The sequence below is a fragment of the Roseomonas genomospecies 6 genome, from assembly GCF_008365375.1.
Taxonomy (GTDB): Bacteria; Pseudomonadota; Alphaproteobacteria; order Azospirillales; family Azospirillaceae; genus Azospirillum.
On the sequence record NZ_QOKW01000014.1, the window covers coordinates 113119 to 169986 of the forward strand.

49 protein-coding genes (1 of these 49 only partly in view) are annotated in these 56868 nt (G+C 69.8%); 22 read left to right on the forward strand and 27 right to left on the reverse strand.

The window, feature by feature from the left end:
• The 11 genes from DS843_RS18195 to DS843_RS18245 all read right to left on the reverse strand — a co-directional run.
• Positions 1-399 carry the start of a hypothetical protein gene (locus tag DS843_RS18195; RefSeq protein WP_149470279.1) on the reverse strand. Its footprint begins 819 nt before the window's first position, so the window shows 399 of its 1218 coding nt (coding positions 1-399); the start codon lies at positions 397-399; its stop codon lies beyond the left edge, outside the window.
• A gap of 4 nt (positions 400-403) precedes the next feature.
• Complete coding sequence (locus tag DS843_RS18200) at positions 404-4042, reverse strand: hypothetical protein (protein ID WP_149470280.1); 3639 nt, start codon at positions 4040-4042, stop codon at positions 404-406.
• Between the two features lie 138 nt (positions 4043-4180).
• Complete coding sequence (locus DS843_RS18205; protein ID WP_208852271.1) at positions 4181-4708, reverse strand: hypothetical protein; 528 nt, start codon at positions 4706-4708, stop codon at positions 4181-4183.
• An 86-nt stretch (positions 4709-4794) separates the two neighbouring features.
• The gene (locus DS843_RS18210; protein WP_208852272.1) at positions 4795-5883 is read right to left on the reverse strand and encodes a hypothetical protein; all 1089 of its coding nucleotides are present in this window, start codon (positions 5881-5883) and stop codon (positions 4795-4797) included.
• Between the two features lie 22 nt (positions 5884-5905).
• Positions 5906-6256: a hypothetical protein gene (locus DS843_RS18215; protein WP_149470281.1), complete on the reverse strand. Its 351-nt coding sequence runs from the start codon at positions 6254-6256 to the stop codon at positions 5906-5908.
• Positions 6257-6317: 61 nt separating this feature from the next.
• Entirely contained in the window at positions 6318-6869 is a 552-nt protein-coding gene (locus DS843_RS18220; protein WP_149470282.1) for a RebB family R body protein, read from the reverse strand.
• Positions 6866-7099 carry a RebB family R body protein gene (locus DS843_RS18225; protein WP_149470283.1) on the reverse strand — a complete coding sequence of 78 codons (234 nt, stop codon included), beginning with the start codon at positions 7097-7099 and terminating at the stop codon, positions 6866-6868. The genes DS843_RS18220 and DS843_RS18225 overlap by 4 nt, the downstream gene beginning before the upstream one ends.
• 123 nt (positions 7100-7222) lie before the next feature.
• Positions 7223-7495: a RebB family R body protein gene (locus DS843_RS18230; protein WP_094305774.1), complete on the reverse strand. Its 273-nt coding sequence runs from the start codon at positions 7493-7495 to the stop codon at positions 7223-7225.
• Positions 7496-7590: 95 nt separating this feature from the next.
• Entirely contained in the window at positions 7591-7857 is a 267-nt protein-coding gene (locus DS843_RS18235; protein WP_014200161.1) for a RebB family R body protein, read from the reverse strand.
• Positions 7858-7948: 91 nt separating this feature from the next.
• Positions 7949-8218, reverse strand: coding sequence for a RebB family R body protein (locus DS843_RS18240; RefSeq protein WP_145626298.1), 270 nt, complete (start codon positions 8216-8218; stop codon positions 7949-7951).
• Between the two features lie 112 nt (positions 8219-8330).
• On the reverse strand, positions 8331-8621 hold the full coding sequence (locus DS843_RS18245; protein WP_145626299.1) for a RebB family R body protein: 291 nt from the start codon (positions 8619-8621) through the stop codon (positions 8331-8333).
• Positions 8622-8944: 323 nt separating this feature from the next.
• On the opposite strand from DS843_RS18245, the gene DS843_RS18250 reads away from it, so the two are divergent.
• Entirely contained in the window at positions 8945-9643 is a 699-nt protein-coding gene (locus DS843_RS18250) for a YitT family protein (RefSeq protein WP_475849234.1), read from the forward strand.
• A gap of 11 nt (positions 9644-9654) precedes the next feature.
• On the opposite strand, the gene DS843_RS18255 is transcribed toward DS843_RS18250, so the two are convergent.
• From DS843_RS18255 to DS843_RS18265, 3 genes are read right to left on the reverse strand one after another with little or no spacing between them, the layout of a single operon-like run.
• On the reverse strand, positions 9655-10605 hold the full coding sequence (locus tag DS843_RS18255) for a flagellar motor protein MotB (protein WP_149470285.1): 951 nt from the start codon (positions 10603-10605) through the stop codon (positions 9655-9657).
• 13 nt (positions 10606-10618) lie between these two features.
• Positions 10619-11506, reverse strand: coding sequence for a flagellar motor stator protein MotA (motA, locus tag DS843_RS18260; RefSeq protein WP_149470286.1), 888 nt, complete (start codon positions 11504-11506; stop codon positions 10619-10621).
• A 41-nt stretch (positions 11507-11547) separates the two neighbouring features.
• The gene (locus tag DS843_RS18265) at positions 11548-13959 is read right to left on the reverse strand and encodes a hypothetical protein (protein WP_286192170.1); all 2412 of its coding nucleotides are present in this window, start codon (positions 13957-13959) and stop codon (positions 11548-11550) included.
• A 166-nt stretch (positions 13960-14125) separates the two neighbouring features.
• Here DS843_RS18265 and flgF point away from each other — a divergent pair, with 166 nt between their 5' ends.
• The 11 genes from flgF to DS843_RS31805 all read left to right on the forward strand — a co-directional run bounded on the left by flgF (position 14126) and on the right by DS843_RS31805 (position 36599).
• Positions 14126-14854, forward strand: a complete 729-nt coding sequence (flgF, locus tag DS843_RS18270) for a flagellar basal-body rod protein FlgF (RefSeq protein ID WP_149470287.1) — start codon at positions 14126-14128, stop codon at positions 14852-14854.
• Between the two features lie 17 nt (positions 14855-14871).
• The gene (gene flgG / locus DS843_RS18275) at positions 14872-15657 is read left to right on the forward strand and encodes a flagellar basal-body rod protein FlgG (protein ID WP_149470288.1); all 786 of its coding nucleotides are present in this window, start codon (positions 14872-14874) and stop codon (positions 15655-15657) included.
• 5 nt (positions 15658-15662) lie between these two features.
• Complete coding sequence (gene flgA, locus DS843_RS18280) at positions 15663-16379, forward strand: flagellar basal body P-ring formation chaperone FlgA (RefSeq protein ID WP_286192171.1); 717 nt, start codon at positions 15663-15665, stop codon at positions 16377-16379.
• A gap of 34 nt (positions 16380-16413) precedes the next feature.
• Positions 16414-17157, forward strand: a complete 744-nt coding sequence (gene flgH, locus DS843_RS18285) for a flagellar basal body L-ring protein FlgH (RefSeq protein WP_149470290.1) — start codon at positions 16414-16416, stop codon at positions 17155-17157.
• Positions 17158-17176: 19 nt separating this feature from the next.
• A complete protein-coding gene (locus DS843_RS18290) occupies positions 17177-17677 on the forward strand; it encodes a hypothetical protein (protein ID WP_149470291.1) in 501 nt (166 codons plus the stop codon).
• Between the two features lie 245 nt (positions 17678-17922).
• The gene (locus tag DS843_RS18295; RefSeq protein WP_149470292.1) at positions 17923-18099 is read left to right on the forward strand and encodes a periplasmic nitrate reductase, NapE protein; all 177 of its coding nucleotides are present in this window, start codon (positions 17923-17925) and stop codon (positions 18097-18099) included.
• Positions 18100-18106: 7 nt separating this feature from the next.
• A complete protein-coding gene (locus DS843_RS18300) occupies positions 18107-18400 on the forward strand; it encodes a chaperone NapD (protein ID WP_149470293.1) in 294 nt (97 codons plus the stop codon).
• A gap of 42 nt (positions 18401-18442) precedes the next feature.
• Complete coding sequence (gene napA, locus DS843_RS18305; RefSeq protein WP_149470294.1) at positions 18443-20953, forward strand: nitrate reductase catalytic subunit NapA; 2511 nt, start codon at positions 18443-18445, stop codon at positions 20951-20953.
• Between the two features lie 11 nt (positions 20954-20964).
• On the forward strand, positions 20965-21447 hold the full coding sequence (locus DS843_RS18310) for a nitrate reductase cytochrome c-type subunit (RefSeq protein WP_149470295.1): 483 nt from the start codon (positions 20965-20967) through the stop codon (positions 21445-21447).
• The gene (locus DS843_RS18315; protein WP_149470296.1) at positions 21444-22064 is read left to right on the forward strand and encodes a NapC/NirT family cytochrome c; all 621 of its coding nucleotides are present in this window, start codon (positions 21444-21446) and stop codon (positions 22062-22064) included. Before DS843_RS18310 ends, DS843_RS18315 begins: the two co-directional genes overlap by 4 nt.
• Before the next feature lie 627 nt (positions 22065-22691).
• Entirely contained in the window at positions 22692-36599 is a 13908-nt protein-coding gene (locus DS843_RS31805) for a Calx-beta domain-containing protein (RefSeq protein WP_286192172.1), read from the forward strand.
• A 70-nt stretch (positions 36600-36669) separates the two neighbouring features.
• Here DS843_RS31805 and DS843_RS18370 read toward each other — a convergent pair whose 3' ends face one another.
• From DS843_RS18370 to DS843_RS18395, 6 genes are read right to left on the reverse strand one after another with little or no spacing between them, the layout of a single operon-like run.
• A complete protein-coding gene (locus DS843_RS18370) occupies positions 36670-37332 on the reverse strand; it encodes a flagellar hook assembly protein FlgD (RefSeq protein WP_149470297.1) in 663 nt (220 codons plus the stop codon).
• Positions 37333-37347: 15 nt separating this feature from the next.
• The gene (locus tag DS843_RS18375; RefSeq protein WP_149470298.1) at positions 37348-38637 is read right to left on the reverse strand and encodes a flagellar hook-length control protein FliK; all 1290 of its coding nucleotides are present in this window, start codon (positions 38635-38637) and stop codon (positions 37348-37350) included.
• A gap of 32 nt (positions 38638-38669) precedes the next feature.
• Positions 38670-39374 carry a MotE family protein gene (locus DS843_RS18380; RefSeq protein WP_149470299.1) on the reverse strand — a complete coding sequence of 235 codons (705 nt, stop codon included), beginning with the start codon at positions 39372-39374 and terminating at the stop codon, positions 38670-38672.
• A 3-nt stretch (positions 39375-39377) separates the two neighbouring features.
• A complete protein-coding gene (locus DS843_RS18385; RefSeq protein ID WP_149470300.1) occupies positions 39378-39986 on the reverse strand; it encodes a DUF6468 domain-containing protein in 609 nt (202 codons plus the stop codon).
• Positions 39967-41082: a flagellar motor switch protein FliM gene (gene fliM, locus DS843_RS18390; protein ID WP_149470301.1), complete on the reverse strand. Its 1116-nt coding sequence runs from the start codon at positions 41080-41082 to the stop codon at positions 39967-39969. Before fliM ends, DS843_RS18385 begins: the two co-directional genes overlap by 20 nt.
• Positions 41083-41099: 17 nt before the next feature.
• Complete coding sequence (locus tag DS843_RS18395) at positions 41100-41600, reverse strand: flagellar basal body-associated FliL family protein (protein WP_149470302.1); 501 nt, start codon at positions 41598-41600, stop codon at positions 41100-41102.
• 187 nt (positions 41601-41787) lie between these two features.
• Here DS843_RS18395 and fliF point away from each other — a divergent pair, with 187 nt between their 5' ends.
• Genes fliF through DS843_RS18430 form a run of 7 tightly spaced genes read left to right on the forward strand, consistent with a single transcriptional unit; the run spans position 41788 to position 47376 of the window.
• The gene (fliF, locus tag DS843_RS18400) at positions 41788-43488 is read left to right on the forward strand and encodes a flagellar basal-body MS-ring/collar protein FliF (protein WP_149470303.1); all 1701 of its coding nucleotides are present in this window, start codon (positions 41788-41790) and stop codon (positions 43486-43488) included.
• Entirely contained in the window at positions 43488-44222 is a 735-nt protein-coding gene (locus DS843_RS18405) for a FliH/SctL family protein (RefSeq protein ID WP_149470304.1), read from the forward strand. Before fliF ends, DS843_RS18405 begins: the two co-directional genes overlap by 1 nt.
• Complete coding sequence (fliN, locus tag DS843_RS18410; protein ID WP_149470305.1) at positions 44210-44563, forward strand: flagellar motor switch protein FliN; 354 nt, start codon at positions 44210-44212, stop codon at positions 44561-44563. Before DS843_RS18405 ends, fliN begins: the two co-directional genes overlap by 13 nt.
• Positions 44564-44586: 23 nt before the next feature.
• Positions 44587-45369 (forward strand): flagellar type III secretion system pore protein FliP, encoded by a 783-nt coding sequence (gene fliP / locus DS843_RS18415; protein ID WP_208852273.1) that lies wholly within the window; start codon positions 44587-44589, stop codon positions 45367-45369.
• 4 nt (positions 45370-45373) lie between these two features.
• Positions 45374-45682, forward strand: coding sequence for a hypothetical protein (locus DS843_RS18420; protein WP_286192173.1), 309 nt, complete (start codon positions 45374-45376; stop codon positions 45680-45682).
• Positions 45683-45697: 15 nt separating this feature from the next.
• Complete coding sequence (locus DS843_RS18425; protein WP_167525359.1) at positions 45698-46720, forward strand: flagellar motor switch protein FliG; 1023 nt, start codon at positions 45698-45700, stop codon at positions 46718-46720.
• A 26-nt stretch (positions 46721-46746) separates the two neighbouring features.
• Positions 46747-47376: a hypothetical protein gene (locus tag DS843_RS18430; RefSeq protein ID WP_149470308.1), complete on the forward strand. Its 630-nt coding sequence runs from the start codon at positions 46747-46749 to the stop codon at positions 47374-47376.
• 38 nt (positions 47377-47414) lie between these two features.
• Here the strand turns inward: DS843_RS18430 and DS843_RS18435 are convergent, their stop codons facing one another.
• Entirely contained in the window at positions 47415-48194 is a 780-nt protein-coding gene (locus DS843_RS18435) for a response regulator transcription factor (protein WP_149470309.1), read from the reverse strand.
• 354 nt (positions 48195-48548) lie between these two features.
• Here DS843_RS18435 and DS843_RS18440 point away from each other — a divergent pair, with 354 nt between their 5' ends.
• Positions 48549-49364, forward strand: a complete 816-nt coding sequence (locus DS843_RS18440) for a coiled-coil domain-containing protein (protein WP_149470310.1) — start codon at positions 48549-48551, stop codon at positions 49362-49364.
• Positions 49365-49376: 12 nt separating this feature from the next.
• On the opposite strand, the gene DS843_RS31275 is transcribed toward DS843_RS18440, so the two are convergent.
• The 6 genes from DS843_RS31275 to DS843_RS18475 all read right to left on the reverse strand — a co-directional run bounded on the left by DS843_RS31275 (position 49377) and on the right by DS843_RS18475 (position 55121).
• A complete protein-coding gene (locus DS843_RS31275) occupies positions 49377-49577 on the reverse strand; it encodes a hypothetical protein (protein WP_167525360.1) in 201 nt (66 codons plus the stop codon).
• Between the two features lie 80 nt (positions 49578-49657).
• A complete protein-coding gene (locus DS843_RS18450; protein WP_149470312.1) occupies positions 49658-50344 on the reverse strand; it encodes a class I SAM-dependent methyltransferase in 687 nt (228 codons plus the stop codon).
• Between the two features lie 55 nt (positions 50345-50399).
• A complete protein-coding gene (locus DS843_RS31280; protein ID WP_167525361.1) occupies positions 50400-51476 on the reverse strand; it encodes an alpha/beta hydrolase family protein in 1077 nt (358 codons plus the stop codon).
• 128 nt (positions 51477-51604) lie between these two features.
• A complete protein-coding gene (locus DS843_RS18465) occupies positions 51605-52663 on the reverse strand; it encodes a Glu/Leu/Phe/Val dehydrogenase dimerization domain-containing protein (protein WP_149470315.1) in 1059 nt (352 codons plus the stop codon).
• A 387-nt stretch (positions 52664-53050) separates the two neighbouring features.
• The gene (locus tag DS843_RS18470; RefSeq protein ID WP_286192174.1) at positions 53051-53800 is read right to left on the reverse strand and encodes a DUF2076 domain-containing protein; all 750 of its coding nucleotides are present in this window, start codon (positions 53798-53800) and stop codon (positions 53051-53053) included.
• Between the two features lie 181 nt (positions 53801-53981).
• Entirely contained in the window at positions 53982-55121 is a 1140-nt protein-coding gene (locus DS843_RS18475; RefSeq protein ID WP_286192175.1) for an AI-2E family transporter, read from the reverse strand.
• Between the two features lie 203 nt (positions 55122-55324).
• Between DS843_RS18475 and DS843_RS18480 the strand changes: the two genes are divergently transcribed.
• Positions 55325-56002 (forward strand): HAD family hydrolase, encoded by a 678-nt coding sequence (locus DS843_RS18480; RefSeq protein ID WP_149470317.1) that lies wholly within the window; start codon positions 55325-55327, stop codon positions 56000-56002.
• A 358-nt stretch (positions 56003-56360) separates the two neighbouring features.
• A partial coding sequence (locus tag DS843_RS18485; protein ID WP_286192176.1) for a GntR family transcriptional regulator occupies positions 56361-56868 on the forward strand: 508 nt, incomplete at its 3' end.

Below are 56868 nucleotides of genomic sequence, written 5' to 3' on the forward strand. Positions count from 1 at the left end.
CGATCCTGCGAATTTCTCGAGAGACTGCGTTTGCAGTGTCTGCCCGTTTCTTTTTGCCAAATATCGAATAATAAGGTTGTATAATTCAGCCAGTTCGGAAACGGCCTTCATGGCGTCGTATATTTGCTCGGCTGTTCTTCTGTCAAGCCGTTCTACGTCGACGATTGTTCTTTTGAACTGATCGAGAAAGGTGAAGACATTATCGCGAAACTCCGAATTTGCTTTCAGATTGCTGCGTGTGTTGTCATTTATCATGGAAATTTCTCCATTCTGTACCCGTTCCGGCCTGTCGCGCAGGTCGGGTGGATGGCCGACACCGTGGCGGCGGAGGGTCCGAGAGGGGAAGGATTGACAGGCGGCGTATTCGGCGCGGATGGAACCCGCCGTACGCCACCGCAAGTGTCTACTGCCAGAAGCTCTCGATCGACTGAAGGGGAATGGAATCCTGGCCGTAGCGCAGGTCGGCCACGCATTCGGCGGCTTCCCGGTCCGCGCCCGGCGCCACTCGGCGGAGTGTCTCCTCCAGCTTGCCGCCGAAGGCGTCGAACGCGGCGTCAAGGCGGATCTGACCGGTCTGCGCGTCGTACAGAGCGACGGAGGACGGGAAGCGCGACAGGCCGGGATCATGGGCCAGCAGATTGGCCCAGCGGCTGCCGATCCGGCCCCACAGGCTGTCTGCCGATCCGAACAGGGGCAGGGCCTCCAGCGCCGCCGGGTCCAGGCCGATCTTCCAGGCGGGATCGGTGAGGACGGCCGTCACGCGGCTGCGCAGCCGGTCGCGGAGTTGCCCCAGCGAGTCCGCGGTCATGCTCCCGGCTTCCATCGGGAAGCTCTCCAGCACGGCCTTGTCGGCGTCGGCAAAGTCGCTCCAGGGAAGGGGCCGGGAAACGGGATCACCCCGCAGCGTCCGCACCATGGCCTCGATGCGGTCGAGCGGCGCGTCGGGATCGCCCAGCGTGTCGCCGATCGGCTTCAGGCAGCGCAGCAGAGAAACGGCGGCCCGTCCGTCTGGATGCTCGGCCAGATGGGCGTGGATCATCGCGTCGGACGCGGTGAGGAAATCGTTCAGATGGATACGCCCCGTCAGGCCGGCGGTGAGTGCCCCGATCCGCTCGCCGATCAGGCGGTCGAGGTCTGTCACGTCGCCGTCGGAAAGCGCCGTCCGGACGGCTTCCCACAGGGCGCGGTCCATGATGGGGACGCCGATCCCGTACAACGTGCCGGCGATCCGTCCGTCCGGCGCGCACAGCGGTTGGAAGGCCGGGATCGCCGCCGCCGACATGGGGTAATCCAGAACGATGGTCCGGGCGTGCAGCCCCGACTGCTTCAGTGGCTCCACGATGCAGAGGGCCATCGCCTCCACCGTCCATGGCCCCGGCGACAGACAGTCGATGCCGCCGCTTCCCTGGTTGACGACCAGCAGATCCAGGGTCCGGCCCGTGACCTCCTTGGTGAGGCGCGAAAGCCGCTGCGCGACCTCCAGCGGATTGGCGCCCAGCGTGATTCGCGCGGAGAGGTCGGGATAGTAGCTCCGCGGGTACTCGGCGGCGGCGCCCTGCGCCAGCTCCGCGCTGCTCAGCATCAGATGACGGCACCGGCCCTCGCGCAGCGCCTCCACCCACGGGGCGGCGGCCTCCGGCGCGTCGTCGCGCAGGCCGGCGTCGATCAGGGCGTTCAGCGTCGCGGTCAGCCGGCTGTGGACGGCGCAATCGTCCGTCTGCGCCACGCTTTCGGAGAGCGACCGGATCGTCTCGGACAGGGCGGTGACGGGCAGCCCGTCGACCAGCGACGGGTACGGCGCGCCCTGCGCGGCAGGTGTCGTGGAGACCGTGGCCACGGTCGGGCGGTAGCGGAAGGGGGCGAGGTCCGCCTCGGCGTTCCAGGCAATGGTCAATCCCCTGTCGCCGCGATCCAGCGCGAAACCGCCGGGGTGGCCGATCAGCCAATCCTCGATGAGGGTGGCGGCGGCGGTGAGGATCTCGTTCGGCTGGCGCCCGCCCTTGCCGTCCTGGAGAAGGAGAGCGACGGGGGCCGCCGATGCGCCATAGCCCTTTTCCGGCCAGCAATGGTCCAGATGCAGCGCCGCGGCCCAGGGACCGTCGATCACCGGCTGGACGGGCGGATCGGACAGCGCCTCCGCCGGGGAGGGCCGGGCGGTGAGATGCCGCAGCAGCTTTTTCGTGTCGCCGGAGCAGGTGCGCAGGAAGGACGCGCGCTCCTTCAGATGGCTTTCCATCGTCGCCGACACCCACAGGCCGAATCCCACCGCGTTCGCGATGGCCGTGGCCCCGTCGCTCCAGTCGCCCCGCTGGCTGGCGGCCTCGATGGCGTCGAAGACCGCCGCGGGAAGGGCGGTCCGATCCGCGTAGCCCGGAACCTTGGCGGCGAACCAGCCGTCGAAGGCCGCCGCCAGCGCCGTGTCCGTGGCAAACCCGTAGCCCTGGCAGACCTGCTCCAGGATCACGACGAGAAGCCGCCGCACCGTGGCGTCGCCAAGCCCGTCGATGGCCTTCAGGGACAGAGGCGCCACGTCTTCCCGGATGCGGGCGCGGATGGCGGAGATGCCGTCCGTCGTGGCCTGATCCTGTTTGGCCAGCAGGTCGTACAGCCGCTGGATCAGCGCCGGTGCGGCGTCCTGCGGCCGGGTCGTGGACCGGCACAGGGTGTTGACCGCCCACAGGGCCGAGGTGATGCGGTAGGCCGGCCCGGGTCGCGGCAGGCCGTTCTCGATCCGCACGTCGCCCGTGAAGCGCCGCCACTGCTGCCGAAGGGCCGGCGTGCCATGGCGCGGAATGGCCACATCGACCAGCACGGCGGCGCAGACGTTGCGTCCGTACTCCGCCGCATCCCGGTCCGTGCCGGACTCCATCCCGCCGCTCACCCTCATCTCCGCCCATTCGTCCGCCGGGCTTACCGCGGGGGCCGCGCCGTTCAGCCGGTGCAGCAGCCCGTACAGCTCCAGCTTGAGGGGGAACAGCGCCATGAGAAGGGCATTGTGCAGGCGCTGGAACAGGGCGAACCAGGCCGGCGCCGGAAGGCCGGGGTCGATGAGAAGCTGCGCGGTCCATCCGCCGGCGCCTTTGGTCCCTTCCTCCATCACGACGAACAGGCTGTGGCCGGACGGGTCGATCTCCGCCATCCGCTGCGCCAGCGTCCGCATCCGGCCGCGCAGCCAGTCCGCCAGTTGGGGATAGCCGCCGTTCAGCAGGCGGGTCAGCGCGCGGTCGGCGGCGGCCAGACGATCCGCGGGAAGCCGGGCGTCGTAGCGGACCTTGAAGCGGATCGCGAGCCGCAGGCGGTAGGCGGTTTCGGCGGCGTAGGACAAATGGACGCCGGCGGCGGCCTGTGCGGCCTCGTCCAGCGTGTTGGCGATCCGGGCGATGCCCGCCGCGATGGCCTTCCCCTTGTCCAAGGCCTTGCTCTTTTCCAAGGTCTTCGCCGCCGCCATTTCCTGGTCGAGGCCGAGAAGCTGGCGCCGCTCCTCCGCGAAGGGGGCGGTGCCGCCCGCCTCCGCCGGTCCCGCCAGGGCCTCGGTCAGCGGCAGCAGGATGTCCCGGGCGCCGCGCAGCGGGCGGGAGATGGCGTCGTCCTCGATGGACTGGCTTTCCTTGGCCTCGCCGACAGCGCGCAACGCCTGCTTCAGCAGGAGGCGGGCGCCGTCCAGCCGGTCGTCGGGAAGCGGAAACCGCTCACCCTCGTAGACCGAACCGGGCGGCACGCCCAGCAGAGACGGGGTTCCGTCCCCCATGACGAACAGCCGGTCCATGGCACTGGCTTCAACAGCCATGCGCTCTTCGGGCGCGCCGATCCCGAAGGCGGCCCCGCGCACCATCCCCAGCCAGGCGGTCTGGAACGGCTGGAGCGGGTGGACGGCGGCGGCGGTCCATCCCCGCAGGGAGTCGCGCTGGGAGGCCGCCGCCACCGGCAGATTCAGCACCTGCGTCGCGGCGGCGGCGACCGCGTCCAGGCTCCCCTTCACCGGGGTGAGCGGCGGGATTTCGGGCGCGACAACGATCAGTTTCCGGCGCGTGCGGGACGGCATGCGGGATGTCCTTCGGCTCGGTTTGGTGCTCGGTTCGGGGCTTTGCGGGAACGGCTCCGCCCCGCACGCCCCGGGAAGCCGCCCTGCGGTGCGGTCCCTCCGGTGCGGCCCCTCCGGTGCGGCAGGTCGGCGGCGGCCTTACAGGGCCGGATCGCCTTTGCTGTTCATCGCCCGTGCGATCTGGGCGCTGGCCGCGGCCATGGCCTGCTGCGCCGCCTCGCTGGCCGCGGCGACGGCCTTCTGCTGCTGCTCGCTGGCCTGCTGCATCGCCTGCCCGCCGGCCCCGCCGCTGGCCTGAAGCGCCTGGGACATCGCCTCGTTCGCCTTGGACATGGCGCTGTGCTCGTCGGCGTCGCCGCCGGGGTGCGCGGTCAGGCCGGGGATCGACTCCACCGCATGGCCGGCGAGCTGGATGGCCTGTTCGACGGCGGCCAGAGCCTGTTCGGCGGCGTCGCTCACGCTCTTGACCGCGTGGTCGAGCAGCGCGCTGGCGATTTCGGCGGGCGTCTTCGCACCCGGTTCGAAGGGCGACGTGTCGGGCGGCGGAGCCGGCGGCGCCTCCGGCACGCCGGGGACCGCCGCAGGCGGTGGAGCCGGAGTTTCGGGCGCCGCCGGAGCGGCCGCCGTTTCAACTGTCGGGCTGCTGGGGGGCTGGGAAACGCCCATCCTTCGATCTCCTTCGTCCGGTTCGGTCTTGCGGTGCGGATGCCGGGGCCGTCTGCGGCTTCGCCTGGGGTGGATCGGGCGGCGGGTCAGGCGGCGGTGGCGGTGGTGGCGGTGGCGGTGACGGTGGAGGCGGCGGGGGGATCGGGCCGAAAGCAGCGCAGCGAGATCACCCCCGCGGCCCCCATCTGAATCTCCGCCTGAATGCCCTTGCCGAAGACGGGGAAGAGGCAGGAGGCGCCGTCCTGTCCCATGATGCCGCGCTGCGGCGGCGTCGCCGACAGCAGGGCCTGCGCCCCGGCCAGATAGCTGGTCACCAGCACCCGCACGGCGTCGCCGGTCTCGTCCCTGAAGGCGGTGTCGCGGACGACCTGCAAGGCCCCGTCGGACAGGCGGGCGAAGCCGATCACCCGCCCGCGCTTCTGCCAGTTGGAGACGGCCATCGCCACCTCCGCCGGGGCGGCCAGCGGGCCGACCTGCGGGCATTCCAGAAAGCCGAACAACTGCGGCAGGATGGTTTCCAGCGCAGCGGCGGCCCTCTTCTTGCGGTCGTCCGGCGTGGCGGTCAGGGCGCCGAGCCGGTTCACGTAGATCAGGTAGAACTGATAGTAATCCGCGAATTCCTGCACGGTCCGCGCCTGATCCACCGCGAAGGCGGCGGCTTCCTTCTGAAGCTCGGGGTTGGCGGTTCCCTGGCTTTCCTTGCGGTAGAGCAGCTCCTGCACGGCCAGTTGCTCGTCGAAGCCCATGAACTGGAAGACCGGAGCCCCGGAGACCCCCAGCCCGTCGAGGAAGGACGCGCCGGCGGCGAAGTCGTCCTGGGTCAGCAGATTGTGGTCCGCGAGGATGCGCTTGACCTGGGCCGAGACCGTGGCGCTGGTGTTGCCGGATTCGGCGTCGGCCAGCGTGCGCAGGCTGTCCACCCCCAGAGTCATCAGCTTCACCGGGCTGACCATCAGCTTCATCGTGGGCAGCAGGGCCAGCCGCGTCGCGTGAAGACCCTGCTGGACCTGCTCCACCAGGGTGCTCTCGTCCGGGAAGTCGTAGCGCGGACCGGCGTTGCTGATGGCCCAGTCGAGCCACTCCGACCCGCCATCGATGAAGGCGAGCGCAAGCCGCCCCAGGTCGGTCAGACCGGCGCGGTTCTGGATCATCTTTTTGGCGACAGAGACGGTCATGGTGGGGACACCTGCGTAAGGGTCAGCTTGAAGGGAAGCTCTTCAGGACCGTGGAGGCCGCGGTACCGATGCTGGAGAAGTCGCTGGCGGCGCTCGTCATCATTCCCTGCGCCTGGGTCAGGGCGGTGACGTATTTGGGGTCGCCGGTCGCCAGAAGCTGCGCCATCGCCACGCCGATCGCCGTGGTGGCGATGGTCGAGACGTTGCGCAACGTGTCCGTCGCGTCCTGCACGGCCATGGCCGTGGACTGGGCGACCGCCTGATAGGCCTTTCCCGCGCCGCTGGCGGTGATGACCTGCTGGCTCATCGTCGCCGTCTGCGTCTGGTTTATGACGTCAATGATCTGGGCATTGACCTTCGTGGGCTCCGACATGAAGGCTCCTTGGTCGTTGCGGCCGGGGAGGCCGGGCGCTGTGGGTTGGGCGCGGCGTCAATCAGGCCGTGCCGCCGGAGACGGTGCTGTTTCCGGTACCGCCGGAGACGGTGCTGTTTCCGGTGCCGCTGGAGACGGTGCTGTTTCCGGTGCCGCTGGAGACGGTGCTGTTCCCGGTACCGCTGGAGACGGTGCTGTTCCCGGTGCCGCTGGAAACGGTGCTGTTTCCGGTGCCGCTGGATACAGTGCTGTTCCCGGTACCGCCGGTGACCGTGGAGGGCAGCGTGGTGAGCGAGGTCGTCAGCAGCGGGGTCAGCGGCTGCAGGGGCGCCGCATTGCCTCCGGAAGTGGACGAGCCCGAGGGCGGGGGCGGCGGCGTGGTGGGGAAGGGCACGGACAGCATCTTGGCGCAGGCGGCGGTGACCGCGGCGGAATTGACCATGCCGGCGTTCTGCTGGCGGTGGACGGCGTTGTGCATCGCCATGCCGAGCGTCTCGACCATCACGGCGTCGAGCATCGCGAAGGACTGCGCGGGGGACTGTCCCGTCAGAAGCGTGACGATGTCCGACGTCGCGTCGATCACCTGCGTGTTCATGGTGCCTTCGTCGCTCATGATTGTGCGGTTCCCTTGGTGATGATCAGCGTGAGGACCTGGGCGAGCGCGGCTTCGGTGATGACCTGGGCGCGCTGCTGGTTGGCGACGGCGTTCTGCATGGCCAGGCCGATGCTGTCGGCCATGGCGACGTAGGTCATGTCCATCGCCAGGGATGGGGTCAGGCCAAGCGGTATCGCCGTGTTCGCCGCGACCGATCCGGCAGGGCCGGCGGAGGCTCCGTCGGGCATTCGCGAACTCCTGCGGACACGGTCCTATGCGCGACCGGGCGCTTCAACCTGCGATGGGGGCCTGTAATGGAGGCTGCGGCGGAGGCCGCCCCCGGTTTCCCGGAGGCGGCCCGCCGTCTCTCCTTAGGAGAGGCCCAGGATCTGGGTGGTGGCGACGCCGGTCGAGGCCGTGTCGACCGAGTACAGCGTCGACAGGCCCTGCGTGGTGGCCGCCTGCATCACCACGTAGGACTGCTGCTGGTTGTTCGTGGCGTTGTGGGCCGCGTTCGACAGCGCCTGGCTGGTGGCGACGAACAGGTTGCCCATCGCGACGGCCGGGGCGTCGCCCAGGACCTTGGTGTTGACCTGGGAGACCGAGTCCGTGATCTGGTTGTTCAGGGCGGTCGGGAAAGCCATCGTGTTTGCTCCTTACATCGGATGTTGCGTTGGTTCGAGGCCAAAGCGCCGGCGGCGGGCGGCGGACGGCGGCGGGTGCCGCGTCCGCCGTCCGGTCAGCCGAGGAGCTTCGACGTGGCGGCGCCGGTGGTCGCGGTGTCGATGGAGTAGAGCATCGCGACGCCGGTCGTCGTGGCGGCCTGCGCCGTGACGTACATCTGCTGCTGCGCCAGGGTCGCGTTGTGGGCCGCGTTGGCCAGCGCCTGGGCGGTGGCCTGATACAGGTTGCCCATGGCGATCGCCGGCGAGCTGCCAACGACCTGGACGTTGCTCTGGGCTACGGAATCGGTGATCTGGCTGTTGACTGCCGTCGGGAAAGCCATCTGACGTTATTCCTTGGCGAATGGTTCGGGATGGATGGTCGGCGGCCCGTTCCGGGCGCCCGCTGGCGCCCGGAACGGGCCGGTCGGCTCATCAGGCTCCCAGGATCGACTTGGTGGCGACGCCGGTGGAGGCGGTGTCGATCGAGTAGAGCGTGGCGACGCCCATGGTGGTGGCCGCCTGCATGGTCACGTAGGACTGCTGCTGGTTGTTCGTGGCGTTGTGGGCCGCGTTGGCCAGCGCCTGGGCCGTGGCCTGGAACAGGTTGCCCATGGCGATCGCCGGGGCGTCGCCCAGAACCTTGGTGTTGGCCTGGGTGACGGAATCGGTGATCTGGTCGTTCACGGCGGTCGGGAAAGCCATTTGTTCGTCCTCGTCGGTTGTCTGACGCCCGCCCGCCGCCCGTCATGGAAAGGCGGGGTGGCGCAGTGGGGTTGGATCGGGGTTGGATCGGCAGTGGCGCGGCGGGGACGGCTTACGAGCCGAGGCCCTTGACGCCGGTGCTCAGGATGCTCTTCGTCGCCACGCCGGTGGTGGCGGTGTCGATCGAGTAGAGCGTGGCCACGCCCTGGGTGGTGGCGGCCTGCGCGGTCACGTAGGACTGCTGCTGGGCGTTGGTGGCGTTGTGGGCCGCGTTGGCCAGCGCCTGGGCCGTGGCCTGGAACAGATTGCCCATGGCGATCGCCGGAGCGTCGCCCAGAACCTTGGTGTTGGCCTGGGTGACGGAATCGGTGATCTGGTCGTTCACGGCGGTCGGAAATGCCATTGTCTTTCCTCACTGGTGGGGCCGGTTTCAAAGGCGGCCGCTGGTGGCGTCGATCGTTCACACAGCCGCATGCGACCATGGGGTGCGCGAACGGCGGACCATGCGACTGTAGCGATGTGGTGCGCGGCGCGATTGGTCTATCCGGCGAAAGAATCCGGCGCATCGCGCGAATTTTGTGCGCATGGGTTGCGCCGGGCGCGCCGATGCGGGGAAAACGTCGTTGCCCCGTCGGGACGCGCTCGCACCCGCGGTGCGGCGGATGGCGCGCGGCGGATGGGCATGGCGAACGATCCTACGCCGCTCTATTCTTGCTCTGGTCTTTGATGATACTGTCGCCGGGGAATGAAATCCGGAAGGTGTCCAGCGTGTCCAAGAAGTGTGCAGTATCCGTGCCCGCCGACACTGCCGTTGCAACAAAAGAAGCCAAAAGGGCGTCTCACAGCGCATTTGATAATGCGCAGGGGCAGCTCTTCGGCATCATCATGACCGCGTTCGGGATTTCCATACTGCATGCCGCCGGGTTGATCACCGGGCAGGCGGCGGGGCTGTCCTTCGTCATCGCCTACGCCACGGGGCTGGAGTTCGGCCCGGTGTTCTTCGTCGTGAATCTGCCCTTCTACGCGCTGGCGCTGGCGCGCATCGGCTGGCGCTTCACCGCGAAGTCGCTCCTGGCGGTGACGAGCATCTCGGTCCTGACCACGCTGGCGCCGCAGGCGATCCGCTACGATGCGCTGCATCCCTATGTGGCGGCGGTTCTGGCGGGCTTCTGCATCGGCATCGGGGTCATCGGCCTGTTCCGCCACGGCTCCAGCGGCGGCGGGGTGGGCATTCTCGCCTACTACATCCAGGAGAAGACGGGATTCCGCGCCGGCTGGCTCCAGGCCATGTTCGACGTGGTGATCTTCTCCATGGCGGTCTTCGTGATCGACGGGAAGGCGGTGCTGGCCTCCATCCTGGGGGCGGCGGTGCTGAACGCCTTCGTCGCCTTCAACCACCGGACGGACTGGTACGTGGCCCGCTGACCGCGAGGGGGCTATTCCCCCGCCGCGGCCTTCAGAAGGGTGATGCTGATCCGCCGGTTCTGCGGGGCCAGCGGGTTTGCGGCGTCGAGATGGTCCAGGTCGGCGCGGCCCTCCACCCGGACGATCCGCCGGGCCGGCACGCCCGCGGCGATCAGCTCGCGGCGGGCGGCGTTGGCGCGGTCGCTGGACAGTTCCCAATTGCCGTACTTCGCCCCCTCCGCATAGCCCAGCGCGTCGGTGTGGCCGGTGATGCTGAGGCGGTTGGGGGACGACGCGACGGCCCCGGCGACCAGCCGCATCAGGCGCCGCCCCTGCTCGTTCATCTGGGCGGAGCCGACGTTGTACATCGACACCTTCGCCTGATCGGTGAGTTGAACGCGCAGGCCCACGGACGTCTGCTCGATGACCACGCTGGCGGCGAGCGCTCCCAGCTCCGGCATGGTTTCCAGCGCCGCGCGGAGGTCGCGCTCGGCCTTCTCCAACCCCTGCCGTTCGGTCAGGGCCGCCGTCTGGCGGTCGAGCAAGGCCTCCAGCTCCGCCCGCGCGTCGCGGTCCGACTGGTTCCTGCCGCCGGGCGGGTGGGGCATCGGGTCCTTGCGCCCGGCGGGCTCGCGGTCGCTCTCGCCCAGCGAGGCCACCACGGGCGGGGCGGCCACCGGCACGCTGTGCTCCCCCGGCGCGTTGGGGGTGGAGAGCGATCCGGTCTGGTCCACCGCCCGCCCGGCCAGCATGCCGTCCGCGCCCGAGTTGGACTGGGACAGGGCCACCGGGTTGAAGTAGTCGGCGATGCCCTTGCGCTGTTCCACCGTGGTGATGTTCATCAGCCACATGATGAGGAAGAAGGTCATCATGGCCGTCACGAAGTCGGCGTAGGCCAGTTTCCAGGCGCTGTTGTGCTCCTCCTCCTCCTCGCCGTGGCGGCGCTTGACGATGATCGTCGGCTCGATGCGCTTGCGGGCCATGGCGGGGCCTCCCTCAGGCGGTCTGGCTCGCCTCGCGGGCCTTCGCCTGCGAGGAGAGGGTGGTGGCGACCTCGACCTCGGCAAGGCTCGGCTGGGTGTCGGCGAACAGCACCTTGCGGGCGAACTCCGCGCAGACCTGCGGAGGGCTGCCGCGCAGATAGGCGCCGAGCGCCGCGCGCACGCAGATGAACAGGGTCAGCTCCGCCTCGCGGCGCTGGCGCGCGGCGGCGGCGATCGGGCCGACCAGACCGTAGGACAGCAGAACGCCCAGGAAGGTGCCGGTCAGCGCCCCGCCGATCATGTGGCCCAGCACCTCCGGCGGCTCGCTGATCGCCCCCATGGCGTTGATGACGCCCAGCACGGCGGCGACGATGCCCAGGGCCGGCAGCGCGTCGGCCAGATTCTGCAACGCCTTGGGCACCTGGTTCAGCTCGCGCCCGATGGTGTCGATCTCCTCGCTCATCAGCGCTTCCAGGTCGTGCGGGTTGTCCTGGCCCAGCGCGATCAGGCGCAGATAGTCGCACAGGAAGGTGACGCAGCGCGGCTGGCGGAAGACGGAGGGATACTGGGCGAAGATCGGGCTGTCCTCGGGCTTGTCGATGTCGCTTTCGATGTTCGACACGCCCTTGGACTTGGCCTGCCGCAGAAGGACGTAGAGGAGGGAGATCAGGTCGAGATACTCGTCCTTGCTGGTGTGCCGCCCGCGGGCCACCGCGCCGATGGTGCGCATGGTCGCGCGCAGCACCGGCATGGAGTTGGCGATGACGTAGCCGCCGATCCCGGCACCGACGATGATGACGATCTCCACGGGCTGCCACAGCACGCCCATCCGCCCGCCCATGGCGGCGAAGCCGCCGAGCACGCTCAGGAAGACCGCGACGATTCCGAACAGCAAACGCATGATGGTTAGTCCTCCGGCTCGGCCGAATGATGAGGTCGGGCTCAGGGAGCCGTCTTGTTGGGCTGCGGGCTTCCGGGCGCCGTCCACCGGCGCACCATACCGGCCAGCGCGTCGGCGGCGGCGAGCTGCCCGCCGACCGTGGCGCTGGACAGCGGCTTGCCCGCCGGGTCCGCCGGGGCGGCCAGCGCGTCGAGAAGCCCCGCCCAGCGGGTGCCGGCCAGCGCCTTGCCGTGGCGCTCCGCGGCGGCGGTCACCGCCGCGTCGTCGCCCGCGCGGAAGGCGGCCAGCGCGTGATGGGCGATGTCGTCCGGCATGGGGGAAACTTCGATCAGTTCGGCGTAGGCGGCGCGCGCCGCCGGCCATTCGCCGGCCCGGAACAGGCTGTCCGCCCGGATGCGCGCCGCTTCGGGACCGGTCAGGCCGCGCAACGCGTCGAAGGCGCGCATCGCCTCGCCCTCCGCGGCGAAGGCTTCGGCGCGCAGCAGGGCGCGCCGCTCGGCAGCCTGGGCGTTGGTGGCTGGGGCGTCCGTCACGGGACCGGCGGTGTGGTCCAGAACGGCCAGCGCCTCCGCCCCGCGCCCGGCGTCCAGGAGCACGCGGGCCAGCTCCAGCCCGATCTCGGTGCGCTGCGCCCCGCGCGCGGTCTCGGCGAGGCCGTGCAGCAGGCGTCCCGCTTCCAGCGTGAAGCCGCCGCGGGCCAGCACCCGGGCCAGCCGCCGCTGCCGCGTGCCGGACTCGTCGTCCGTCATCGCCACCGTGCGGCCATGGCGCACCTGGAGGGCCAAGGCGTCCAGCGTGGTCCCCGGTGTCGTCTCCAGATGGCCGATCACCGCGTCCAGGAGCCCGCGCCCGTTGGTCAGGGCCGCGCGCCCGCGCGCCGTCGCTCCGAAGCGGCGGCCCAGCAGGCCGAAGATGTCGAGCGCCGCGTCGATCCGCCCGGCGCGGGTGTAGGCGGCACCCAGGGCGGCCAGCGCGTCCGTCTCCACATCGCCGCCGCGCCAGGCGTAGCGCAGGCTTTCCAGCTCCGCGATGGCGCCGGGATCGTCCAGAGCGCCGCTGGCGAGCCGCAACTCGATGGAGCGCACCTGCGCCCGGTGGCCATAGAGATTCGGCAGCGCGGCGGCGCGCTTGTAGTGGGTCAGCGCGTCCGCCGCCTCGTTGTGCAGTTCCGCCAGACGCCCGCGGAAATAATCGAGCCGCCCGTCCGTGGAGCCGATGCCGTCCAGGGTGATCATCTCCAGCACGATCAGGTTCAGCGCCGGGCCGTCCGCCGCCTCTCCCGCCGATTCGGCCAGCAGGGTCAGCAGCCGTCCGCGCAGGTCGGCGGGGTAGGAGAGCAGCCGCTTCAACGCGATGGGCAGGCCCGTCTTCGCGTCGGTCCAGCGGGTGGGGGCGAGCGTGACGCTGCGCCAGACGTGATGGTCGGCGGCGGCGGGGGTGGGTGCACTGCGCACGAACTGGCTGTCGTCCGGATCGGCGGTGCCGTCCAGCGCGCGGAAGGCGTCGCGCAGCAGGCGCAGCTCGTAACGCTGGTCGGGTCCCGGCGTCAGGCTTTCCGCGGCGTCCAGGGCGGCGCGGCCCTCCTCCGGCAGGGCGCGGGCCAGCGTGAAGCGGGCCATGGCGAGCAGCGCGTCCACCCGCGCGCGGCCCTGGCTTTCAGCGATGCGCTGCTCCAGATGCTGCTTGCGCGCGGGGAAGTCCTCGCCGGCCCAGGCGTCCAGGTCGAAGGCGCGGATCGCCGGATCGGCCTGGGCCACGGGAGTGACGGGAGCCGCCGGTGGCGGCGGTGCGGCGGGAGCCGCCGGTGGCGGCAGTGCGGCGGCCACCGTCCTGGCGGGTTCCAGCTTCGCTTCCGGCTTTGGTGGCGGCGCTTCCGGGACCGGTGCCTGCACGATGGGCTTCGCCTGCAAAATGGGCTGCGCCTGGGCGTTGGCGACCGGGCTTAGCCGCTCGGCGAGGCGGATGGGTGCCGGTTCGGGCACCGGTTCAGGAGCCGGCGGCGGCACGATCACCGGGAAGACCGACGCGCCCGGCGCTTCGGCCAGCAGGGAGGTTTCGGCTGGGGCCACCGTGCCGGGCTTGCGCGCGGGGCGGGGCGGGTCGGCCACGTCGATAAAGGTGATCCGTTTCTCCCGGCGCACGGTGACGCGGGCGCCGCAGGGCCAGTCCATGGTCAGGCCGCGCCCATCCTCCGCCGTTTGGAAGCCGGTCAACCGCCGGGAATAGGTGCCGTTCAGCGTCTCCAGCGGCCAGGGAACCGCCTGCGGGAAGGCGATGCGCCCGCCGCAACTCCCCACCTCCACCGCCGGAGCGCCCTGCGCGTTGACCAGCGCCAAGCGCGAGAAGTCGGCGTGGTCGCCCGTCTGCACGGTGATGGGCTCGGCGGCGCTTGCGGATGGCGCAGTCAAGGCGGTGGTGACCAACAGCAGGGCCAGGGAGATGGACACAGACACGGACGAGGACCGGCAGGGATGCATCGCGACTGTCCCAAATTTTATCTAAATCGGAGCAAAATCTCCCAAGACACCGGCCAGTTCCCATCGCGGCGCCTCAGTTGAAACCCGGCTTTAAACTGCATCACCTAGGTTAAGGCGGCGTTCAAACTGAAGGTGTCCGGCGATGGAGAATCCCCTTTACATCGGATTGTCGCGGCAAGTGGCGCTGCGCCGGCAGCTCGATGTCGTGGCGAACAACATCGCCAACATGAACACTGCCGGATTCCGCGGCGAACGCATGCTGTTCGAAGCGGCGATGGAGCGCGGCGGCATGAAGCCGTCCGACAAGATCGCCTTCACCATCGACCGCGCCACTTACACCGACTTCACTGCCGGGGGGCTGAAGCCGACCGGCAACCCCTACGACGTGGCGCTGGACGGCGACGGCTGGTTCCAGGTCCAGACGCCGGACGGTCCGCGCTACACCCGCGACGGGCGGATGCGGCGCGATGTGGACGGGCAGCTCGTGAACGCCGGCGGCTTCCCCTATCTGGACGACAACCAGCAGCCCATCGTCATCCCGGCGGACCGCAGCCGGATGGAGATCGGCACGGATGGGCTGGTTTCCGCCGACAACGAGATGATCGCCCGGCTGCGCGTCGTCCGCTTCGAGAACCCGCAGGCGCTGGCCCAGACCGGCGACGTGCTGTTCGACGCCGGGGACGCCCAGCCGCTGCCGGCCCCCGACGCCCGCCTCGTCCAGGGCAAGCTGGAGCAGTCCAACGTCCAGGCCATCGCCGAGATGTCGCGGATGATGGAGCTGACGCGCGACTACCAGTCGGTCACCCGCATGATGGACGACGGGCAGGATCTGCTGCGCTCCGCCATCAACCGCCTCGGCAAATCCGCTTAAATCAGGAGATTGCGTCCATGCGCGTGCTCAGCATCGCTTCGACCGGCATGATGGCCCAGCAGTTGAACGTCGAGGTCATCTCCAACAACATCGCCAACATCAACACCACCGCCTTCAAGCGCGGGCGCGCCGAGTTCCAGGATCTGATGTACCAGTCGGAACGGCGTCAGGGCAGCCAGTCCACCGACGCCGGCACCATCATCCCGACCGGCATCGAGGTCGGCCTGGGCGTTCGTCCGGGGGCCGTCAACCGCATCAACACGACCGGCAACCTGACCTCCACCGGGAACGAGCTGGATCTCGCCATCGAAGGGCGCGGCTATTTCAACATCCGCATGCCCGCGGGGGAAACCGCCTACACCCGCGCCGGGGGCTTCAAGCTGTCGCCGGAAGGGACCGTCGTGACCAGCGACGGCCACCCGGTGCTGCCGGAGATCACCGTTCCGCAGGGCACGCGGGAAATCGCCGTGAACAGCTCCGGCGAGGTGCAGGCCTTCGTGGACGGGCAGACCCGCCCGCGCGTGCTGGGCCAGCTCGTGATGACCGTGTTCGTCAACGAATCCGGGCTGGAGGCGATGGGCGACAACCTCTACCGCTCCACCCCCGCCTCGGGCGAGCCGCAGGACGGCACCGGCGGGCAGGCGGGCTTCGGCACCATCCGGCAGAAGTATCTGGAATCCTCCAACGTCAACGTCGTGCAGGAGATCACCGAACTCATCTCCGCCCAGCGCGCCTACGAGATGAACGCGAAGGTGGTCGAGGCCGGCGACCAGATGGCCTCCACGCTTTCCAACATGCGGTGACCGCCATGCGGCGTTCCGTCTTCCATTGGGCCGCCTTCGCGGTCGCCCTGCACCTGCTGTGGTCGCCCGCCCGGGCGGCCACCCTGTCCGACGGGGAAGGCGCCGTGGAGGCGCTTCTGGCGCAGGAGCTGGCGGCCTCGCTCGGCCCGGCGGTGCCGGCGGACGCGCGGGTGTCGGTGGTGCTGACCGTGCCCTTCTCCGGCCCGGTGGAGGCGGTGCGCGACCTGTCCTACGACCCGCGCGGCGGCTTGATCCGCGCGCTGGTCAGCAGCAACGGGCGCATCGTCGAGGTCAAGGCCAAGGCCGACGTCATGGTGGAGGTGCCGGTGCCGACGCGCCGCATCCTGCCCGGCGAGGTGATCGCCGACAGCGACCTGACCACCATCCCGATGCCATTGGAGCGGCTGAACGGCGCCGTCGTCACCTCCCGCGACGCTCTGGTCGGGCTGGCCAGCCGCCGCCAGCTTTCCGCCGGGCGGCTGATCCAGACCTCCGCGGTCGGCGCCCCGCTGGTGGTTCAGCGCAACAAGCCGGTCAGCCTCGTCTATGAGGACGGTCCGCTGCAACTGATGGCGCGGGGCCGCGCCCTTCAGGACGGCGGGGTGGGGGAACTGGTGCGGGTGATGAACATCGCCAGCAGCATCGTCGTCACCGGCACCATCACCGGGCCGCAGACCGTCACCGTCTCCGGGCCGCCGGATGCGGTTTCCGAGAAATTCTGAGTCCAGTCACCTGGGTTCAATCGAGGACACCTCCATGCGCACGCTCCCGCCCCGCATCCTGCTTCCCTTCCTCGCCCTGACGGTGGCGCTCGCCGGTTGCGGGCGGCTGGCCGACGTGGGGCAGGCGCCGCGCCTGTCGGAGATCTCCAACCCCGCCATGGCCCCGGAAGCGCGCGTCATCTCCATGCCGATGCCGCGCCCCAACATGAACGAGCAGGTGCCGAGTTCGCTGTGGCGCACCGGGTCCCGCGACTTCTTCCGCGACCCGCGGGCCAAGCAGGTGGGCGATCTGCTGACCGTCATCATCAACATCGCCGATCAGGCGCAGTTGCAGAACCAGACGCAGCGCCAGCGCTCCAACGCCGAATCGGCGGGGGTGCCGAGTTTCTTCGGGCTGGAGTCGCGGCTGCCCGCGGTGCTGCCCGATGCGGTGAATCCGTCCAGCCTCGTCGATCTGGACAGTTCCTCCTCCTCCTCCGGGACCGGAACGATCCAGCGCAACGAGCGCATCGCCATGCGCGCCGCGGCGGTGGTGACCGAGGTGCTGCCCAACGGCAACTTCGTGATCGCCGGGCGGCAGGAGGTGCGCGTGAACTACGAACTGCGCGAGATGCGAATCGCCGGGGTCATCCGTCCCGAGGACATCACCAACGTGAACACCATCGAATACGACAAGATCGCCGAAGCGCGGATCACCTACGGCGGGCGCGGCCAGATCACCGACGTGCAGCAGCCGCGCTACGGCCAGCAGGTGTTCGACATCATCATGCCCTTCTGAGCCGGGGGAGCACGCGACCATGCCGCAACGTCCCGGAGCCAGCCGCTTTTCCGTCTTCGTGCTCTGCGCCGCCCTGGCGGGTGCCGCCGGATACGGCATCGGGCGCCTGCAACTGACGCTGGGCGCCGGGGAGACGGTCGCGGCGGAGCAGTCGCAGGCCGGAGCCGCGCCGGAAGCGCTCACCGACGGCCCCGGCCCCTTCTATGTGGAGGTCGGGCAACTGATGGTGCCGGTGCTGGTGGAGGGCCGCACCAACGCCTTCATCCTGACCCAGATCACCCTTCAGACGGGCAGCGTCGATCAGGCCAACCGGCTACGCCGCCATCTGCCCCACGCGCGCAACGCCCTGCTGCAGGCCCTGTTCGGAATGGCCGGTGCGGGCGCCTTCGACGGCCCGTCGGTCGATCCCGCCGCCGTCGCCAAATCCCTGAAGCAGGCCGCCGCCGAGCAGTTCGGCCCCGACCTTGTGCGCGGCGTGCTGATCGACCGCCTGATGCGCCAGGAAAACACCCGCCTGTAGCGCTTCCCTTCATCCCCTCTCGCGCCTCTCGCGCCCGCTTGCGGGCGCTGACGGCGTCAGGCGGCCTTTGGCCGCCGAGAGCCCCGGGAGAGGGAAGACTTATGTGCGGCAAAACGTCCGCAGCGACGAAAGTACCGGTACCAAGGGCTGGTATCGGTACCGTCACTTGACCTCGGTCAAGCCACTTCCGGCGCGAAAGGATGAAGCTCTGCCGTGACACCGTTCGATCAATCCATGGGATCGCCATGAACGCGCCGCCCGCCCATACCGCCGACACAGCCGCCCCGACCCGCCGTTTCGAAGGGCTGGTCTTCTTCTCCCTGTCCATCCTGATCTGGCCGTTCCTGGCGATCGGGCTGGTCGGAGCCTACGGTTTCTCCGTCTGGATGTACCAGATCCTGTCCCACTCCGGCGGGATGTGAGGCGGCCATGCCCGAACTGCACATTTCCAGCCTCGTCATCCAGCACGCGCCGGACCGCACCGCCGCCCTGAAGGAGGTGGTCTGCGCGCTCGACGGCGCCGACTGGCACGCCTCGGAAAACGGCAAGGCCATCGTCACGCTGGAAACCGCGACGGAGGCCGAGGTTCTGGACCGCATCGCCGACATCAACGCCATGGCGGGCGTCCACACCACCACGCTGGTCTACCACCACTACGAGGACGCCGAGCGCTGCGCGGAGCCGATGCCCGCCGACACCGCCCTCGTCCCGCACACCCACTGACGCCCGTCCAAGAAGACGACCCGCCCCAGGAGGCACCCCCCTATGTCCCTGACCCGCCGTGATTATCTGAAGGTTCAAGCCGCCGTGACCGCGGCGGCGGCGGCTGGTGTGAGCCTGCCGTCCGTTGTCCAAACCGCCGAGGCCGGCGTCCTGCCGGCCGGCGCCGACGCCAAGCTCACCTGGTCGAAGGCCCCTTGCCGCTTCTGCGGCACCGGCTGCGGCGTCATGGTCGGGGTGAAGGAGGGGCGCATCGTCGCCACCCACGGCGACGTGAAGGCCGAGGTCAACCGCGGCCTGAACTGCGTGAAGGGCTATTTCCTGTCCAAGATCATGTACGGCGAGGACCGGCTGACCCAGCCGCTGCTGCGCATGAAGGACGGCCAGTTCCACAAGGAAGGCGAATTCACCCCGGTCACCTGGGATCAGGCCTTCGACATCATGGCCACCAAGTGGAAGGACGCCCTGAAGAAGAAGGGTCCGACCGCCGTGGGCATGTTCGGGTCCGGCCAGTGGACGATCATGGAAGGCTACGCCGCCTCCAAGTTCATGAAGGCGGGCCTGCGCTCCAACAACCTGGACCCCAACGCCCGCCACTGCATGGCGTCGGCGGTGGTCGGCTTCATGCGCACCTTCGGCATGGACGAGCCGATGGGCTGCTACGACGACATGGAGCAGGCCGACGCCTTCGTGCTCTGGGGCTCCAACATGGCGGAGATGCACCCCATCCTGTGGACCCGCGTCACCGACCGCCGGCTGAGCCATGAGAGCTGCAAGGTCGCCGTCCTGTCCACCTACGAGCACCGCAGCTTCGACCTCGCCGACATCGGGATGGTGTTCACGCCGCAGTCCGATCTGGCGATCCTGAACTACATCGCCAACCACATCATCAAGACGGGCCGGGTGAACCAGGAGTTCATCGCCAAGCACGTCAACTTCAAGCGCGGGCGCGACGACATCGGCTACGGCCTGCGGCCCGAGCATCCGCTGGAGAAGCAGGCGAAGAACGCCGCCAAGGCCACCGAGTCCGACCCGATCTCCTTCGAGGAGTTCGCGAAGTTCGTCGAGCCCTACACGCTGGAGAAGGCGCACGAGCTGTCGGGCGTGCCGAAGAACCGGCTGGAGGCGCTGGCCGAGCTGTACGCCGACCCGAAGGTGAAGGTCATGTCCTTCTGGACCATGGGCTTCAACCAGCACACCCGCGGCGTCTGGGCCAACAACCTCGTCTACAACATCCATCTGCTGACCGGGAAGATCAGCCAGCCGGGTTGCGGCCCCTTCTCGCTGACCGGCCAGCCGTCGGCCTGCGGCACGGCGCGCGAGGTCGGCACCTTCGCCCACCGCCTGCCCGCCGACATGGTGGTCACCAACCCGGAACACCGGCACCACGCCGAGGAGATCTGGAAGCTGCCGGACGGCACGATCCCGGACAAGGTCGGCTATCACGCCGTGCTCCAGGACCGCATGCTGAAGGACGGCAAGCTCAACGCCTACTGGGTCCAGTGCAACAACAACCTGCAGACGGCGCCGAACACGGCGAACGAGACCTATCTGGGCTACCGGAACCCGGAAAACTTCATCGTCGTGTCGGACGCCTATCCGACGGTGACGGCGCTCGCCGCCGACCTGATCCTGCCGACCGCCATGTGGGTCGAGAAGGAAGGCGGCTATGGCAACGCGGAACGCCGCACCCAGGTCTGGCACCAGCTCGTCGCCGCGCCGGGCGAGGCGCGCTCCGACGTCTGGCAGGTCATGGAGTTCTCCAAGCGCTTCAAGATCGAGGAGGTGTGGCCGGAGGAGCTGATCGCCAAGAAGCCGGACGTGCGCGGCAAGACCCTGTACGACGTGCTGTTCTGCAACGGCCAGGTCAACGCCTTCCCGCTGTCGGACTGCGACCCGGCCTATGAGAACCAGGAGTCGAAGCATTTCGGCTTCTACGTCCAGAAGGGCCTGTTCGAGGAATACGCCGCCTTCGGGCGCGGCCACGGCCACGACCTCGCCCCCTACGACCTGTACCACCAGGAGCGCGGCCTGCGCTGGCCGGTGGTGAACGGCAAGGAGACGAAGTGGCGCTACCGCGAGGGGTTCGACCCCTACGTCCCGGCGGGCGAGGGCGTGCGCTTCTACGGCAACAAGGACGGCAAGGCGAACATCTTCGCGCTGCCCTATGAGCCGGCGGCGGAATCGCCGGACAAGGACTACCCGTTCTGGCTCTGCACCGGCCGCGTGGTCGAGCATTGGCACTCCGGCTCCATGACGTTGCGCGTTCCGGAGCTGCGCAAGGCCTTCCCCAGCGCCGTCGTCTTCATCCATCCCGACGACGCCAAGGACCTGAACCTGCGGCGCGGGCAGGAGGTGCGCGTGGCCTCCCGCCGTGGCGAGGTGCGGGTGCGGGTCGAGACGCGGGGCCGCAACAAGCCGCCGCGGGGCCTCGTCTTCGTGCCCTTCTTCGACCACACGGTGCTCATCAACAAGGTGACGCTGGACGCCACCGACCCGCTGAGCAAGCAGACCGACTTCAAGAAATGCGCGGTCAAGATCATCCCTGTCGCGTGAGGAACCCGTCCATGAAGACCCGCATCACCTTTGCCGCCCTCGCGCTGGCCGCGGCCATGCCGCTCCTGGTGTCCGGCGTGTTCGCCGCGGACGGGATCGCCCCCGCGAAGGTTCCCTCCGGCCCGCACCCGATCACCCAGGACATCCCCGCCGACCCGATGGCGAAGGAAATCACCGACGATCACAAGCGGGCGCGGAACTACGCCGACCAGCCGCCGCTGATCCCGCACGCGATCCGCGACTATCAGATCGACCTGAACATCAACAAGTGCATGACCTGCCATGACCGCAAGAACACCGAGGGCTCACAGGCCCCGATGATCTCGGTCACCCACTTCCAGGACCGCGACGGCCAGACGCTGGGCGCGGTCAGCCCGCGGCGCTACTTCTGCACCCAGTGCCATGTGCAGCAGACCGACGCCCAGCCGATCGTCGGAAACCGCTTCCGCGACATCGACAGCATTCTGAAGGGCGGAAAGGAAGGCGCCAAATGAAGGGCCTTCTGAGCTTCGCCGGGCGCTTCTGGCGCGTCTTCTCGCGGCCCAGCGTGCATTTCAGCCTGGGGTTCCTGACGCTGGGCGGCTTCCTGGCCGGCGTGATGTTCTGGGGCGGCTTCAACACCGCCCTGGAGGTCACCAACAAGGAGGCCTTCTGCATCTCCTGCCACGAGATGAAGAACAATCCCTACGAGGAGCTGAAGCAGACGATCCACTTCACCAACCGCTCCGGCGTGCGCGCCACCTGCCCGGACTGCCACGTCCCGCACAACTGGACGGACAAGATCGGGCGGAAGATGCAGGCGTCGAAGGAGGTCTGGGGCAAGATCTTCGGCACCATCGACACCCGCGAGAAGTTCCTCGACAAGCGGCTGGAACTCGCCACCCACGAATGGGACCGGCTGAAGTCCAACAACTCCCTGGAGTGCCGCAACTGCCACAGCGCGGAGTCCATGGACATCACCCGCCAGAACCCGCGGGCGGCCAAGATGCACGAAACCTACCTGTTCACCGGCGAGCGCACCTGCATCGACTGCCACAAGGGCATCGCCCACCAGCTTCCCGACATGAAGGGCGTTGAGCCCGGCTGGACCGGCACCGTATCGGCGAAGTGAAGCCTCGGAATCGAGTCTCGACCACCGGCCCCTCCGCCTCACGGCGGAAAGGGGCCGGTGGCGTTTTATTGGTTATCATGCGTGATAATCATTTCGCCTGACCGCCTCCGCTGCGGCTTCGAAGTGGTCGGGCAATGATCGCTGTCATCGTTTTCCAACCATCATATCCAGCAGTTCAACGCGTCAGCGTCGAACAAAAGGGTTCACGCCGACGGCATTTCCAGGTGCCGTCGGTATGACTTGGGCTTTTCTCGCGCGCACCGGCTTCCGGCTCCGCATGCACATTCATGTGCTCGCAAGTCAAATTCCCCATGAGCACCTGACGCCGGGGTTTTTCCTGCAGGGGTATGAAACCTCTAACCTATTGATTTGCCATGTTAATTAGTGCGGCATAACGCCACACCAGCCGCTAGGCATGGACTAAAACACCGCGATAAGTTTAGTGCCTTCCCTTCTTCCATTCATACAGCGTGTCATCTCCCGCTCTCTGCCTTAAAGTTTTAAATGACGATTATTGATTGTTACTATAATCATCATTACCCGACGGCGAGCTAACCCGCAGTTGAACAAAAAGTCGTTCAAAGGTAGGAGAAAGATCGAAGCATTCTCTCTCCAAAGGGGTACTCGATGTCCGAGCTGACTGGCACTTCGGGAAACGACACGCTGACGGGTGGTAACGGCAACGACAGCCTGTCCGGCGGCGCGGGCAACGACAGTCTGGTGGGCGGCGCGGGCAACGACACGCTGGATGGCGGTACCGGTTTCGACACGCTGAGCGGCGGGCCCGGCAACGACACCTTCCTCTTCACCGCCGCGTCCACCGCCTCCGGCGGCAACAACACCCAGATAACCGACCTCGGAGTGGGCGACCGCATCGACCTGTCGGCCCTGAACGCCACCTACGTCGGCACCGGCGCTTTCACCGGAAGCTACGGCAACACGGGGCCGGCGCAGATCCGCCTGAACACGGGTTACAGCACCTCGCTTGTGGTGGACATCGACGGCAACGGCTTGGGCGACCGCTACATCTACATTGACGGTGCTCCGGCCTTGCAGGAGGTCGCCGGTTCGCCGGGCGTGTTCGAGCGGGCGCCGGACCTGACGCTCACCGGCACGGACGCGGCCGAGACGTTGACCGGCGGTGCCGGGGCCGACACCATCAGCGGCGGCGGCGGCAACGACCTGCTGCTCGGTATGGCCGGCAACGACAGCCTGTCCGGCGGCGAGGGCGACGACACGCTGGACGGCGGCACGGGCAACGACACGCTGACCGGCGGGGCCGGCAACGACACCTTCGTGGTTTCCAAGCCGGCCGCCATGAACTACGCCGAAACCCGCATCACCGACGTCGCTCAGGGCGACCGAATCGACCTGACGGCCTGGAACGCCACCTTCATCGGCGAGGAAGCCTTCACCGGGACTTCACAGGCCCATGGCCCGGCGCAGGCGCGCGTGCGCACCGACCTGTCCGACACCACGCTGGAAATCGACAGCAACGGCGACGGCTGGAGCGATCATTCCGTCCGGATCGCCGGTTCGCCCGGATTGCAGCCGGTGGCCGGTTCGCCCAGCCTGTTCGAGAAGGCGCCGGACCAGACGCTCACCGGCACGGCGGCGGGCGAGACGCTGGAGGGCGCCGCCGGGCGCGACACCATCAGCGGCGGCGGCGGGAACGATCTGCTGCGCGGGTTCGGCGGCAACGACAGCCTGTCCGGCGGCGCCGGCGACGACACCTTGGACGGCGGCACCGGGTCCGACACGCTGACCGGCGGGGCGGGCAACGACACCTTCCTCATCACCCCGGCCTCCGCAAACGGCGGGTACCAGAACGCCCAGATCACCGACTTCGCGGTGGGCGACCGCCTCGACCTGAGGCCGTTGGGCGCCACTTACATAGGCACCGGGCCGTTCACCGGGACTTCGATGAACAAGGGGCCGGCGCAGGTCCGTCTCAACGCCACCTACGGCACGCTGCTGGAGGTGGACAGCGACGGCGACGGCTTCGCCAACCGCTCCATCTTCATCAACGGCTCTCCCCAGATTCAGGAGGTCTCGGGCTCGCCCGGCCTGTTCGAACGTGTGCCGGACCTGACGCTCACCGGCACGGACGCGGGCGAGACGCTGGAGGGCGGCGCCGGTGCCGACACCATCAACGGGGGCGGCGGCAACGACCTGCTGCAGGGCCGGGGCGGCAACGACAGCCTGTCCGGCGGTACCGGCGACGACACCTTGGACGGCGGCGCCGGTTCCGACACGCTGACCGGCGGGACGGGCAACGACACCTTCCTGTTCTCCGAAGCGTCCAACTACGGCTATGTCAACATCACCGACTTCGCCCAGGGCGACCGGATCGACCTGACGGCGCTGGGCGCCACCTACATCGGCGAGGGAGCCTTCACCGGCACCTACGGAAACAAGGGGCCGGCGCAGATCCGCCTGCGCTCCGACCCTTACAGCACTGCGCTGGAGATCGACAGCGACGGCGACGGCTTGGTCAACCGCACCGTCTCCTTGAACGGCGGACCCGCCCTTCAGCAGGTGTCGGGAACGCCCGGCCTGTTCGAACGGGTGCCGGACCAGACGATCTCCGGCACGGCGGGGGCCGAGACGCTGATCGGTGGTGCCGGGCGCGACACCATCAACGGCGGGGCCGGCAACGATCTGCTGCACGGCTTCGGCGGCAATGACAGCCTGTCAGGCGGCAATGGCGACGACACGCTGGATGGCGGGGCGGGCGCCGACTCGCTGTTTGGCGGCCTCGGCAACGACACCTTCCGCTTTGCCAGCCTGGCCGACGTCAACGGCGACGTCATCGAGGACTTCGCCCAGGGCGACCGTCTCGACCTGTCCGCCCTCGGCGCCACCTTCATCGGTGACGCGGCCTTCACGGGCACCTCGATGAACCCCGTGCCGATGCAGATCCGCGTCCGCATGTACGGCGGGCAGACGTCGCTGGAAATCGACAGCGACGGCAACGGCTACGCCGACCGCTACCTCTATCTGAACGGCGCGCCCGCGCTGCAGGAGGTGGCCGGTTCGCCCGGCGTCTTCGAGCGCATTCCCGACCAGACGCTGACCGGCACGGCGGGTGCCGAGACGCTGACCGGCGCCGCCGGGCGCGACACCATCAGCGGCGGCGGCGGCAACGACCTGCTCCTCGGCATGTCCGGCAACGACAGCCTGTCCGGCGGAGACGGCGACGACACGCTGGACGGCGGCGCCGGAGCCGACACGCTGACCGGTGGCCTCGGCAACGACGTCTACCGCTTCGCGCTCGCCGACATCGACGGCGACGTCATCACCGACTTCGCTCCCGGCGACCGGTTGGAGATCACCGGGCTGAACGCCGCCTTCATCGGAGAGGCGCCCTTCACCGGCAGCTATTCCAGCAATGGACCGGCGCAGATCCGTGTCCGCATGGACGCCGCGGCGACGGTGCTGGAGATCGATAGCAACGGCGACGGGTCGATCGACCGCAGCCTCAGCTTGTCCGGTGGTCCGGCGTTGCGGCCGGTGGCCGGTTCGCCCGGCCTGTTCGAGCGGATTCCCGACCAGACGCTGACCGGAACGGACGCCGACGACGCGCTGACCGGCGGGGCCGGCCGCGACACCATCAGCGGCGGCAACGGCAACGACCTGCTCCTCGGCATGTCCGGCAACGACAGCCTGTCCGGCGGGTTCGGCGACGACACGCTGGACGGCGGGGCCGGCGGCGACAGCCTGACCGGTGGGGCCGGCAACGACACCTTCCGCTTCTCCAGCCTGACGGACGCCGCCGGGGACATCGTCACCGACTTCGCGAACGGCGACCGCCTCGATCTGACCGGGCTGGGGGCGGTCTTCGTCGGTGACGGTCCCTTCACCGGCACGACCACCAGCAACGGCCCGGCGCAGGTGCGTGTGCGCCTGGACTACAACGCCACCGTCCTGGAGATCGACAGCAACGGCGACGGCTATCAAGACCGCAGCATTTCCCTGACCGGTCAGCACGCGCTGCGGGAGGTGGCCGGCTCGCCCGGCGTGCTGGAGCGTGTTCCCGACCAGACCCTGACGGGCACGGCGGATGCCGACAACCTGTCCGGCGGCGCCGGCATGGACACCATCAGCGGCGGCGCCGGCAACGATCTGCTGCGCGGCCTGGGCGGCAACGACAGCCTGAGTGGCGGTGACGGCGACGACACGCTGGAGGGCGGCGAGGGCAACGACACGCTGACCGGCGGCAACGGCGCGGACACCTTCCGCTTTGCCGCGGCGCCGATCAACAACGGCTACGCCACCTACAGCTCCGACACCATCACCGACTTCGCGGTGGGCGACCGCATCGACCTGACCGGGCTGAGCGCGTCCTTCATCGGCAACGGCGCCTTTACCGGAAGCTACAACAACCGGGGGCCGGCACAGGTGCGCCTGCGCCAGGACTACAGCACCACGCTGGAGATCGACTCCAACGGCGACGGAAGCGCCGACCGCTACATCAATCTGTCCAACGGGGTGGCGCTGGAAGAGTTGGCGGGTTCGCCCGGCATCCTGGTGCGCGTGCCCGACCGGGCGCTGACCGGGACGGCGGGCGACGACGAGCTGAACGGCGCGGCGGGCCGCGACACCCTGTCCGGCGGCACCGGCAACGACACGTTGCGCGGCTTCGCCGGCAACGACAGCCTGTCCGGCGGCGCCGGCGATGATCTGCTGGAGGACGGAAACGGCTACGACACGCTGGTCGGCGGCGCCGGCAACGATACCTTCCGCATCGTCGCCCTGCCCACCGGAACCGGTGTCAACTATTCCCTTTATTCCACAACCCTTATCAACGATTTCGCCCAGGGCGACCGCATCGATCTGACGGCCCTGCACGCCGTGTTCGTGGGTGAGAACGGCTTCCCGGGGAACAGCACCGCGGCGGTCCGCCTCCGCACCGATCTGTCGGGCGGCACGCAGTTGGAGATCGACAGCAACGGCGACGGCATGTCCGACCGCACCGTCTCCCTGTCCGGTGCCCATGCCTTGGAAGAACTGGCGGGCTCGCCGGGCATCCTGGTGCGCGTGCCCGACCGGGCGCTGACCGGCACGGCGGGCAACGACGAGCTGAACGGCGGAGCCGGGCTGGACACCATCACCGGCGGGGCGGGCAACGACCTGCTGCGCGGCATGGGTGGGGCCGACAGCCTGTCCGGCGGCGACGGCGACGACACGCTGGACGGCGGCACCGGGCGCGACATTCTGACCGGCGGGGTGGGCAACGACGTCTTCCGGTTCGACGGGATCGGCGACGTCGGAAACGACGTCATCACCGATTTCGGATCGGGCGACCGCATCGACCTGTCCGAGATGGGCTTCCAGTTCATCGGCGACCGGGCCTTCACCGGCCGCTATCCCAACTTCGGCCCGGCGCAGGTGCGCTACCGGGCGGATGTCGGCGGCACGGTGGTGGAGTTCGACAGCAACGGCGACGGCACCGCCGACCGCTCGTTCACGCTGACCGGCGCCCACGCGCTGGAAGAGCTGGCGGGCTCGCCGGGCGTGCTGGTGCGTGTCGCCGACCAGACCGCCATCGGGACCGAGGGCGCCGACACGCTGACCGGCGGACATGGCTTCGACAGCCTGTGGGGCGGCGGCGGCAACGATCTGCTGAACGGCATGGGAAGCGGCGACGTCCTGGACGGCGGGGCCGGAGACGACACGCTGATCGGCGGCGACGGCGCCGACCTGCTGATCGGCGGCGAGGGTCACGACACCTTCCGCTTCACCGAGGCCAGCCAGCTTGCCGGCGACCGCATCTCCGATTTCGCGGCCGGCGACCGCATCGACCTGTCGGCCCTGAACGTCACCTACATCGGTGAACAGCCCTTCACCGGCAATTCCATGCAGGCAGGGCCGGCGCAGGTTCGCCTGACCACCGTCGGCGACGACACCCAGATCGAATTCGACCTGACCGGCGACGGGATGGTCGATGGCCGGATCGTCCTGTCGGGTGAGCATGCCCTGACCGCCGATCCGAGCGCACCGGGCGTCCTGATCCGGGTGCCGGAGACGGTCCGCACGGGGACCGACGGCAACGACACGCTGGAAGGCGGTGCTGGCCGCGACACGCTGTCCGGCGGAGCCGGCAACGACACGCTGTCCGGTCTGGGCGGCAGCGACAGCCTGGACGGCGGTGCGGGCAACGACCTTCTCCTCGGCGGAACGGGGGCGGACCTGCTGCGCGGTGGTGCGGGCGACGACACGCTGGACGGCGGGGCCGGTGCCGACCAGCTCTTCGGCGGCGAGGGCAACGACACCTTCCGCGCCATCAACCTCAGCGATCTGCAGGGCGACCGCATCGCCGACTTCGCGGACGGCGACCGCATCGACCTGTCGGCCCTGAACCCGGTCTACATCGGCTCGGCGGCGTTCACCTTTTATCCCAATGGAAACGGCCCGATCCAGGTTCGCTCCTACCTCTCCGGCGGCGCGACCCGTGTGGAGGTCTCTTCCAACTACGGTTACAGCAACATTTCCTTCACGCTGGCCGGCGAGCATGATCTCCGGGCCGATCCGAACGCGCCGGGCGTGCTCGTCCGCGTTCCGACCCAGGCGCTGGCCGGCACCGACGGGAACGACAGCCTGACGGGCGGTTCCAGCCGCGACACGTTGTCCGGCGGGGCCGGCAACGACACGCTTGTGGGTCTGGGCGGCAACGACCTGCTCCAGGGCGGCTCTGGCGACGACGTGCTGATCGGCGGCGACGGGGCGGACACGCTGGACGGCGGCACGGGCGACGACCGCTTCGTCTTCGGCTCGGCGTCGGAGCTGAACAACAACCGCATCCTCGACTTCGGCCCCGGCGACCGCCTCGACCTGTCGGCGCTGAACGCGCGCTTCCTTGGGGAGGGCGCGTTCACCGGCAACCCGTCCAATCCGGGCAGCGCCGAACTGCGCGTCTACTACAGCGCGGACACCACGACGGTCGTTCTCGACGCCAACGGCGACGGCGTGGCCGACGCGGGCATGTGGCTCAACGGCGTGGTGCCTCTGGTCGAGCTGGCGGGGGCGCCGGGCGTCCTCATCACCGAGCATGGCAAGGCCCTGACCGGCACGGACGGCGACGACAGCCTGACCGGCGCCTCCGGTCCCGACACGCTGGTCGGCGGGCCGGGCAACGACACGCTGAGCGGCGATTACGGCAACGACCTGATCGTCGGCGGAGCCGGCAACGACACCCTCATCGGCGGCGACGGCATCGACACGCTGGAGGGCGGCGACGGCGACGACACGCTGAACGGCGGTCCCGGCGGCGACCTGATGACCGGCGGCGCCGGGCGGGATTACTTCCGCTTCAACCGGGCCGGCCACATCGACGGCGACCGCATCACCGATTTCGGCCCCAACGACCGCATCGACCTGCGCGACGTGAACGTCACCTTCATCGGTTCCGCGGCCTTCACCGGCAGCGTCGCGCAGCCCGGCCCGGCGCAGGTGAACGCCGTCCTCGTCGGCAGCGGCCCGCTGGCCGAGACCCGGCTGGTCTTCGACATGAACGGCGACGGCATCGGCGAGCGGGTGCTGATCCTGTCCGGCACCCACACGCTGATGGCGCGGCCCGACAACGCGGCCATTCTGATCCGCGTGGACGACCTCGTCCTGACTGGGACGGACGCGGGCGAGACGCTGGAGGGCGGCGCCGGGCGCGACAGCCTGTCCGGCGGGGCCGGCAACGACAGCCTGACCGGCGGCGTGGGCAACGACACGCTGTCCGGCGACGCGGGCGACGACACGCTGGTCGGCGGGGCGGGCACGGACCGTCTGGCCGGTGGTGCCGGCAACGACACCTTCGTCTTCGCCGCGGACGACATCGCGGGCGACCGCATCACCGACTTCACGGACGGCGACCGCATCGACCTGTCGGCGCTGAACGCCGCCTTCATCGGCACCGCGGCCTTCGGCGGCACGGGGAGCGCGCAGATCCGCGTGTCCGCGGTGGGCGAGCCGGGCTTCCGGAACACGCTGCTGCAGATCGACCTCGATGGCGACGGCCAGACCGACCGCAGCATCGAGATCGCGGGCGAGCATGTGCTCCAGGCCGATCCGCAGGCGCCGGGCGTCCTGGTCCGCGCCGCGGGCCAGCGCGTCGAGGGCACCGGCGACGCCGACACGCTGACCGGCGGTGCCGGCGACGACACGCTGACCGGGGGGGCCGGCAACGACAGCCTGACGGGCGGCGCGGGCCGCGACCGTCTGGACGGCGGCGACGGCGACGACACGTTGCTGGGCGGCGACGGGGCCGACACGCTGACCGGCGGTGCCGGCAACGACACCTTCCGCGTGCTGACCACGGGCGACGCGGCGGGCGACCGCATCCAGGACTTCGCGGACGGCGACCGCCTCGACCTGTCGGCGCTGGGCGCCACCTTCATCGGCGGCGGTGCCTTCACCGGTTCCTCCGTCAATCTCGGCCCGGCCCAGATCCGCTTCGCGGTGACCGGCGCGGAGGGCCAGCAGCGCACCCGCGTGGAGATCGACGGCAACGGCGACGGCATCGCGGACTCCGTGATCGAACTGGCCGGCGCCCACGCCCTGCGGGAAGAGGGGACGGGCGTCCTGGTCCGCGTGTCCAACAAGACCCTCACCGGCACGGCCGCCGCCGAGACGCTGACGGGTGGCGAGGGGGCGGACAGCCTGTCCGGCCTGGGCGGCGATGACCGGCTGGAGGGGCTTGGCGGTGACGACCGGCTCGATGGCGGCGACGGCAACGACACGCTGGTCGGCGGCGACGGCAGCGACGGGCTGTCCGGCGGGGCCGGCAATGACAGCCTGACCGGCGGGACCGGCACCGACACGCTGCTGGGCGGCGACGGCGACGATACGCTGGCGGGGTCGGAAGGCCGTGACGAGCTGACCGGCGGAGCCGGCAACGACACCTTCGTCTTTGCCCGCGCCACCGACATCGACGGCGACCTGATCACCGACTTCGCCACCGGCGACCGCATCGACATCTCCGGCCTGTCGGCCAGCTTCCTCGGCACCACCCCGCTGTCCCAGCGCTTCGGCAGCGGTGTGGCGGTGAACTACGTCAACTCCGGAACGGGCGCCTTCGCCACCACCGACCTACAGTTCGATGTGGACGGCGATGGCGTGGCGGACCGTGTCATCCATCTGGCCGGCACCCACGCGCTGGCCGCCGATCCGTCGAACAGCGGCGTTCTGGTCCGCGTGACCGCCATCTCCGCCACCGGCGGTGACGGAGCGGACACGCTGACCGGCGGGGCGGCGTCCGACACGCTGACCGGCGGGGCCGGCAACGACCGGCTGGACGGGCTGGGCGGTGCGGACTTCCTCTCCGGCGGGACCGGCGACGACACGCTGACCGGCGGAGCCGGCGAGGACGTGCTGAGCGGCGGCGAGGGCAACGACAGCTTCCGCTACGCCAGTGCGGCGGAGGCGAACGGCGACCGAATCACCGACTTCGCGGCGGGCGACCGGATCGACCTGTCCGGCATTCCCTTCACCTTCATGGGCAGCGGTCCCTTCACCGGCACGGTGGCCCAGCCGGGCGGCGCGCAGGTCGGCTTCCGCTTCGTCACCTCCGGCGGCGCCACCACCCAGGTGGTGTTCGACACGAACGGCGACGGCGTGGCCGACGCCACCCTGACGCTGGCCGGCTTTCACGAGCTTCAGGAGGCCGAGGGCAGCCCCGGCGTGCTGGTGCGGGCGACCGGCCTGACGCTGACCGGCACCGCGGACGCCGACACGCTGACCGGCGGCGACACGCCGGACCGGCTGAGCGGGCAGGCCGGCGACGACCGGCTGTCCGGCAACGGCGGCAACGACAGCCTGTCCGGCGGCCAGGGCAACGACAGCCTGAGCGGCGGCGACGGGGCGGACCTGCTGTCCGGCGACGCGGGCGACGACACGCTGAACGGCGGGGCCGGTGACGACACGCTGAACGGCGGCGACGGCAACGACCTGTTCCAGGCCAGCGGCGGCACCGACGACATCAACGGCGGCGCCGGCCTGGACGCGGTGGTCTTCACCGACGCGAAGGCGAACTACGACATCGTCAACAACGGCGGGACGATCACCGTCACCCACGCCCGCGGCACCAAGGCGGACGGCGTCGCCCGCATCACCGCGGTGGAGGAGCTGCGCTTCACCGACCAGACGATGGACCTGACGCCGGCCACGGCCATCGGGGCGCGGCTGATCAGCGGCCTGGGCGGCAGCGCCGGCTTCGGCGAGAACGAACTCGACCGCAGCAACGACGGGTCGAGCGCCTTCATCGACGTCCGGTCGGTCTTCGCGGACGGCATCAACGTCTTCGGCAAGGTCCACACCGGCTTCTACATCAACACGAACGGCAGCATCTCCTTCGACGCGCCGCTGTCCGCCGGTCCGTCGGCGGAGGCCCTGTCGGCCTCGGCCCCGGCGATGATCGCGCCCTTCCTGTCCGACGTGGACACGCGGGGCGGCACCGGGGCGGCGACGCCGGGCGGCACCTCGCAGGGCACTAACCGCGTCTATTACGACCTGGACCCGGCCACCGGGACCATCGTCATCACCTGGGACGACGTGGCGGCCAACGGCGGCACGGACGGGGCGCGCAACGCCTTCCAGCTCGTGCTGACCAATGCTTCCGGCGCCACCGGGCGCAAGGCCGGAGACTTCGACGCGGAGTTCCGCTACGAGTCCGTGAACTGGGCGCAGACCGGCGGGAACGCGGTCGCGCGGGCCGGCTACACCGCCGGCAACGGCGACACGTCCGGCCTGTTCATCCTGCCGCAGTCGGGCGGCGAGGCGGGAATGCTCGCCCTCGACACCACGGCGGGCAACACGGGCACCAACGGCCTGTGGCGCTTCCAGATGACCGGCGGCACGGCGTCGAACGTCCTTCCGGCGGTCGTCGCCATCGAGCCGGGCCAGCTTTCGAAGGCGGAAGGCAACAGCGGCACCACCCGCTTCACCTTCACGGTCACCCGCTCCGGCGACACGACCAGCGCGGTGTCGGTCGGCTACACGGTGGCCGGCACGGGCGGCAACCCGGTCGGCGCCGGGGATCTGTCGGGCGGCTTCCTGCCCTATGACGGCACGGTCACCTTCGCGGCGGGCGAGACCAGCAAGACCATTTCGGTGGACGTGCTGGGCGACACCGTGGCCGAGGCGAACGAGACCTTCGCGGTGACGCTGGCCAACCCGGCGGACGGCTCCAACATCAAGCTGGGCAACCGTCAGGCGACCGGCACCGTCCTGAACGACGACAACCAGGCGCCGCCGCTGCCGCCGGGCTTCCGTCCGGGCGCCAACTGGGGCGACCCGCATCTGGTGACCTTCGACGGCTTCTATTACAGCTTCCAGGCGGTCGGCGAGTTCACCTACGTCAACGCAAAGTCGGGCGACGAGCGGATCGTGCAGCTCCGCACCGCGGCTTTGGGCGACGCGGTGTCGATCAACACCGCGGTGGCGACGAAGATCGGCACGGCGCGGGTGTCCATCAACGCGAAGGACTCCGCCCACCCGCTGCGCATCGACGGGGTGGCGACGGACATCTCCGACGCCGCCGGGTCGATGGCCGTGGGCGACGGGCACATCTTCCGGTCCGGCAACGTCTACACCATCGTCTATTCGAACCAGGAGCAGATGATCGTCACGGTCGAGGCCGACCGCATCGACCTTCAGCTCTTCCTGGCGCCGGGCCGCGCGGCGGGGTCGATCGAGGGCCTGATGGGCAACCTCGACGGCAACGCCTCCAACGATCTGGCGCTGGCCGACGGCACGGTCCTGTCCCAGCCGATCGACTATTCGGTGCTGTACGGCAGCTATGCCGACGGCTGGCGGGTGACGCAGCAGACCTCGCTGTTCGACTATGGCCAGGGCGAGACGACGGCGACCTACACCGACCGCAGCTTCCCGCGGCAGGTGTTGTCGGTGGACGCCCTGCCCGCGGCGTTGCGCGAGCGGGCGGAGGCTCTGCTCGACGCCGCCGGCATCACCGATCCGGCGCTGCGGCAGGCGGCCCTGCTCGACGTGGCGCTGACCGGCGACGCCAGCTTCCTGAAGGGAGCCACGCAGGCCGACGCCCCGACGCAGCAGTCCACCACCTCCAACGCGCCCGCTGCCGCCCCGGTCATCACCATCGCGGCCCGCACGGCCACGGTGACGGAGCGCAACAGCGGCAGCACGAGCGTCGTCTTCGACGTGTACCGGACGGGCGACTCCAGCGCCGACCTGGTGCTCGACTTCGCCGTGACGGGCTTCGGCTCGTCGGCGGCGGATGCCGCGGACTTCGGCGGGCAGCTTCCCAGCGGGACGGTGACGCTGGCCGCCGGCCAAACCTCCGCGACGGTCACCGTCGCGGTGGCCGGCGATGCGGTGGCGGAGGCCGACGAGACCTTCGCCGTCACCCTGTCGCAGCAGGCCGGGGCCACCACCCCGGTGGTCATCGCGGCGCCGCGGGCGACGGTGACGATCGAGAACGACGACGGTGCGCTGACCCCCCGCCTGGACATCGCGGCGGCCTCGGCCATCGTGCAGGAGGGGGCGAACGCCAAGGCGACCTTCGTCATCACCCGCAGCGACAATGCCCTCGATCCGGTCAGCGTCACCTACACGGTGGCGGGCAGCGGGCCGAACCCGGCTTCCGCAGCGGATTTCGCGGGCAGCGCCTTCCCGACCGGCACCGTCAGCCTCGCCGCCGGCGAGACGACGAAGACGGTCGAGATCGCCGTCGCGATGGATGCCCTGAACGAAACGGACGAGACCTTCACGGTCACGCTGTCCAGCCCGAACGGCGCCACCCTCGGCACGGCGGTGGCGACGGGCGTCATTAAGAACACGGCTCCGCCGCCGTCCGATCCGCCGTCGCTGTCCATCGCGGCGGAAGCCGGCAGCGCCCTGGAGGGCAACGACGGCACGACGGCGCTGACCTTCCTGGTCTCCCGCACGGGCGACATATCCGGCTCCACCGCCGTGTCCTACGCGGTGGCGGGCAGCGGCGCCTCCTCGGCCAACGCGGCGGACTTCGCCGGGAACACCCTGCCGCAGGGCACGGTCACCTTCGCGGCGGGTCAGCAGACGGCCCGGATCACCGTCAATGTCCAGGGCGACCGGACCGTGGAGTCCGACGAGACCTTTACGGTTACCCTGTCCAACGCCAGCGGCGGCACGATCCAGACCGCCACGGCGACCGGCACCATCCGCAACGACGACGTGGCGTCCGGCGGTAGCAACGCGGGCGGCGGCTCCAAGCCGGTGGGTGACGAGACGGTGAACGGCGTCACGGTCCAGACCCGGACCGGCAGCGCCCCCACGGGCGTCAACGTCGCCTTCGTCGAGACCGGCCTCGCCCAGCCGGTGCCGTCGGGCAGCCGGGATGGCGTGACCGTCGCGCTGATGCAGGATTCGGGCAACGCTCCGCTTCTGCAGGCGAACGTGGCGGCGGGCGCGGGTCTTACCGCCTACGGCCCGCAGTCCACGGTGGAGAGCGGCCAGATGGCCGGTGTCTTCGCCGGTATGCTCGCCGCCCTGCTGCCGGACAGCCGGACCACGGCGATCCGGAACGAGGTTGCCAACTTCGCCGCCGGTGCCGCCGGTGCGATGACGCTGCGCACACTGACCCCGACGGGTTCGGGACCGGTCACCATCACCGGCACCGCCACCGCGGGGGCTCCGCGCGAGGCGCTCATCATCAACATGGGCAGCAACGCCGGTGGTTCGGTCGTTCTCAACCAGGTGGACTTCGCGGTTCTGGTCGGCCAGGGCTCCTTCTCCGGCGGGGAGGGCAACAGCCTGACCATCGGTGACGACAGCGCCCAGACCATCAACCTCGGCCCGGGTGACGACACCACCCGCGGCGGCGGCGGCAACGACGTGGTGGTCAGCACCACCGGGCGCGACCTGCTGGCCGGCGACGCGGGGAACGACACCCTCCACGGCGGCGACGACGACGACACCCTGATGGGGGGCGACGACGACGACGTGGTCGGCGGCGGCAACGGCAACGACCTGCTCAGCGGCGATGCCGGCAACGACTGGCTGATGGGCGAGGACGGCAACGACACGGCCATCGGCGGCGAGGGCAACGACGTTCTGTTCGGCATGAACGGCAACGACCTGCTGACCGGCGACGCGGGCAACGACACCATCGTGGGCGGGGACGGCAAGGACTCCATCCTCGGCGGGGCCGGGGCCGACCTGATCGGGGGCGGTTCGGGCGACGACCTGATCGACGGCGGCGACGGCAACGACGCCCTGGTCGGCGAGGACGGCAACGACACGCTGTTCGGCGGGGCCGGCGACGACGTGCTGTGGGGCTTCGGCGGCGACGATTGGCTGATCGGCGGTGCCGGGAAGGACATCTTCGCCTTCACGCTCGGCGGCGGGAACGACTATGTGTTCGAGTTCAACCCGGACGACGACGTCCTGGGCTTCGCAGTCCCCGGCATCAGCATCGCGGACATCAAGGCGAGCGCCCAGACCGTCGGCAAGAGCACCGTCTTCACCTTGTCCGACAAGAGCACCATCACCGTGGTCGGCCTGACCGGCGTCAGCGACTCCTGGTTCTCGTAAAAAGCCGCGGGCCGGCGGGGGAACAGCCTTCCCCCGCCGGCCCGCGTGCCGTTTCCTCGATCATGAAAAATCAGGACGCGGACAGGATGTCCGTGCCCTTCACGGTGGCCCCGCCCTTCAGGACGAACTGGGTCTCGCCATCGACGCTGCGCACCTCCTTCACCGTGTCGGTCGTCACGGTGGCGGTGGTCAGGGACTTGCCGGCCTTGTCCTTCGCGGTCACGCGCACGAGGTAGGTGCCATCCGCGGCGGTGCCGCCGTCGCTGCGCGTGCCGTCCCAGGAGAAGGTCTGCCGGCCCGTCTTCGGGCTGCCGGGGGCGCTGTAGATCACCTGCCCGGCGTCGTTCACCACCTCGATCTTCACCGACGCGGCGGCCCCGTCGATGGCATAGGCCATCTCCGCCTTGCCCTCCGACAGGCTGATGCGGTCGGACGCGGCTTCCACCTTGCGGCCCAGATAGGCCATGTCCAGCCGCATGCCGCTGTTCTTCAGCGTGTCCAGCACCTGCCCCAGGGTCTGGTTCGTCTGCACGCCCTGTTCGACGGTGGAAAGCTGGGCGAGCTGCGTCATGAACTGGGTGGCGTCCATGGGCGACAGCGGGTCCTGGTTGCGGAGCTGTGCGGTCAGCAGCTTCAGGAACGCCTCGTAATCCACCGTCTGTTTCTTCGCGGCGGGGGAGGGCGTCGCGGTGGCCGTATTTGGGGCCGTGTTGTTGGCCGCTGTCGTGGTCATGGCGGGTCCTTGCGGCTAGATCGAGATGTCGACGAGACCGTCGATGGGACGGGCGGTGCGTTCGGGCGGCAGGGTGGAGGGAGACTCCGCGAGGCGGATGGCCCGTCCGGCGCCGTCCTCCCGTCCGCCCGGTCCGTCGCCTTGGCCGGAGAAGGCGAAGCCGCGCGGCTCGCCGTCGCCGCGCAGCGAGAAGTTCAGGGTACCGCCGTCCAGCTCGAACCCGGCGTCGGACAGGGCGCGCTCCAGATGGTGGATGTCCCGGCGCAGCAGGGCCAGGGTCTCCGGGCTTTCGGCCTGGACATGCAGGGCGACGCGGGCGCCGCTCAGTTCGGCAACGACGCGAACGGGGCCAAGCTCCTCCGGCTTCAGGTCGATGTGGAACTCGCCGCCCCCCGTCTCGACGACGCGCACCAGTTGGTTCGCCACCTGGGCGGCGGGCAGCCGCGCCGCGGCGCTCTCGCCGGGATGCGCCGCGTAGTGGGCCGCCGCATGAACCGCTGGCGGGGCGAGCGTGGAAGGCAATGGCGCGGTCGCCCCGTCCACCGCCGGAGCGGGTGCGGAAAGCGCTTCCAGTCCGGCGGGCGGGTTGCCGCGGCCTTGCCCCTGTCCCGGATTCTGGTGTCCCGGATTTTGGCCGGTGCCACCGTTCGACGCGGCGTTGTTGCCCGCTTGGGCCATCGCCTGCTGAAGCTGCGGCGATGGGGCCTGGGCTGCGTCCGTCCTGGCCTGGGGCGGGGAGTCCGCGGTCTGGAACAGCGGAGCGGCATCCGGTTTGGCGCCGGAGGCCGTGGATGGGATGGGCGGAGCAGCGGGCGCACCGTTCGTGCTCGTGCCGTCCGGCGCTGACCCATCGGACGCAGCATCGAACGGCATGGCGGCGGGTTCTGCGGGGAGGGGCGCGACCGGCTGCGGCGGGGCTGGTTGGGCTGCAGCCTGCGCTGGTGGCTGAGATGCCGCGATGGGAGGCGTTGCTGGCAGTCCACCGGACGGAAGCGCCTCAAGCACCATGCCGGTTTCCGCGGTGCCGGGTGCCGTCGCCGGTGGTGGCGCGGGTGGCGGGGCGGTCAACAGCGGCAAGAGCGCCGCCAGAGCGGCGTCGGCACCGGCCGGCGCGCCGCCGGTCCGGGTGGTGGAATCGGGCTGCCCGGTGGTCTCGTCCTCCGCACCCGCGTCATCCATCAGGTCCGCGAAGGGCGTGCCGGACGCTCCATCCTCCCCTGGCGCGCCGGGAGACGGCGCCGCGCTCTCCGTGGAGCGGACGGGGCGGGGCGGCGGGGCGGCGAGGGCGTCGGGAAGGCTGGGCATGGTGTCTCTTTGTCTGGCAGCCGCGACCGGGTTCAGTTCGTCGGCGTCTGCGTCAGGCGGACGGGAAGCGGGGCGGGCGGCGGCGGGCGGTCGCCGGGCAGGGCGCGCCGTTGCAGGACGAGGCGGGTGACCTCGCGCGCCTTGCTGTCCTCCAGCTCCGCGATGATGGGGGCGGAGCGGCGCTCGGCCATGCGGTCCAGCACGTCGATGATGATGTCGGTTTCCAGGTCGTTGAAGATGCGCGCGGCGTCGCGCGGCTTCATCGTCTCGTAGATCGTCACCATGCGCTTCAGGTCCTCCGCCTGGAGGGTGGAGCGCTGCTGCATCAGCGCCTCCACGTCGCGTTTGATGGCGCTCAACCGCTGAATTTGGGCGGTGGCGCGGGTTTCGGCGGCGGCCAGCACCGCTTCCGCCTCGCCGAGATGGCGGGTGCGTGCGGTCACGTCGGCCTTCTGCTCCGCGATGGCCGCGCGCAGGGCTGGGTCGGTGCAGCTTGTCGCCGGGAGGGCGGCGTCCGCGGGCGGCGTCGTGGCGGGCAGCGCGGACAGGACAGGCGCCGGTTCGGGCACTGCCTCGGGCGTTCCGTTCTTCAGGTCCTTGGCCCAGGGGCGCTCATGCTTGCCGAATTCGCGGTCGAATTGCTGGGCGACCACGGGCAGCCCCTCCATCAGCGAGCCGAGCTTGAGCGGCAGCACCATCAGGATTGCCACCAGCGTGATGGGAAGTACGCGCAGCATGGCTCAGCGCTCCGGTCCGATGGCCCGCAGCCGGGCGTAGAAGGCGTTGGCCGCCTGCTGCCGGGCGCCGCCGGCCTCCGCGTCGGGCGTCTCCTCCTCCGCCGCGCGGATGGCGGCGGCGGCCAGGGCGGCGACGCGCATCGGGCGGAAGCCGTCCTCGTCCTCGACCATGGGGGTGTCCGCTTCCGGGACGGACGGCGCGACCGGCGCAGGTTCGGCAACCGCCGGGGACGGCGGGGCCGGGCGGGGCCGCGGGCGCGGGACAGGGCCATCCTCCAGCCGGCGGACCAGGGCGCGGGCTTCCTGCACGGACGCCTCGATGCGCTTGGAGGCGCGTTCGCAGGAGCCGAGCACCAGCGCCGCCTCCTCCGTCACGCCCTTGGCGCGGTCCAGCCCGTCGGACAGCTTGGCGGACGCCTCCGTCGCCGCGGCGACCAGCCGCTGCACCGAGGCTTCCGTCTCGTCGATGGTCTTGGAAAAAGTGCCGATCAGCGCGCCGATCTCGGCCTGGCTGGAGCGCATCACCTTCAGCCGCTTGTTGACGATCACCAGGAACACCGTGGCGGTGACGAGCATGACCGCCAGCGCGGCGTCAATGAGGAATGAGACCATCGATCAGCTCCTGCTTGGTCTCCAGGTCGGTGTCGATCTTGACGGAGATGTTGCCGTTGCGCTGGCCCATGTGGCCGGCGAAGAGGGGGGTGGTCTTGCTTTGCAGCACCACCGGCGCGTCGGGGTCGATGCGCAGCTTCAGCGAGGTGCCCTTTTCCCAGTTCAGGACCTCGCCCAGCGACACCTGCGTCTGCTGGAGCACGGCGACGAGATCCAGCTTGGCGCGCATCAGCTCGGCCTTCAGGTGGCTTTCCCACACCGTGTCGTGGCCGAACTTCTCGCCCATGAAGGTCTGCACCAGCTTGCCGCGCACCGGCTCCAGCGTGGCGTAGGGGATGACCACCTCGGCATGGCCGGTGCGGCGTTCCACCTCCACCGCGATGCGCACGCGGATCACCGCGTTGGTGGCGCGGGTGATGGTGGCGAATTGCGGGTTCGTTTCCAGCCGGTCGAAGGTGAAGTCGATGGGCGTGATCGGGTCGAAGGACTGGCTGAGGTCCTGGAGGATGACCCGGATGAGCCGTTCGGTGATCTTGCGCTCGATGGAGGTGTAGCTGCGCCCGTCGATGCGCCGGGCGCGGCTGCGCCGCCCGCCCAGGAGCACGTCCATCATGCAGTAGATCAGCGCGCTGTCCACCGACACGACGATGTGGTTGTCCCACTGCTCCGCCCGCGCGACGCCGACCAGGGCCGGAAGCTCGATGGTGTCGAGGAACTCGTTGTAGCGCAGCCAGTCGATGCGCAGCAGGCTGGCCTCCACGCTGGTGGACGAGAACTGGCGCAGCGACGTGTTCAGCAGCCGGACCATGCGGTCGAAGACCACGTCCAGCATCGGCAGCCGGTCCTTGTTGACCGTCGTCGTGCTGACCAGCCGTTCGATGGCGCGGGTCTGTCCGGCGGATTCCGTCTGCGGCCCGACGGCGAAGTTCAGAAGGCGGTCGATCTCCTCCTGGCTCAGCTCCTTGGTGTCGGCCATCAGGGCGGCGGCTTCGGACTCACCGGCGCCGGCGTCCAGGCCCCAGTCCAGATCGTCCCCGCCGCCGCCGCTTTCGCCGCCGCCGTCCGTGTCGATGGCCGTGTCGATGGGAGTGCTCATCCGTTCCTCTGGGTCGGCTATTGGGTGAGAAGGCTGCGCAGCAGGACGTCGGACACCGTGTCCGGGCCGAGGATCAGGTTGAAGCGGCGGCGCAGTTCCCCGCGCAGCCGCAGCAGACCGGCGGAGCCGCGCAGGTCGTGCTGATCGATGTTGCGCAGGAACTCCTGCTGGGCGTTGACGAGGTGGGGCATCGCCTGCTCCACCCGTCCGCGGTCCCCGGGCGCCAGCGCCAGCGTCACCCCGATCTTCATGAAGCGCGACGGCGTGTCCGGGCGCAGGTTCACCAGCAACTCCGGCATGTCGAGCGTCGCCTGGGCCGGTTCGGCGATGGGCGTGCCCTCGAACAGCCGCGCCACCCCGTCCGGCCCGACGGCCATCCAGTAGCCGCCGAACCCCGCCGCCGCGACGCCGCACAGGGCCGCCGCACCCAGCGCCAGCCGGGCCAGCGGCAGCACGATGACGTACATCCGCTGCCGGCCCGGCGTTCCCGTCCTTGCCTTTCCAGCATCTGTATTCATCGCGTCCGGCGCCTCCAAAATACCGAAAATTTGAGATACCGTTTTAAACGATCAAGTTTTAGCGACTTCCTTCCGGTTCATCTTCGCGGCTTTTACTCCGCTTAAAAGTCATCCGGGTAGGTTGTGAAGGCTCACGGGGTGAACATTACGGTCCCCGCTTTTCGGAAACTTTAAAGGTGCGGGTGTCGTGACGGGACTGATCGACAATCTGCGGACGCTTGGGCGCACGCGCCTTCTGGTGCTGGCCGGCACGGGCGTCGGCATCGTCCTGGCGGTCGCCACCATGGCGGTTCTGCTGTCGCGGCCGCACATGACGCCGCTCTACACCGGGCTGGAACCGGCGGAGGCCGGGCGGATCGTCAAGGCGGTGGAGGCCATGGGCGTGCCCGTGTCCGCCGCCTTCGACGGCACCGCCGTCCAGGTGCCGGAGGCCGAGGTGCCGCGGCTGCGCATGCTGTTGGCCGAACAGGGCCTGCCGTCGCGCGGCGGCATCGGCTACGAGCTGTTCGACACCAACAAGCCGCTGGGCATCACCAGCTTCATGCAGCGGATGAACCGGCTGCGCGCCATGGAAGGCGAACTGGCCCGCACCATCGAGACGCTGTCCGGCATCGAGGCGGCGCGGGTCCACATCGTGCTGCCCGACCGCGAGGAGTTCTCGCGCGCCGCCCCCACCCCGACCGCCTCCATCCTGGTGCGCATGCGGGGCCGGGCGCCGCTGGAGCGGCGGCAGGCGCTGTCCATCCGCCACCTTGTTTCCGCCGCCGTTCCCAACCTGAAGCCGAGCGCCGTCACCGTGCTCGACGCCTCCGGCGAAGTGCTGCTGACCGAGGAGGATGGCGACGTCCGGTCGTCCGCGAAGGTGGACGGGCTGCGCGCCGGTCACGAGACGCGCATCTCCCGCGCCATCGAACAGATGCTGGTGGCACGGCTGGGGCAGGGCAATGTTCGCGTTCAGGTTGCTGTCGATGTCGAAACCAAGCGCGAGGTCGTGCGCAGCCAGAGCTTCGATCCGAACAGCCAGGTCGTCCGCTCCACCCAGACGGTGCAGGAGCAGGACCGCAGCCTGGACAGCACGGGCGAACCGCCGGTCACCGCCGAACAGAACCTGCCGCAGCGCGAGGTGCGCGCCCAGACCCAGAACAACCGCTCCTCCACCGACTCCAAACGCCAGGAGGAGACGGTCAATTACGAGATCTCCAACGTCGCCCGCGAAACCGTGATCGAGCCGGGCGACATCCGCCGCGTCAGCGTCGCGGTGCTGGTCAACGGCACCTGGGTGACGGCGCAGGACGGTACCCGCAGCTACGAGGCCCGCGCGCCCGAGGAGTTGCAGCGCATCACCGAACTGGTGCGTTCCGCCATGGGCTATGACGAGGCGCGCGGCGACCGGGTGACCGTGGACAACCTGGAGTTCGTCAATCTCGCCCCCGATCTGGGCGCCCGCGAGCCGATGGCGGAGATCGTCGACACGCTCAGCCGCAACGTGATGACGCTGATCCAGTGGGTGATCCTGCTGGTGCTCTGCGGGCTGCTGATCGTGCTGGGTCTGCGCCCGCTGATCCGCCGCGTCTTCCCGGCGCCGGAACCGACAGCGGCGGAAACGCCGGCCCCGGCGCTGGCCGCGGGGGCGGCCATGCCGCAGCTCACCGGTCCGGCCATGGGCGGCGATTCCGCCATGCAGACGGCCCAGCTCACCGACGCGGGCGAACCGGTGACGGCGGCCCTGCCGGGCATCGAGGAGACGATGGACCAGCTCATCGAACTGCGCACGGTGGAAGGCCGGGTGCGCGCCTCCTCCATCCGCCGGCTGGGCGACATCGTGGACCAGTACCCGGATGAGGCGATCGACATCCTGCGCTCCTGGCTCTACGAGGAGGCGGTCTGATGGGCTACCCGCGCTACCGCTTCGACCAGCGCTTCGACAGCACCGCCCAGGCTGCAGCGGAAGCGGCGGCGGAGTTCGGCGCCGCGGTGCCGGACCCGGACCCGGTCGATCCGTTGGATGAACTCGTTCACTCCGAACGCCATCTCCAGGCCGCCGTCTACGGCGCCGAAGTCCGCGCCTTCGCTGAAGGGGTGGAGCAGGGCCGGCGCGAGGGGGTGGCGGAGGCCGCGGCCCGCACCGACGCCGCGCTGGCCCAGGCGCTCTCCCGCCTCGACGAACGGCTCACCGGTCTGGACGAGCGCTTCGCCGACGCCCTGCGCGGGGTGGAGGCGCAGGGATCGGCGGTGATGCTGGCGCTCGTCCGCCGTCTCGCCCCGGCGCTGCTGGAGCGGATCGGGGCGGCGGAAACCGAACGGCTCGCCGCGGACGCGCTGCGGCTGGCCGGCGGGTCGCCGCGTCTGCGGCTGCGCGTCCACCCCGATCTGGCCGAACCGGTCCGCGCGCGGCTGGCCGATCCCGAAGCCTCCGGTTTCAAAGGCTCGCTGGAGGTCGTTGCCGACCAGTCCCAGCCACCGGGCGGGATCGACGCCGCCTGGGAAGCCGGCGGCCTCCGCTACGACCCCGCGGCGGTGGAGCGCGCCGTCGGCGGTCTGTGCGACCGCGCGCTGGCCGCCCTGTCCACCGAACATGACCTTCTCACCGACACGGAAAGCACCGCATCATGGCCCCACTGAACCTCGACGTTCTGGAAGACGACGCCAAGCCCGCCGAGAAGGACGCTGCCGGAATTCCCACCGCGGCACCGGCTGGCGGCCTCTCTGCCGGATCGATGAACGCCATCTACAACGTCCCGGTGGACGTGCAGGTCGTGCTGGGTCGCACCAGCATGCTGGTGGCGCAACTCCTGAAGCTCGGGCGCGGCGCCGTGGTCGAGCTGGAGCGCAAGGTGGACGAGCCGGTGGAGGTTTTGGTGAACCACCGTCTGGTCGCCCGCGGCGAGGTGGTGATCGTCGAGGACCAGCGGCTGGGCGTTACGCTGACCGAGATCGTGCGCACCGATCTGGCGATCGATTGACCTCCATCCACCGGGCTCCCATCATGATCCGACGCCTGCTTCCGCCCGCCCTCGCCCTTGCGTTCGCCGTGCTGCTTCCCGCGGCGGCCTGGGCGCAGTCGGGCGGGCTGGACCTGTCCTCCATCGGCAGCGCGCTCGGCAGCGCCACGGGGGAGAGCGGGTCGCTGTCCGGGCGCGTCATCCAGGGCATCGTGCTTCTGACGGTGCTCAGCGTGGCGCCGGGGCTGCTGGTCATGGCGACCTCCTTCACCCGGATCATCGTCGTGCTGTCGCTCCTGCGCTCCGCGCTGGGGCTTCAGCAGTCGCCGCCGAACATGGTGCTGATCAGCCTCGCCATGTTCCTGACCTTCCACATCATGGGGCCGGTCTTCGACGCGGCGTGGCAGGACGGGCTGCGTCCCATGCTGAACGAGCAGGTGACCGAGGAGCAGGGGCTGGAGCGGATGGTGGAGCCCTTCCGCAACTTCATGGCCTCCCAGGTGCGGGACAAGGACCTGTCGGCCTTCGCCGGATTTTCCGGCAAGCCGGAGTCCGAGCAGCCGATGACAGCGGCCACCGCCGACCTGCGCATCCTGGTCCCGGCCTTCCTGCTGTCGGAGCTGCGCCGCGCCTTCGAGATCGGGTTCCTGATCTTCCTGCCCTTCCTGGTGATCGACATGGTGGTGGCGGCGGTTCTGATGGCGATGGGCATGATGATGCTGCCGCCGGTGATGATCGCGCTGCCCTTCAAGATCATCTTCTTCGTGCTGACCGACGGCTGGTTCCTGATCGCCAACAGCCTGATCCGCTCCTATGGGGGAGTCTGATGCGATGACCGAGCCCCGGCTGCTGCCCGCCCATTCCTCCGCCGGTCTGCCGGCGCCGCCCACGGCACCCCCCGCCGGGGCCGCGGGCGTCGCCGACAGCGTGACCGCCTTCGCCAGGCGGCGGGGCGTCACGGTGGACGACGAGACGGCCATCGTCACGCTTCTGAACGCGCTCGACCCCAACCCGCTGGTGCCGCACCGCATGGTGCTGGTCGCCGGCAGCGTCCTGGCGAACGCCTTCCGTCACGACCGCTCGCAGGATGGGCGGGACGATTCCGACCGCTCCTCCCTGACCGCCGACCGCTTCTTCTGAGGTGCCAGAATGGGCATGCCGATCAAGATCCGAGACAATTTCAAGAGCCTGAGCGGTTCGGAGAGGACCGCGGTCATCTTCCTGGCGCTGGGGGAGGAGCGCGGCTCCCGCCTGATGGAGCGGCTGGACGACGACGAGATCCGCATGGTCAGCCGCGCCATGGCCAGCCTCGGCAACGTCACGTCGAACCTCGTCGAGGCGCTGCTGCGCAGCTTCACGGAGCGTTTCGCCAACACCGGCTCCGTCGTCGGCTCCTACGACAGCACGGAGCGCATGCTCTCCCGCTTCCTGCCCGGCGACCGCGTGTCGGAGATCATGGGCGAGATCCGCGGCCCGGCGGGCCGCACCATGTGGGAGAAGATGTCCAACGTGAACGAGGGCGTGCTCGCGACCTATCTGGCGGGCGAGTACCCGCAGACGGCGGCGGTCATCCTGTCCCGCATGCGCAGCGACCACGCCGCCAAGGTGCTGCCGCTGCTGCCCCCGGCGCTGCGGCTGGAGGTGATCGAGCGGATGATCCAGATCGAATCCGTGCAGCGCGAGGTGCTTCTGGACATCGAATCCATCCTGCACAACGAGTTCATGGCGAACTACGCCCGCACCCACGGCGCCGACACGCACGAGCGGATGGCCGACATCTTCAACCGCATCGACCGCGACACGATGTCGGAGATCTTCGGCGATCTGGACGCGCTGATGCCGGAATCGACCCAGCGCATCCGCCAGCTCATGTTCACCTTCGAGGATCTGCTGCGGCTCGACCGGGTGTCGCTCCAGGCGGTGATCCGGCGCTGCGACACGGGCCAGCTCGCCATTGCGCTGAAGGGGGCGGAGGCGGTGCAGCGCGACCATTTCCTGTCCGTGCTGTCCGAGCGCGCCCGCCTGATCCTTCAGGACGAGATCGAAAACATGGGGCCGGTGCGCATGCGCGACGTGAACGAGGCGCAGGCGGAGATCGTGCAGGTCGCCAAGTCCATGGCCGACGACGGGGCCATCGTCCTCCCGCAATCGGACGAAGCGGACGCCGTGGTTTACTGAGCCACGGTTTGCTGAGGGGTGCAGGGATGCCGGACGCGGTCGCCGAGGTCGGCCATCTGCTGGCGGTGGTGGAGGCGCTGGACCCGCGGGCGGCGCAGGAGCTGCGCGGCGGCCTGCCGCGCTGCGATTCCACCTTCGGCCTCGGGCTGGCCTTCTTCCTGGCGGCGACCGCCAACGGCGCGCGGGCGTGGCTGGGGCCGAAGCGGTGCCGGTTGCTGGAGCAGCTCGACGACGGGGCGCTGCTGGACGATCTGGAACTGGCGCTGGCCCCGCGCCACCGCCGCACCGCCGACGGGCGGGAGTGGCGGGTGGTGAGCGTCCCGGTGATGGACGGCGCTGCGGCGGGCGGTTGCCGCAGCCTGCTCTGCGCCATTTCCGACGGGGCGGACCTTCAGACGGGAAGCGCGCTGGTGTTGCAGATGCGGCTGCCGGCTCTGGGCGCGGTGCAGCTCGTCGCGGCGGGGGAAGGGCGGCGGCTCGACGTGATGCTCCAGACCGGCGGCGGGCTGTCCTCCGCGGCGCTGGCCGACATGCAGGACGGGTTCGCCGGAGCCATGGGCGACGCCGGGCTGACCGGCGACCTGACGGTGGGGCCACTGGCCGGGGCGTGGCTGGACCTGGAAGAGGAGGAGCTCAGCGCGGACTGGTCGGGGTAGGGGGAGGGTGGTGGTTGCGGTGAGCCCCCACCTCCCCTTCACCCCGCCAGCCGCGCCTCCCGGACCCCGCGCGCGAACCCGTTGTACCCCGGCGACAGACGGCGCGCCGGCACCACAGGAGCAGCGTCCTCATGCTCTGGCGGGGCCTCGAACTTGTAGCCGCGTCCGTAGACGGTCTCGATGTAGCGGGCGCCGCCGGTGGCCTCGGCGATCTTCTTGCGGAGCTTGCAGATGTAGACGTCGATGACCTTGTCGAGCGGGTCGGCGCCGGACAGGCCGTAGACCTCGTCGTAGATGTGCTCCTTGGAGACGACGCGGCGGTGGTGGGCGGCCAGCACGCCCAGGATGGCGTGCTCGCGTTGGCTCAGCCGCAGCCGCTCGCCGCCGACCTCCGGGTCGCGCCCGTCGAGGAACACCGTCAGCCGGCCCACCCGCACCGCGTTGCTCAGCAGGCCGCGCGAACGCCGCCGCGCCACCTCGATGCGCGCCCGCACCTCGGCGCTGACCACCGGCTTGACCAGCACGTCGTCGGCCCCGGCGTGGAGCAGCTCCACCGTGGTGGTCACGCAGCGCCGGTCGAGCAGGCAGAGCACCGCCGCCCCCACCTGATGCGCCCGCAGGGCCGCCACGCAGCGCGCCGGATCGTCCACCCCGCCCAGCACGATGGCGTCGTAGCCCAGCCCCTCCGCCCCCTGCTCCTGAAGAAGCTCCTCCAGACCCGTCCAGTCCTGGCGGTCGTAACGGATCTTGCCCATGCCGAGCTGACGGCCAAGCGCGTCGGCGATCAAGGGATTCGGTTCAACCAGGACAGCACGCATGGGATTCTCCGCAGCATCGGATCGGACAGGGCGGTTGTTTTGCTTTTTAGGAAAAGTCTTCTTCGCGCCTGCGAACATCGTTCAAAAAACCAATCGAAAACCGAACTGTCAATCATTGGTGTTACTACGTCGGAGGCGCGGGTGAGTCGGCGTTAACGCGGCTTTAAAGCGCGTTAACAGGACCGATTTCGGGAAATTTATTGGCGAAAACCATGGAAATACGCGACGAAATCTATGCACCGGAGTCGCCGCGCCATCGTCACCTCCACGGCTGTATGGAAAAAGGTTCCTGTGCGGACGGCGCTGGACGCGCTACTGTGCGGGCGCAGGCCCGATTTGTCAGGATAAGCCGCGATGACCGAGATGATCCCGCTTTCCAACGGTGAGGACACGCCGCCTTCGCCCGTGGGGCCGGCCAAGCGGACCACGCGCCAGCGCACGAAGGCACCCTCGGAGGAAACCACGCAACTCCTGCGCGTCTATGGGGATCAGGTCGCCACGCTGGGCGAACAGATCGCCAAGGCGGAGGCCGCGGCGGACAGCGAGCGGGCGGAGCGGCTGCGGGTGATCGCGGAGCATGCCTCCGAACGCGAACGCTGGCGCGAGGCCATCGGGCAGGCGGAGCGGGCACGGTCCGGGGAGATCGGGACCCTCCAGGCCGACCGCGAGGCGGAGCGCGAGCGCGTCAATCATCTGGTCGAGACGCTGATCGCCGAGACCTCGGCGCGCGAGCAGGGCATGGCCCGCGCGCTCCAGGACGCGGAGGACCGGCTGTCCGCGGTGAACGCGGAGATCGCCGCGCTGCGCCTGTCCCACGCGGTGGCGCTGGACCGGCTCCAGGCCGACCGGGAGGCCGAGCGCAAGCGCATCGGCGACCTCGTGGAGCGGTTGATCGCCGACACGGAAGCGCGGGAGCGCGGGTTCCGCCAGCGCATCGAGGCGGCGGAGCGCCGCAGCGAGGAGGCCCAGGACGCGCTGGAGCGGGAACGCCGGAACAGCGCGGAACTGGAAAAGCGGCTGGAACGGCTGACCGGCACGCTGGACGGCCTGCGCCGCGACCGCGAGACGGAGGTCGCCGCCTACGAGGCGATGCGCGACCAATGCCGCATCCTGGTGACCGAGCTGGCCCGGATTCGCCGTCCCTGGTGGCGCCGGATGTTCCGGCGCTGAGCGGCCCGGTTCTTATTCGTCCTCATCGTCGTCGCCGCCGCGGAAGGGGGCGGTCGCCACATTGGCCGTGGCCGACACCACGTTCCCCGCGACGCTGACCGCGGACCCGGCCACGCTGGCCGCCGTGTCCACCGTGGCGACGACCACGCCGCAGCCGGCCAGGAGCAGAAACGCCGGAAGGGCCAGGGCGGCGAAAAGGGCGGAGCGGGGCATGTCTTCGTCTTTCCGGAACTGTGGTGCCGGCCCACTATGCCCGGACGCGCGGCGGCGCGCCCGTGACCAAATGGCGGCGCTCAAGGCAGTTTCCTGAAGACCATGCGGCGCATCGGCTGGTCGAAGGCGGTCATCCCCTCCGCGTCGATCCGCCCGTTGGCGGCGAAACGGCGGCGCACCTCGGCCTCCAGCGGGGGCAGGCGCTCGCGCCGCGCCGGGTCCACGGCGACGACGTGGCCCAGGTAATGGTCGGCGTCGCGGTAGCGCACCACCGTTGCGTAGACCGTCTCGTCCACCGCCTCCAGCGGCAGCGGCGGGTGCTTCAGCGTGTCGAAGGCGGCGGCGCGCACCTCCGTCTCGTCCTCGATGGGCAGGAAGACCTCAAAGTAGGGTCCCTCCGCGATCGGCTCCACCACCACCAGCCGGCCGCCGGGGGTCAGCACCCGCGCCGCCTCGGCCAGCGCGTCGGCCATGACCGCCGGCGGCAGATGGTGGAAGCTGTTGGAATAGACCACGGCGTCCACCGACCCGTCCGCCAGCGGCAGCGCCTCCCCCTTGCCGACGCGGTAGTCGGCGCCGGCCACCGGCTCCGCCTTGCGGGCGCGGGCGAGCTGGTCCTCGCTGATCTCGACGCCGATGGCCCGGGCGCCCAGTCCCGCGAAATGGCGGGTCAGCGCCCCGTCGCCGCAGCCGACATCCACCACCGTCCGGCCCTGCGGGTCCAGGACGTCGGCCAGGGCTTCCTTCAAGGTCATCGTCGTCATCATGCGTTTCCGTTCTTTTCGTTGATTCGTGGTCGTCCGGCGAAGGGCCGGACCCGCTTCAGGGCGCGCCGTTCAGGGTTCGCCGGAAATAATCCAGAACCTCGTCGTTCAGCCGCGCGTGGAAGGCGGCGCGGTCGAAGCCCGGCGGGTCCTTCACCGTCGCGCCAAATCGGGCGGCGGCGCTGGCCGGGACCGGCGTCAGGAAGGCGTAGTGGCCGGCGCCGGGAACGAGGTCGTATTCCGGCGGCCGGGGCAGCAGGCCGCGCACCCGCGCCACCTGAAGGGCTCCGCTCTCGTCGCCTTTCTCCGCCTCGTACAGCCGGACCGGGACGGTGACGCGGGACAGGGCCCCGTCCCCGAACAGGGCGCCGACCGGGTCCATCAGCAGCAGCGACCGGATGCGGGGATCGGCGGCGGCCTCCAGCCGCTTCGGCGAGGCCGTGGCGGTGGTCCTGGCGCCCGCCGGGCAGAGGGTCCGGTTCTCCGGATGAGCGGCGCAGATCTGCGGAACCCGCCCCAGATCGGCCACCCCGCCCGCCGCCGCCAGGGCCGCATGGGCCCCCGCCGCGTAGCCGAGAACGCCGATTCGCTGCTGGTCCACCCGGAACCCCATGGGAGAGGAGTCCAGCACGGCGTCCAGCGCCGCGCGGAGTTGAAGCGGCAGCTCCGCCCACAGCGGCTGGGTGCCGCCGTTCCTGGTGCCCCCGTTTCCGGTGCCCCCGTTTCCGGTGTTGCCGTTCCCGGCATCGTTGGCCGCGCCCGGCTCCGGCCCGCCGAGATGGGTCACGACGGCGGTCATCATCCCGCGCCGCGCCAGGAACAGGGCGACGCTGACCATCGCCAGCCCGTTGCGCGACGGCCCCTGGGTCATCATCACCAGCGGCATGGAGTCCAGCGCCGGCCAGCCTTCCGGGGCGACGTTCAGATGATAGGGTCCCCGGCGGAGCGGCTGGACCGCATCGCGCGTGGGGTAGAGCAGAAGGACCGGTACTGCCTTGCCCGTTCCCGGATCGGCGTAGACGATCTGTGTCACTGCGGCCCGGAACTGCGCCGGCGTCTCCGCCCGCGCCGGCAAGACCGGCAGCAGCCCGGTCAGCAGGAGAGCCAAAATCCAACGCCGCGTCCGCCGACCCATCGCAGTCCCTCCGGCATCACGTCACGAAGCCTTCCCCGCAGGGCGGAGTGTGACCGTCTTGACTGCCGAACGGCAAGAGGGGCGTTTTCTCCCTGCCGGCTTGTGTGGAGGTGGTCGGAATCAGGCCGTCAGCGCGTGCGCCCCACACGCTGGCGGGCCATGCGGTCGGCGACGGCGGCGGTCGGCTTCCGTTCCATGTCGGCGCGGGCGAAGATCTCCGCCAGCGTGTCGGCGATGCTTCCGATGTGGCTCATCACGCGGGCGTGGTCGTAGCCGGTGCGCTCGTAATGAACGTCGATCACCCCGCCCGCGTTGATGACGTAATCCGGCGCGTAGAGGATGCCGCGGTCGGCCAGCGCCTGCCCGTGCCGGGCCTCGGCGAGCTGGTTGTTGGCCGCCCCGGCGACGACCGGGCAGGTCAGCCGGGGGATCGTGGCGTCGTTCAGAACGGCGCCCAGCGCGCAGGGGGCGAAGACGTCCACCTCCAGATCGAACACCGCGTCGGGGGCGACGGGCGTGGCGCCCACGCTGTCGGCAACGCGCCGCACCCGCGCCTCGTCGATGTCGGTGATCCACAGCCGCGCCCCGGCGTCGGCCAGATAGCGGGCGAGGTGCGCGCCGACGCTGCCCACGCCCTGGATGGCGACGGTCAGCCCCTCCAGATCCGTGCGGTGCAGCCGGTGGCGCACCGCGGCCTGAAGCCCGACGAAGACGCCGTAGGCGGTGGAGGGGGATGGATCGCCGCTGCGCGTGCCGCCGCCTTCGGTCGCCTTCTCCACCACGCCGGAGACGTGGGCGGTTTCCAGGCCCATGGTCTTGATGTCGGGAACGCCGGTGCCGGAATCCTCGGCGACGATGTAGCGTCCACCCAGCCGTTCGACGTTGCGCCCCATGGCGCGCAGCAGCGCCTCGCTCTTGTCCGTGCGCGGGTTCCCGATGATGACCGACTTTCCGCCGCCCAGCGGCAGGCCCGCCAGCGCCGACTTGTAGGTCATGCCGCGCGACAGGCGCAGCACATCGCGCAGGGCCTCCTCGTCGCCGGCGTAGGGCCACATGCGGCAGCCGCCCAGCGCCGGGCCGAGCGTCGTGTCGTGCACGGCGACGACGGCGCGCAGGCCGGACGCCGCGTCGGAGCAGAAGACCACCTGCTCGTGGTCGTCGAAATCGGGATGGTCGAACAGATGCACGGCTTCCTCCTGATCTTTTTTCTTTTTGAAAAGCGGGCACCGCCGCGAGGCAAGGCTCGGGCGTTGCGCGCGGAGGAGTTCCACGCGCCGTAAGTGTGTGCGGCGGGTTCGCTTTTCCTTTCCCTGTGCTTCACCGTTCTTTGCTCGGGCGGGGAGGCGACAGGCGGTTCTCTTGAAGGAAACTAGATGCGCATGAAAATGCTGGCAAGGCGGACAGTCAGCCGCCTTGCAAAAAGCAAGGAGATGAGCGCCGGAGCGCTCCGGCGTCGGGAAAGTGTCGCGGGCGGGACCGCGAAGGATAATTTCCGGTCCGCCAACACTCTGGGGAAGGAAGCCGGGGACCGGCCGGGCGATGGGGGGAGGCCGCCCGGCCGGTCCTCGCGGGGATCAGAATTCCTCTTCGTCCCCGCCGAAGCCGCCCCACGATTCCTCGCTGGGGAGTTCCTCGGCCACCTGATCGACGGCGCCCTGGGCCTCCTGGGCGATGGCCTCGCCACCGCCGGAGAAGGCGCTGGACAGCGCGCTGCCGATCAGCATGCCGCCGGCAACGCCCATGGCGGTCTGCATGGCGCCGGCCATGAAGCCGCCGCCGGCCCGCTGGGGCTGCTGGGCATAGGCCGCGACGCGCGGGTCGCCATAGGCCGGGGCGGCGCCGGGCGCCTGGCCCCAGGGGGAGCCGCCGGGAGCGCCGCCATGGCGCGGCTGCGGGGCCGGAGCGGGCTTGGCGCCGCCGCCGAACAGACCGCCGAAGATGCCGCCGCCGCCCGCCGCTGCTGCCGGGCGCTCCTGAAGCTGGCGCTCCAGCTCCTGGTTCTGGTTCTGGGAGGCGGCCAGCGCCTGCTCCAGCATGACGATGGCCTGGGCCATCATATAGGGCGCCGCGGGCTGCCGGGCGACGGCGTCGCGGATGTGGGCTTCGGCCTGCGGGTCGCGCGGGCCGGACTGGGCCTCGGCCTGACGCAGCTTGGCGAAGAGGTCGTCAATGATCTGGCGTTCGGTCTGGTCCATGGCGGTGCTCGTGCTCTCGATGGTTTGAGGGATGGTGAGGACGCGCCCCGGCGCCCCGTCCGACGGGCGGGTGGCGATGTCCGGAGCGATGGTGTGTGAAGCTTGGGTATCGCGGGTCCATGGGAGCATCAGTCCCTCCAAGTGCGGTCACGCCCGTCGGCGCAAAAGCAGGTGAAGAGATCCGACATCGCGACCACGTCTAAGTCGCCAGAGGGGCCCGGATCACAAGTCCCGGAGACGTGGGGAGGTCCGGGAAACCTGTCAAGAGAGGGGGGTGCCGGAAAAACACCGGTAAAAAGCGGCGCTTGCGTTATTCGGGCCGGGTGCGCGCCTCGAAACGCCGGCGGTCGCTCTTGTCGCTCAGCACGAAGGCGAAGGGGCGCAGCGCGTCGATGTGGCTGAGCGCGATGGCGATCAGAACGGTCATCGGCACGGCCAGCACGGTCCCGGCGACTCCCCACAGCCAGCTCCACAGCAAAAGCGAACTCACGATCACCAGGGGGGAGATGGCGAGCTGTTTGCCTTCCAGCCGCGGGCCGATGAAATTGCCCATCACCTGCTCGATCACCAGCAGGCCGCCCGCGACCATCAGGGCGGTGGTCGATCCCCCCTGTGCCAGCGCCATCAGCACGGGCAGCGCGGCGGCTCCTATGGAACCGATCACCGGGATGTAGTTCAGCAGGAAGGCCAGGAAACCCCACAGGAACAGGAAGTCGATCCCGAACAGCGACAGCCAGCCGACGTAGAGCGCTCCGGTGATCAGGCCCAGCGTCGTGCTGACCAGCAGGAAGCGCCGGAACTGCTGGGCGATGGCGGCGACCGCGGTGACGGTGGTGGCGCAGCGCTCCGGCCCCAGCGTCTTGACGATCTTCTCCCGCCAGACCGGCGCCTCCACCAGCATCAGCAGGGCGAGGAACAGGACGATGACCAAGGTCGAGACGGCGCCCCGCGCCGCCGTCAGGACCGACGCGGCGATGCCCGACAGCGCCTCCGCCCCGCCTCCGCCGCTGCCTTCGCCGCTGCCTTCGCCGCCGGATTCGCCGAGAAAGCGTTCGCGCAGCCCGTCGATCCAGCCGTTCGCCTGCCCCCAGAGGCGTTGCAGCTCCTCGGCGTGGCGCGGCACCTCGTCAATCACGCGCTGGCCGACGAACCACAGGCCCCCGGCGAAGGCGGCCAGCACCAGAAGCACCGTCAGCATCGCGGCGAGCGGGCCGAGCAGGGCCAGCCGCGGCGGCACACGGTCCCGCACCCAGCGCCCGACCGGGGCCACGGCGACCGCCACGAAGAAGGCCCCGGCCAGAGGGACGAGGACGGGCGAGGCGGCGCTGAGCCCCCACAGGGTGGCGAAGGCGGCCAGCAGGCCGAGCAGCCAGAGGCCCAGCTTGGTCCGGTCGACGGACCAGCGCCGAGTCCCGTCGGTTTCCCCATCCCTGTCCGTCCGCTGTGCCAAGGCCGTCCGCTCCCCGCCGTTGCGTTGCGCTGCCCAGGGGCAGCAGAAGCTTGACGCGGAACCGGCCCCGATGTTCCGCGGCGCCCGGAGCCGCCGCGAGGCGCGGAATTGCCGCCACAGGGCCGTTGCGGGGCGGCGGACCGGGCACCAACTGACTTGGACCGGCTCCGCCGGAGCGGGATTCAGCCTTGGGGATTCAAGCCATGGACCGCATCGACACGGCTTTCCTGTTCGACCTCGACGGCACGCTGATCGACAGCGTGTACCATCATGTGCTGGCCTGGCAGGAGGCGCTGGACCATGAAGGGATCGAGCTGTCGGTCTGGCGCATCCACCGCAAGATCGGCATGAGCGGCGGCCTGTTCGCCAACATGCTGCTGCGCGAAACGGGCCTCGCCATCAGCCCGGAGCTTCTGGAGCGGCTGCGCCGCCGTCATGCGGAGGCGTTCCGCGGGCTGTCCGGCCGCGTCCGCCCGCTGCCCGGCGCGCAGGAGCTGCTGTCCCACCTGACGGCGGCGAGCATCCCCTGGGCCATCGCCACCAGCGGGCGGATCGAGACGGCCCGCGCCGGGCTGGAGGCCCTCGGCGTGGAACCGGACAAGGTGCCGGTGGTGACCCGCGATCAGGTGAAATACGCCAAGCCCGACCCGGACCTGTTCCTGGCCGCGGCGGAGCGGCTCGGCGTGCCCATCGAATCGGCCATCGTGGTCGGCGACAGCGTCTGGGACATCCTCGCCGCCCGGCGCGCCCGCGCGCTCAGCATCGGGCTGCTGTCCGGCGGCTACGGCCAGGACGAGCTGGAACGGGCCGGGGCCTTCCGCGTCTACGAAGACCCCGCCGGCCTGCTGGAGCATCTGGACGAGGTGGGCGGGCGTCGCTGAGCGATTTCGGAGGGCGGCGGAGTCCTTGCCCCCACCCTAACCCTCCCCCGCTGGGCGGGGGAGGGGACTGCCGCCGCTTCGCATAGTCTCCCTCCCCTGCGAAAGCGGGAGAGGGTCGGGGAGGGGGCAAGGTTTGCCGCAACCCCGGCGGGACAATCCCCCTCATTCCCTGTCCGTTCGTGAAACAGTTCGCGGAGCGAACATAATCGCTTGCGGGCTAGTGGTATCTGGTATACCGTATCACCAATCCAAGCCGCTTCCCTTCTCCGGGGCAACGAAACCGCGGCCCAAACCCCTTCAGCCGGGGGCCCTCCTACGCGAGGGGAAAGAAGAGCCAGGGACGGGAACAGCAATGCAGATGATGACTTTCTCGGTCGCACCCCTGGACCAGGGGATGAGCTTCAAGGCCAAGGCCTACCAGGCGCTGCGCCAGGCCATCACCCAGATGGACATCTACGGCGGGCCGAGCGAGATCCGCCTCGACGAGCGCCAGCTCTGCGAGGCGCTGGGCGTCAGCCGCACCCCGGTGCGCGAGGCCATGGCGCTGCTGGAGCAGGAGGGCTTCATCCGCTCCATGCCCCGGCGCGGCATCTTCGTAGTGCGCAAGACCAAGGCCGAGATCATCGAGATGATCACCGTCTGCGCCGCCCTGGAGGGCATGGCCGCCCGCCTCTTCGTCGAACGCGCCGACGAGCGCGGCATGGCCGAGCTCCACGCCACCTTCGACCGCTTCGCCCAAGGCGAGCTGGCCGACCATGTGCTGGAGTATTCCGACGCCAACGTCGCCTTCCACCAGTCGATCATCCAGGCCTCGGGCTGCACGCTCATCGCCGACCTGACCGACCGCTTCTTCATCCACATGCGGG

Coding starts and splice junctions, on each gene's coding strand:
- DS843_RS18200 (WP_149470280.1), bottom strand. CDS start 4,042: ATGCCGTCCCGCACGCGCCGGAAACTGATCGTTGTCGCGCCCGAAATC.
- DS843_RS18205 (WP_208852271.1), bottom strand. CDS start 4,708: ATGGGCGTTTCCCAGCCCCCCAGCAGCCCGACAGTTGAAACGGCGGCC.
- DS843_RS18210 (WP_208852272.1), bottom strand. CDS start 5,883: ATGACCGTCTCTGTCGCCAAAAAGATGATCCAGAACCGCGCCGGTCTG.
- DS843_RS18215 (WP_149470281.1), bottom strand. CDS start 6,256: ATGTCGGAGCCCACGAAGGTCAATGCCCAGATCATTGACGTCATAAAC.
- DS843_RS18220 (WP_149470282.1), bottom strand. CDS start 6,869: ATGAGCGACGAAGGCACCATGAACACGCAGGTGATCGACGCGACGTCG.
- DS843_RS18225 (WP_149470283.1), bottom strand. CDS start 7,099: ATGCCCGACGGAGCCTCCGCCGGCCCTGCCGGATCGGTCGCGGCGAAC.
- DS843_RS18230 (WP_094305774.1), bottom strand. CDS start 7,495: ATGGCTTTCCCGACCGCCCTGAACAACCAGATCACGGACTCGGTCTCC.
- DS843_RS18235 (WP_014200161.1), bottom strand. CDS start 7,857: ATGGCTTTCCCGACGGCAGTCAACAGCCAGATCACCGATTCCGTAGCC.
- DS843_RS18240 (WP_145626298.1), bottom strand. CDS start 8,218: ATGGCTTTCCCGACCGCCGTGAACGACCAGATCACCGATTCCGTCACC.
- DS843_RS18245 (WP_145626299.1), bottom strand. CDS start 8,621: ATGGCATTTCCGACCGCCGTGAACGACCAGATCACCGATTCCGTCACC.
- DS843_RS18250 (WP_475849234.1), top strand. CDS start 8,945: ATGATACTGTCGCCGGGGAATGAAATCCGGAAGGTGTCCAGCGTGTCC.
- DS843_RS18255 (WP_149470285.1), bottom strand. CDS start 10,605: ATGGCCCGCAAGCGCATCGAGCCGACGATCATCGTCAAGCGCCGCCAC.
- motA (WP_149470286.1), bottom strand. CDS start 11,506: ATGCGTTTGCTGTTCGGAATCGTCGCGGTCTTCCTGAGCGTGCTCGGC.
- flgF (WP_149470287.1), top strand. CDS start 14,126: ATGGAGAATCCCCTTTACATCGGATTGTCGCGGCAAGTGGCGCTGCGC.
- flgG (WP_149470288.1), top strand. CDS start 14,872: ATGCGCGTGCTCAGCATCGCTTCGACCGGCATGATGGCCCAGCAGTTG.
- flgA (WP_286192171.1), top strand. CDS start 15,663: ATGCGGCGTTCCGTCTTCCATTGGGCCGCCTTCGCGGTCGCCCTGCAC.
- flgH (WP_149470290.1), top strand. CDS start 16,414: ATGCGCACGCTCCCGCCCCGCATCCTGCTTCCCTTCCTCGCCCTGACG.
- DS843_RS18290 (WP_149470291.1), top strand. CDS start 17,177: ATGCCGCAACGTCCCGGAGCCAGCCGCTTTTCCGTCTTCGTGCTCTGC.
- DS843_RS18295 (WP_149470292.1), top strand. CDS start 17,923: ATGAACGCGCCGCCCGCCCATACCGCCGACACAGCCGCCCCGACCCGC.
- DS843_RS18300 (WP_149470293.1), top strand. CDS start 18,107: ATGCCCGAACTGCACATTTCCAGCCTCGTCATCCAGCACGCGCCGGAC.
- napA (WP_149470294.1), top strand. CDS start 18,443: ATGTCCCTGACCCGCCGTGATTATCTGAAGGTTCAAGCCGCCGTGACC.
- DS843_RS18310 (WP_149470295.1), top strand. CDS start 20,965: ATGAAGACCCGCATCACCTTTGCCGCCCTCGCGCTGGCCGCGGCCATG.
- DS843_RS18315 (WP_149470296.1), top strand. CDS start 21,444: ATGAAGGGCCTTCTGAGCTTCGCCGGGCGCTTCTGGCGCGTCTTCTCG.
- DS843_RS31805 (WP_286192172.1), top strand. CDS start 22,692: ATGTCCGAGCTGACTGGCACTTCGGGAAACGACACGCTGACGGGTGGT.
- DS843_RS18370 (WP_149470297.1), bottom strand. CDS start 37,332: ATGACCACGACAGCGGCCAACAACACGGCCCCAAATACGGCCACCGCG.
- DS843_RS18375 (WP_149470298.1), bottom strand. CDS start 38,637: ATGCCCAGCCTTCCCGACGCCCTCGCCGCCCCGCCGCCCCGCCCCGTC.
- DS843_RS18380 (WP_149470299.1), bottom strand. CDS start 39,374: ATGCTGCGCGTACTTCCCATCACGCTGGTGGCAATCCTGATGGTGCTG.
- DS843_RS18385 (WP_149470300.1), bottom strand. CDS start 39,986: ATGGTCTCATTCCTCATTGACGCCGCGCTGGCGGTCATGCTCGTCACC.
- fliM (WP_149470301.1), bottom strand. CDS start 41,082: ATGAGCACTCCCATCGACACGGCCATCGACACGGACGGCGGCGGCGAA.
- DS843_RS18395 (WP_149470302.1), bottom strand. CDS start 41,600: ATGAATACAGATGCTGGAAAGGCAAGGACGGGAACGCCGGGCCGGCAG.
- DS843_RS18405 (WP_149470304.1), top strand. CDS start 43,488: ATGGGCTACCCGCGCTACCGCTTCGACCAGCGCTTCGACAGCACCGCC.
- fliN (WP_149470305.1), top strand. CDS start 44,210: ATGGCCCCACTGAACCTCGACGTTCTGGAAGACGACGCCAAGCCCGCC.
- fliP (WP_208852273.1), top strand. CDS start 44,587: ATGATCCGACGCCTGCTTCCGCCCGCCCTCGCCCTTGCGTTCGCCGTG.
- DS843_RS18420 (WP_286192173.1), top strand. CDS start 45,374: ATGACCGAGCCCCGGCTGCTGCCCGCCCATTCCTCCGCCGGTCTGCCG.
- DS843_RS18425 (WP_167525359.1), top strand. CDS start 45,698: ATGCCGATCAAGATCCGAGACAATTTCAAGAGCCTGAGCGGTTCGGAG.
- DS843_RS18430 (WP_149470308.1), top strand. CDS start 46,747: ATGCCGGACGCGGTCGCCGAGGTCGGCCATCTGCTGGCGGTGGTGGAG.
- DS843_RS18435 (WP_149470309.1), bottom strand. CDS start 48,194: ATGCGTGCTGTCCTGGTTGAACCGAATCCCTTGATCGCCGACGCGCTT.
- DS843_RS18440 (WP_149470310.1), top strand. CDS start 48,549: ATGACCGAGATGATCCCGCTTTCCAACGGTGAGGACACGCCGCCTTCG.
- DS843_RS31275 (WP_167525360.1), bottom strand. CDS start 49,577: ATGCCCCGCTCCGCCCTTTTCGCCGCCCTGGCCCTTCCGGCGTTTCTG.
- DS843_RS18450 (WP_149470312.1), bottom strand. CDS start 50,344: ATGATGACGACGATGACCTTGAAGGAAGCCCTGGCCGACGTCCTGGAC.
- DS843_RS31280 (WP_167525361.1), bottom strand. CDS start 51,476: ATGGGTCGGCGGACGCGGCGTTGGATTTTGGCTCTCCTGCTGACCGGG.
- DS843_RS18470 (WP_286192174.1), bottom strand. CDS start 53,800: ATGCTCCCATGGACCCGCGATACCCAAGCTTCACACACCATCGCTCCG.
- DS843_RS18480 (WP_149470317.1), top strand. CDS start 55,325: ATGGACCGCATCGACACGGCTTTCCTGTTCGACCTCGACGGCACGCTG.